This window comes from Paenalcaligenes sp. (assembly GCF_030152715.1).
Taxonomy (GTDB): domain Bacteria; phylum Pseudomonadota; class Gammaproteobacteria; order Burkholderiales; family Burkholderiaceae_B; genus Paenalcaligenes; species Paenalcaligenes hermetiae.
This window is the reverse complement of the sequence record NZ_JASLIX010000091.1, coordinates 1-57,671: the sequence shown is the minus strand read 5'-3', so window position 1 is coordinate 57,671 and position 57,671 is coordinate 1. Positions and strand designations below refer to the sequence as shown.

Sequence of the window (57,671 nt, the reverse complement as noted above, 5' to 3'; positions counted from 1 at the left end):
TTTGTCATCGTTTAAACAAGCAATATAGCTAAAGTTTTGCCCCCCCTCCTCTAAAAAAGCGTCTCTACACTCTTGTTGTATTTCTTCCAATGTTTCCAAACAATCGGCCAAAAATCCCGGACAGGCCACCTGTACAGATTGCACTCCCTCTTTAGCCCATTGGCGCAATGTCGGTTCAGTATAAGGCTCAAGCCACTGATCGGCACCAAAGCGACTCTGAAAACTAGCAAACACAGGCACATCGGCATCGACCAAGGCTTCGCGCACCGCCGCAGTAGTCAACATGCACTCGCGGTAATACGGATCCCCCGCCACCACAGAGCGACGCGGTATGCCATGAAAACTAAGCAACAAGCGCTGCGGCTTCCCATGCTGCTGCCAATGGCGCTGAATACTTTGTACTAGTGGTTGTATATAGGCTGGGTGCTGACAAAAACTTTTAATAAAGCGCGTTTCGGGCTGGTTACGACGCTTACGCAAATAGCGGTTAAGCTCATCGACCGCTGTAGCAGTGGTGCTGGCGGCATATTGTGGATACATCGGCACCATTAAAATGCGCTCACACCCCAAAGCGGTTAGCTCATTAAGCACATCATGCATTGCTGGCTTTCCATAGCGCATGGCTAAACGCACCGGAATAGAATGCCCTTGGGCTTGTAGTTGCTGCTGCAAACCCTGTGCTTGCGCCTGACTATAAACCAACAACGGAGACCCCTGATCCATCCAGATGGACGCATACTTAGGAACCAGTTTACGCGGTCTAAAAGGCAATACAAAACAGCGCAAAATAATCTGCCACAATGCGGCGGGCAGCTCCACCACCCGCTGATCCGATAAAAACTGAGCTAAATAGCGCCGAATATCACCGGCTGTCGCGGTGGCTGGCGTACCTAAGTTCACAAGCAGCACCCCTACCCGAGGTGCGGCTAAGGTACGAATATGAGGATCAAGCAAATTATTTTCCGCTGCTTCCGCGTAGTATTTTTTTGAACACATAATAAAAATGATTAGACGTGATGACTCAAGGCATTAGATAACATTCGAGCCGTAATATCTACTATAGGGATGACTTTATCGTAAGCCATACGCGATGGGCCAATTACCCCTAAGGTTCCTAATACTTGGCCATCGACCTCGTAAGGGGCTGTGACCACAGAGATTTCCTCTAAAGGCACCAAATGCGAGTCCCCCCCAATATAAATCTGCACCCCTTGTGCTTTGCGAGACACATCCAATAAATGTAGCCATTCTGTTTTCTTTTCAAACAAATCAAATAGATGGCGTAATTTATCCATGTCTGCCACCATCTCGCTGACATTAAGCAGCTTGCTTTCGCCTGAGATGACCACCGCCTCGGCATAATCGGGCTCACTATCACCGGTTTCTACCGCCACCTGCATTAAACGCGTAATATCTTCACGCAAAGAAGATAACTCTCCGGATAAAGCTTCCCGTACTTGGGTAAATGACATCCCAGAAAAATGTTGATTAAAGAAATTACTGGCCTCAATGAGCTCGTGTTCTTTGTAGTCTCTGGACACAAAAAGAATACGGTTTTGCACATCACCACTTGGGGTCACAATAATTAAGAGCACCCGTTTTTCTGATAATCGAATAAAATCAATTTGTTTGAACGTATTAGCACGCTTAGGCGCTAGCACTACCCCGGCAAACTGTGACAGGTTCGATAACAGTTCTGCTGCTGAGCTAACCGCACGCGCAGGCTCATAACGAGGGATCTGTAACGCCAGTTTTTCCGAAAAGGAAAAATCATTGCGTGGTACTGCCAGGAGCTGATCTACAAAAATACGATAGCCTTGCGGTGTAGGCACACGCCCCGCCGAGGTGTGTGGACTTTGTATAAGCCCCAAGTCTTCCAGATCCGCCATCACATTGCGGATCGTCGCCGGAGACAAATCAAACATTTTGGATAATGTTCTAGATCCTACTGGCTGACCATCGGCAATATAACGCTCAATCAATACATTTAATAATGCGCTTGCTCTATCATCCATAGCAGTAAATAAGCAAATTATGCGATTCGTTACGATTACCTACCCAACATAAATGGGCTAGCACCTCTATAATTCTAATCTAATTATTACTAACAAATCATAAGGTCTTACCTCATGCATTTTAAGTCAGTGGCAATTATCGGCCGCTACCAAGACAGTGGCTTAGATGCGCCCTTACGCGCTTTGGCAAACACCCTACAACAAGCCGGCTGTCACGTCATGGTCGAAGCCGACACCGCTCGTTACATCGGGGTTACCGAGCTCCCCACACGCACATATGCCGAAATTGGCGCGCAAGCGGATCTCGCCGTTATTATGGGTGGCGACGGTACGATGATCGGCGCTGCTAGAAATCTGGCTAATTACGATGTACCTTTGATTGGTATCAACCATGGCCGCTTGGGCTTTATTACTGATATTCCTATCAATAATGCTCATGAAGCAGTAAGTAGCGTCATTGCAGGGCACTATCAGGCCGAGGACCGCAGCTTACTTGAAGGACGTATCGTACGCGATGGCGAAGTGTTGTACTCTGGTATTGCCCTCAATGATATTGTGATCAATCGTGCAGGGCGAGGCGGGATGATTGAGCTCCGTGTAGAGCTAGACGATATTTTCATGCATCGCCAACGAGCAGACGGAGTGATTATATCTACTCCCACAGGCTCCACAGCCTATGCTTTAGCAGCCAACGGTCCCATTTTACATCCCTGTTTGAACGCTTTACTTTTAGTGCCAGTTGCCCCACAAACGCTGTCTAACCGCCCTGTCGTCGTGCCCGATACCAGTACGCTAAGCCTGACCATCACAACCTTAGGGCGGGTAGAGTCTGGAGCAAGCGTACATTTTGATATGCAAGCCTGGTCCGACTGCCAAGCAGGAGATCGCGTCGATATTCGACGTGCTCAAAACACAGTGCGCTTTATTCATCCAGAGGGCTATAGCTTTTTTTCCACCTTAAGGCAAAAATTAGACTGGAATCGAATCCCCGCCGACGAGAACGAGTAAATTCATATGCTATGTTCCCTACATTTACGCGATTTTGTGATCGTTGAACACAATCACATCGAGTTTGCCTCAGGTTTTACCGTTTTCTCAGGTGAAACGGGCGCTGGTAAGTCCATCTTGATCGATGCGCTCTCTCTTGCTCTTGGTGGGCGAGGAGACGCAAACGTGGTGCGCCAAGGCAAAGAAAAAGCTGAAATCATCGCCACCTTTGCTCCGCCTGCCTCTGCCTTAAGCTGGCTCGCTGAGCACGATTTGCCTACCGATGAAAGCCTAATTTTGCGTCGCCTCATTGATAACCAAGGCCGTAGCCGAGCTTATATAAATGGCGTTCCCTCTACGGTAAGTCAACTACGCGAGCTCGGAGCACTTTTGGTTGATATCCATGGCCAGCATGCTCATCAAAGCCTGCTGCAACCCCATGCCCATGCGTTGATTTTAGATAGTCAAGGGCAACACCTATCCCTTAGCCAGGACGTCGCACAACGATGGCAAGCATGGCAAAAAGCAAAAATGGCTTTTGATAGCGCACAACAAGATAGCCAAGCCCATGAACAAGAGCTTGAGCTCCTTGACTGGCAAATTCAACAGCTCGACGAGCTCGGCTTAGTCGAGGGCGACTGGGAGCAGTTAACAGCCGAACATGAGCGTTTAGCTCACGCGCAGTCTTTATTGGATGGAGCCGCCCATTGCGTACACTGTCTGGACAACGATGAGGCGGGCGCGCTATCCGCTCTTCATATCGCTCTACAACATCTACAAAGCTTGCTCAAACACGACCCACAGCTTGAGCCGATCTATCAAACGCTGGAGTCTGCGCAAATAGCCTGTGCAGAAAGCCTTTCTGACTTGAACAGCTATTTAAGTAGTGTAGAGCTCGACCCAGAGCGTCTTACGCAATTAGAACAGCGTATGTCCATGGCGTTTGATTTAGCACGCAAACACAAATGCGAACCCGAAGCACTCCCCGAACGCTTATCAGAGCTTGAAAAGCGCCGCCAGCAATTACAGCAATCCGCCGACCTTGCCGCACTTGAGCAGACGATGCTCCAAGCCAAGCAGCACTATGATGCGGCAGCGGCACAACTGAGTCACGCTCGCCAGCAAATTAGCTCTCAATTAAGTCAGCAGGTTACGGCAGCTATGCAGCAGCTCTCGATGGAAGGCGGTCAGTTTCAGGTATTACTCACCCCTCATGAGCCAAGTAGCCATGGCAATGAAAAAGTGGAATTTTTGGTTGCCGGCCATGCTGGAGTCAAGCCTGCCCCGTTAAGCAAGGTCGCTTCGGGTGGGGAACTAGCTCGAATTTCTTTGGCCTTATCGGTCATCGCCAGTCAAGCTGCCCGCGTGCCAACTTTAATTTTTGATGAGGTCGATAGCGGGATTGGTGGGGCTATTGCCGAAGTGGTAGGACGGTTATTAAATGAGCTTGGCCAACGCCATCAAGTGCTCTGTGTAACCCATTTACCCCAAGTTGCCGCATGTGGTGAACATCATTTTTTAGTCAGCAAGCACTCAGACGGCCAACAAACCGTTTCTAAAATACAACAGCTTCATACCAAGGAGCGCGTGGAGGAAATTTCAAGAATGTTAGGCGGCATAGAAATCACCGCCACCACAAGGCAGCACGCCCAAGAAATGTTAGGGCTACGTACTTCATAAAAAAAGGGGCTATATGAGCCCCTTTTTGGTGTTTAACGAGATCTTGAGCGTGTAGGCTTAGCGCTTTCTACACAATCATTACATATGCCATAAAGCACCAATGTATGGCTCTCGAGCTCAAACCCTAAATTATCAGCGATATCGTATTGTCGCTTTTCGATTTCGGGGTCGGAGAACTCCACAACTTTGGCGCAATTAGTACAAATGAAATGGTCATGATGATCGCCATCGTTTAGCTCAAATACCGCTTTACCACCATCAAATTGACTTCGCATTAAAATACCTGCTTGTTCAAATTGAGTCAGCACGCGGTACACTGTAGCTAAACCAATATCGACATCTTCGGCAATTAATAACCGGTAGACGTCTTCGGCGCTAAGGTGACGCATTTCTTCGGTTTCGTCATGGCGACGAAATACATCTAGAATCTTTAGGCGCGGAAATGTCGCCTTAAGCCCCATGTTTTTCAGTTCATTTTGGTCTTTCATGGCTAGAATTATATATCTGATTGGGGGTAAGGCTCGTTGCCCGCACTGCATAATGCAGACGGATTTCGAGGTGATTTCACAATGCACACGATGCGCATTTCTATAAACCCTTATATGATAACGATTTTATCCTAACAGGGGCAAAGTAACGCAATGAACGCAAAAAAATACTCCACTCTCTTGCGCATAGGCCTAATCGCAGGTATGACGGCTTTGACTCTTAGCGCCTGCAGCGGTAGCAAATGGGGCTTCCCCTACAAGGCTCCTGTACAACAGGGAAACTGGTTAACTACCGCCCAAATTGAACGCCTAGAGGTCGGCATGACCCGCGAGCAGGTTCGCTTTTTACTTGGTAGCCCAACCCTGCAGGACATTTTCCACAGCGATCGCTGGGAATACCCGTACTATCATAAACCAGGTTACGGCAAAGAAGAGTTACGGTTATTTACCGTTTGGTTCGAAGACGACGTATTAGTTCGCTGGGAAGGGGATCAGCAACCCAACCGACAGCCCTTTGAGCAGTCGGATTCAGGGGCTTCTGCTATTAAAAACACCCCCAACAATGAGCCCGTCACACGCCCTCTGGAGTCTCACCCAGAAAGTGCCGTCATGGAAGTCGAGCCCTTGCGCTAGTACATCGGCGTTTCGCTCTCTTGGACTGATTTACTTAACAAAGGAATTTTTATGCGTATTGCTATTGCAGGCGCTAACGGCCGTATGGGTCGTATGTTGATTGAAGCCGTTTTATCCAGTCATGATATGCAGCTTACAGTTGCTCTAGACCACGCTGGCTCAGAGGCGATCGGCAAAGATGCGGGTGCATTTCTAGGCAAAGAAACTGGCGTGTTGATTAGCGATGACTTGAGCCAACTACAGCAGGCGGATTGCTTGATCGACTTTACCCGCCCAGAAGGCACGATGAATCATGTTGCTACATGTCTTTCTCACAATTGCCAGCTTATTATCGGCACTACGGGTTTTAGCGAAGAGCAAAAAGCACGCATTCAGCAAGCCGCTGAACAAATCGCTATTGTTTTTGCTCCCAATATGAGTGTGGGTGTTAACGTTACCCTGCGCCTCATTGAGCTTGCCGCTAAGCTAATGCAAGAAGGCTTTGATGCAGAGGTATTCGAAGCCCATCACCGCAATAAAGTCGACGCTCCTTCAGGCACGGCGCTAGCTATGGGCGAGGCCATTGCAAAAACGTGGGGGGTTAACCTAAACGATGTGGCTGACTGGACACGCTACGGCCACACTGGAGCCCGAGAAGATGGCCGTATTGGCTTTTCCGTGGTGCGCGGTGGCGATATTATTGGTGATCATACTGTGTACTTTTGTGGCGAAGGGGAGCGTATTGAAATCACGCATCGCTCCAGTAACCGCACTACCTATGCACAAGGCAGCTTGCGCGCTGCGCGCTTTCTAAAAGGCAAAAGTCATGGCCTCTATACTATGCAGGACGTGTTAGGTAGCTAAAGCCATTTTCTATGCCCCCTGCCCAGTTTGGGGGCTATGGATTATCATGGGCCAGCCTTATTGCACAGCAATAGGCTCTTGCTCTAGCTGCACTTGAAAAAGCTCAAACACCTGCTGCTGAACTTGCTGCACCAAAGCCGCCACATCGGCTGCTCTTGCTCCACCATAATTCACTAAAACCAATGCTTGGTTTTTGTGCATCCCAACAGGCCCTAAGCGTTTGCCCTTCCAGCCGGCATGATCAATCAACCAGCCTGCTGCTAGCTTATATTGGCCTTGGTAAGGGTATGCAACCAAGTCTGGATACTGTGCTAACAGCTGCTCATAATGTGCCGTAGTTACAATAGGATTTTTAAAAAAGCTCCCTGCATTCGCCAGCACAGCGGGATCAGGGAGTTTTTGTTGACGAATCGCTATTACCGCCTGAAAAACCGCTTGCGCGGTAATAGGTGTTTTCTGTAAAAGCGGGTGATGCTGCAAATCCGGATAACGCAATATCGGTGTCCACGCCCCCGCCGTCACTAGTTTAAACTGCACCGCAACAATCATATAGCGCCCCTGGGGAGCTCGTTTAAAAAAGCTATCCCTATAGGCGAACTGGCAGTCCGCTGTATCTAACCACAAATATTGTGCCGTCAAAAAATCCCATACTTTCACCGCATGCACAACCTGCTGCAGTTCTATTCCATACGCACCAATATTTTGTACTGGCGCCGCACCAACCGTACCAGGAATCAAAGCCAAGTTCTCCAAGCCATACCAGCCCTGGTCCAAACAATAATGAACAAAATCATGCCAGACCTCACCTGCCTGTGCCTCCACCCATACCTCATCCCCCTGCTGTGCTATTAAACGAATCCCTTTGTTTTGCATATGGATCAATAAGGCATCAACAGTATCAGCCATCACCATATTGCTCCCACCGCCTAACACCCATCTTTTTGACGAGGTTTGTATTTTCTCTTGCAACTCAGGTAGCTGTGCTTCATTCTCAAAACATAAAAACTGTTTCGCCACAGCGGGCAAAGCCAAAGTATTTAAGGCTTGCAAGCACATATTTGAGGTTATTTGCACCGGTAACATCCATATAAAAACACACACACTAGCGCTCATCATGGCGCATTTTTTATTTTTTTTCAAAAATATTTGACAAGATCTACATTTTTCCTATATAGTTATGTTTTTACAGCGAACCTAGTCGTTTGTTGCCACGTAATCAAGACGGATTAGCTTGACAAACACACCAGGCTTGATTACAATTATTTTTTGATTTGATTAGCACCTAGATTGAACCGAAAAACAAAACGGTTGACAAAACAAAAAATCTAGACTACAATTTCAAATCATTGGGAATTAGCCCAATAAAAATGCGGGAATAGCTCAGTTGGTAGAGCGCAACCTTGCCAAGGTTGAAGTCGCGAGTTCGAGTCTCGTTTCCCGCTCCAGAATTTCAAAAGCCCTTGATTGTAATCAAGGGCTTTTTTTATATATCGATTACCCCCACTCTTCCTCTCTTTGATTGTTTTCTCCTAGGGTTTTAGTTAGTCTACAAAAGACGCTACCTTCCGTTAGCGTCAAACCCACTCAAAATGGAGACAACCCATGCCTACAGAACAATCAAAAAAAATCATCGCCCAAATCCGTCAAAAGTCCTTTCTACAGTTAATTAACGGCACCCTGACCGCAGGTGCCACCACAATCCCTGTGATCGACCCAGCCACTGAAGAAGTGCTATTACACGCACCAGTAGCAGATAAGGCTCAAGCCAACCAGGCCATCCAGAGCGCTAATCAAGCATTTCCCCTATGGCGCACACTGCCGGCCTCTGATCGCGTCTCCCTACTTTTACAACTTTTAGATCGTATCGAAGCCCACCGCGATCTCATTGCACAAATTATTACGCTCGAGGTCGGCAAACCACTCGCCGCTGCTTATGCTGATGTGGATCTCGCCTTAATGTGGGGCCGTGAAGTTACCCAAATGTCACTGGAGCCCACTCGCTTAGAAAAAACTCCAGATGTCATTGTAGAAATTCATCACGCTCCTCTAGGGGTAGTACTAGCTATTATTCCTTGGAATTTTCCCTTCTTTCAAACACTTTATAAACTCGTACCTGCATTAATGTGTGGTAATACCTTAATTATTAAGCCCGCTCCTACCTCCCCACTTAACGCCCTTTTACTCGCCGAACTTGCACATGACCTTTTCCCTGCGGGCGTTCTTAATATTCTTGGAGACGCTGGTGATCTGGGACCTCATTTAAGTCAACATCCTGATATTCATAAGATTTCCTTCACAGGCTCCACCTCAGTCGGCCGTCATGTTATGGCTAGCGGCGCCTCCAACCTAAAGCGTATTGTTCTTGAGCTTGGCGGTAATGACGCCGCCCTTGTCTTAGATGATGCAAACCTAGAGATGGCCGCAAAGTCTATCTTTGACTGGGCATTTATGAACTCTGGTCAGGTTTGTATCAACATCAAGCGTATTTATGTACCTACAAAGCACTATGACGCATTTTGCACCCTATTTGCTGCGCATGCCCAACGTGCGGTGCTAGGCCATGGACTCAATGAGCAAACGGAGTTTGGCCCATTACAAAACAAACGTCAGTTTGAAACTATTAAGCAACTATTAGAGCAGGCAAAAAAAGATGGCACAATAGTTGCTGGTGGTACTATCACGGCTGGTAAAGGCTACTTTGTTCCGCTAACTGTTGTACGTGATATCGATGAAAACAGCCCTCTGATTACAGAAGAAACTTTTGGCCCTATACGAGCCATTATGCCCTACCATTCTATTGATGACGCAATTCAACGTATTAACAATACCCCCTATGGCCTAGGCAACTCTGTCTGGTCCTCAGACTTAGAACGTGCCAGAACTATTGCGCAACAACTAGAAAGCGGCACGGTTTGGATCAATACTCACTTTGCTTTAGCCCCCGATGTGCCTTTCGGTGGTCATAAGCAGTCTGGGCTAGGAGTAGAGTTTGGCATAGAAGGCTTATTGGCTTTTACCGCCCCAAAAGTGATCCATATCAACATTCCCTAAAAAACAAAAAAAGAACCCTCCCCTACTCTTGCAAACTCGCAAGCCGCAGGTAAGATTAATAAACAAACACAACAAACATGAAGTGGAGTAGACAAATGCAATCCCCCTCCTCTGAACTAGTGCTTCGTGCCGATCACAATGGCATCACCACTCTAGAGCTCAATCGTCCTGAGCGCTATAACGCACTTTCTGAAGAGTTACTCAACTCGCTCCAACAACACTTAGACCAAATCGCAGAAGACACCAGCGTACGCTGCGTGGTACTCGCAGCAGCAGGCAAAGCTTTTAGTGCTGGACACGATTTAAAACAGATGCGCGGCAAACCTCGGTTAGATTATTACCAACAGCTTTTTCAGCAATGCGCCGGGGTCATGCAAAGCATTCAACAGCTTCCTGTACCGGTCATCGCCCGCGTTCATGGTATCGCAACCGCTGCAGGCTGCCAGCTCGTTGCCAGCTGTGATCTGGCTATTGCCTCTACAGATGCTCAGTTTGCCGTTTCAGGTATCAATGTAGGTTTGTTTTGCTCAAGTCCCGCTGTTGCTTTATCCAGAAACATCCCTACTAAACATGCTTTTGATATGCTCGTCACAGGCCGCTTTATTGATGCGCAAACCGCAGCTCAATGGGGATTAATTAATGAGGCCGTTGCCCCTGAGGCTTTAAACGAAGCCGTTGCACAAAAAGTAGCGACTATACTCACTAAAAGCCCGACCGCGATTCGCTACGGCAAGTCCATGTTTTACAAGCAACAACAAATGGATTTGGCCTCTGCATATGCCTATGCAGCCGAGGTCATGGCAAAAAATATGATGGAAGAGGATGCCGCAGAAGGCATTGATGCTTTTATTGAAAAACGCACACCAAACTGGAACCGTTCATCACAATCATTTTGATACGCGGAGAATCCACATGGAGAGACAAAACCCTTACAACCATGGCTTAGATAAAAACGCAGCCAACTACGTCCCGTTATCCCCGCTTAGTTTTATTGAGCGTACCGCTGTTGTCCACCCACAACTTACCTCAGTCATTTATCACCAGCGTCGCTTTACCTGGGCTCAAACCTACCAACGCTGCAAACAACTCGCTTCTGCTTTGAGTCAAAAAGGTATCGGAGAGGGAGACACGGTCAGCACCATGCTTCCCAATATTCCAGCAATGTACGAAGCGCATTTTGGGGTGCCTATGACTGGCGCGGTATTAAACACCCTTAATATCCGCCTTAACCCTGAAAGCCTGGCATTCATGCTAGACCACAGCCAATGTAAAGCGATTTTGGTCGACCCGGAATTTTCAGGGGTGATCCAACAAGCTTTAGCGCTAATGACAGGACCTAAGCCCTATGTGATTGATGTGGATGATGCCCACTTTACACAAGGGGGTCGTATTGGCGATACCGAATACGAAGCCTTTATCGCTCAAGGCGACCCAAACTTTGATTGGCAGCTACCTAGTGACGAGTGGAATGCTATTGCTCTTGGCTATACTTCTGGCACCACGGGCAACCCTAAAGGGGTAGTCACCCATCACCGCGGAGCCTATCTGGCAGCTCTAAGCAATGCACTTGCCGCACAAATGCCTGCACACCCGACTTATTTGTGGACCTTACCGCTATTTCATTGCAATGGCTGGTGTTTTCCATGGGTGATGGCGCTGCTCGCCGGCACAAATGTGTGCCTACGTCGCGTAGATGTTAAGGTCATTTTGGATCAAATCCGCGAGCACCGCATCGAATACTACTGTGGCGCTCCCATTGTGCATACCATGATTGCCGACGCCCCCGATGCTTGGCGAGAGGGCATCGATCATACCGTCCATGGTTTAATCGCTGGCGCCCCACCACCCGCTTCTGTTTTCAAGCGCATGGAAGAAATCGGTTTTGACCTGACGCATGTGTATGGCTTAACCGAAACCTATGGTCCTGCCGTGGGCTGTACCAAACAACCCGAATGGGCTTCCCTATCTATTGATGAGCGCGTAGAAAAAAATAGCCGGCAGGGTGTACGCTACCCCCTAGAGCAAGATGTTGCCGTCCTGGATCCTATCACCATGGAACCCGTGCCCTGGGATGGGGAAACCATTGGCGAAATCATGTTCCGCGGCAATATTGTCATGAAAGGCTACTTAAAAAACCCAGCAGCTACAGCCGAGGCCTTTGCCGGCGGCTGGTTTCACTCGGGTGACTTAGGTGTGGTCGACCCCGACGGATACATCAAAATCCGCGACCGAGCTAAAGATGTGATTATCTCTGGCGGTGAAAATATTGCTTCACTAGAGATCGAAGAGGCTTTGTTATTACATCCTGCCGTGGCCGCCGTTGCTGTGGTTGCTCTTAAGGATGAAAAATGGGGCGAGGTGCCCGCTGCTTTTGTCGAGCTGCGCCCCGGCCAGCATGCGGATGAAAAGCAGTTACACCAGCATTGCGAACAACACCTAGCCCGCTACAAACTACCTAAAAAATATATTTTTGGCGAATTAACTCGTACCTCTACCGGCAAGGTACAGAAATTTGCCTTACGGGAGCAAATCAATGCGAACTAACTCCATGTTTTTTACTCGTTTAAGCGCTGGCGCTGCAATTTTAGCGCTACTTACCGCTTGCGCACATCCCCCTCATCAACCCCCAGCTCAAACCGCCGCCGCCCAAGCGGTGGCGGCCGCCTATGACCATACGCTTTCCGTTTTTCATCCTGTCGTAGCTAAGCATGGCATGGTTGCCTCTGAGCACCATCTCGCCTCGGCGGTTGGCCTACAGATTCTCCAACAAGGCGGCAATGCAGTAGATGCAGCCGTTGCTGTTGGTTTTGCTTTGGCCGTTGTGCTGCCTAACGCCGGTAATATCGGTGGCGGCGGATTTATGATGTATCACGATGCCCAAAGCCAGCAATCCATCGCCCTCGATTTTCGTGAGGTAGCACCAAGCGGCGCCCATCGGGATCTTTACCTCGATGAGAACGGTGATGTCATTGATGGCAAATCGCTTTTCACTCACTATGCCGTGGGGGTGCCTGGCACGGTTGCCGGCTTAGAGCACGCGCTAAAAAAATGGGGCTCCCTGCCACTAAAACAGGTGATGCAGCCGGCCATAGACTTAGCTGAAAATGGGTTTATTGTTAGTGAAACTCTAGCAAAAGTCTTAGCCGCATCGGCCAAGGAAATGGGCAAGTGGCCTGCCACAACCGCTATATTTTGGCGTAATGGTGCCCCTTTAAAAGCGGGCGATCGGCTCATTCAAAAAGACTTAGCCCAGTCCTTGCGTCTCATTGCCGACCAAGGCAGCTATGCTTTTTATCAAGGCGAAATCGCTAAAAAAATTGCAGCAGAAATGCAACCTTATCCTGGCGCGATCCGCCTTGCTGATCTGGCGGCCTATCAAGCCGTGGAGCGTCAGCCTGTCCATGGCCGTTATCGCGGATATGATATCGTCACCATGCCTCCTCCCTCATCGGGGGGCGCCCACTTAGTCCAGATTCTGAATATACTTGAGCGTTGGCCTCTAGGCGAATGGGGACACAATAGTGCGCAATCCGTTCATTACATGGCTGAAAGCATGAAACTAGCCTATGCCGATCGTGCAGAGTATCTCGGTGACCCAGATTTTGTGAAAGTCCCCCTAGAAGGTCTCATTTCCAAGCATTACGCGGACAATCTCGCACAGCGCATCAACGACAAAGCCACACCAGCTCAGCAGATTAAGCCGGGCAATCCATTACCCTATGAAAGCGACCAAACCACCCATTACTCCATTATGGACCGTTTTGGGAACGCAGTTGCTGTCACCTATACATTGAATACAAATTTTGGGACGGGCATTGTTGCTAAAGGCACGGGTATTTTATTAAATAATGAAATGGATGATTTTTCAGCAAAACCTGGAGTAGCCAATGCTTATGGCTTAGTCGGTGGAGAGGCCAATGCGGTTGCCGCTGGCAAGCGTCCTTTATCCTCCATGACGCCTACCCTTGTGCTAAAAGACGGTAAGCCCGTTTTAGTAACAGGTAGCCCCGGGGGCGCGCGTATTATTACTACAGTGCTACAAACAGTGGTAAATAAAATTGATTACGACATGAACCCAGCCGAAGCGGCTTCTGCTTTGCGCGTCCATCACCAATGGACACCCGATGAGCTCCGTGTAGAGCAAGGTTTCAACGTAGATACCATCCGCTTACTCGAAGAGCGCGGACATCAAGTCAATATCAAAGCCTCTATGGGCCGCACCCAAACCATTCAACGCGAGGGCGATATGCTCTGGGGCTACTCTGACCCGCGCAACCCAGATGGCTCCACTCTTGGCTATTGACACAATTTTTTACGATCGATTGTGAACCGGCTTTTATAATAGCGGCGACTGTTTTGATTCTTAGGATGATGTAATGCGTCTTTTACTTGCTATCTTTTTACCTTTTGCGGTGTTCTTTACCATCGGTCGCCCTATTGCCGGTATTATTTGCCTAATTTTGCAGATCACCTTAATTGGCTGGATTCCTGCCGCTATCTGGGCAACCTATGCTCTAAGCCAATATAAAACCGATCAAAAAATTAAAAACACCCTATCGGGCCGCACTTAATCCCTTATCTGTTTTTACTAAGCCGTTTTTACGGCTTAGTTACTTTTTTGAAACAAAAGCATTATCTTTTTCATAGAAACGCAATAGCTTCTGCGCCCATACACCTGCATAGTCCACACCCACACGAGTGGTTTTTACTATAGAAGCTACCGCTACTTCAGGTGCATCAGCAATATATAACGGCCCATCGCATACATCCAAGCCATTGTGACGCCGATCAATTTCCATCGCTTTACATAACCGGCCAGGCCCATGCGTAGGCAGCTCAATGCCCTCTATTGGCTCTACGGCGCGTATCAACACAGCAGATCCACTGCCCAGCGGCCCTGTCACTACATTCATGCAGTGGTGAATACCATAAATCAAATAGACATAAGCATGTCCCGCTGCACCAAACATAACCTGAGTGCGCGCCGTCACCCCTTTCGATGAGTGGGCAGCCAGATCATGCGGACCTAAATAGGCTTCTGTTTCTACAATACGTCCCACATACTTTTTATTACCCCTCTCATGCACAAGAAATTTTCCTAATAAGCGTTGAGCGACTTGCGCACAATCAGCCTCCTCATAAAAAGCACGCGGTAAACGTCGCATCAGATTCTTTGGGCTCATTGCTCCCCTCCTAAAAATAACAACCTGTCTTTGCAGGCATAATTTTTATATTTTTAAACAAACCTAGTCTTCTTTGAGCTTATTTCTTGCTAATTTTTTGTCATTTTGCTATACTCTTTTTTTAGCTGGCGCAATGGCAGAGTGGTTATGCACCGGATTGCAAATCCGTGTAGATCGGTTCGATTCCGGTTTGCGCCTCCAGTTTTAAAAAGCCGCTTTATTTAAGCGGCTTTTTTGTATCTAGACTAACCCTAATAAGACTTGGGTCACCCTACATCATTTACGCCAACTGTTCTACAATCAATCACAACCTATAAAAATGTGGAACACTATGACGACCAAACCTTCCGACTTTTATTTTCCTAATCCACGCACACTGCATTATTGTACCCAATGCGCCAACCCGTTAGCCCGTATTATTCCACCTGATGATAACCGTGTGCGCGATGTCTGTTTGCAATGTGGTTCCGTCCATTATCAAAATCCCCGTAATGTTGTAGGCGTGATTCCTATTTGGGAAAATAAGATTTTGTTGTGTAAGCGTGCTATTGAGCCACGCTATAACACTTGGACTTTGCCCGCTGGCTTTATGGAACTTAAAGAAACATCAGCAGAAGGCGCATTACGTGAAGCCGACGAGGAAGCTGGTATTGCTGGTATTGAACTTGGGCCATTGTTTTCTGTCATTGACGTCCCTTCGGCTGGGCAGGTTCATATTTTTTATTTGGCGACTATCACTCAGCCAGAGCTTAACCCTGGCCCTGAATCCCTTGATGCCCGTTATTTTGAGTTTGATGCCATCCCTTGGGATAATTTATCCTTTAGGACGGTTAGCACCACGCTAGAACACTATTTAGCCGATGCTAAAAAAGGACAATTTTCCATTCATTATTACAGCTTGGATGAAAATCACTAATTAGCACGATGCCATTGATTTCTATTCCTTGGATAGACGCGGATGAGCCTTTTCCTCCCGTCTCTACGGCCTTAGCTAATGGATTACTGGCCGCGGGGGCCGATCTATCGACTCCCCGCTTGTTACAAGCCTACCAACAGGGCTTATTTCCCTGGTATAACCCGGGTGAGCCTGTTTTATGGTGGTCACCGGACCCTCGTGCCATTTTGCGCTGTGATGCTTTTAAACTCTCTAAGTCTTTAGCCAAAACATGCCGCCGTATCGCACGCCAAGAACAAGATAGCAATGCTCGCTGGCGTATCACTACCGACGTGGACTTTCTTGCGGTCATTCAACAATGTGCTGCCGTGCGCCAATACCAAGAAGGCACCTGGATTTCTGATGAGATCATTCAAGCCTATTATCAACTCCACCTTCAACAATACGCCCATAGCATTGAAGTTTGGCAGGACAATCAATTAGTTGGTGGTCTCTATGGGGTAAAAATTGGACGTTTTTTCTTTGGTGAGTCCATGTTTAGTTTGGTTTCAGATGCAAGCAAAGTGGCGCTTTATTATCTGACACGTTGCTTGTTACAGCTTGGGATTCCATATATTGATTGCCAACAAGAAACGGCTCACCTGCTGTCTTTAGGAGCACATACCGTACCTCGCAGCACTTTTATCGAGCTTTTACAACAATACACCTCCGCTCCCCCTACACCATGGCATGTCGGTCAGCTCTCTGCGCAAGGCCAGTGGATCGCTCTGCAATAGGACATAACAATGGGTACGATAGAACCACCTCTGCCAACAGCGATTCAGTTTTACACAACCTCTAGCTATGATTGCAGCTATTTAAGCGGCCAGCGCGCTCGTTCTTTAGTTGCCGCGCCGTCTCATCTTATACATAGCTCCTATTATGGACGCCTGATTGATTTAGGCTTTAGACGCAGTGGCACTTTTACCTATCGCCCACACTGCGATCATTGTCAAGCCTGCGTGCCCATTCGTATTGATACCCTTAATTTTACGGCTTCTAAAAACCAACGGCGCCAACTAAAGCGTTATCAACACCTGCGTGCCGCACGCCGTCCCTTAGTCTGGAACCCTGAGCATTATGCTCTGTATCGACGTTATCAAGCAGCACGCCATGCCGGCTCCGATATGGATAACGACGATAAGTCTCAATATATCCAGTTTTTATTGAGTAGCCACGTACATTCTTATCTGATTGAGTTTTCCGATATGGATGGGGTGCAAATGGTCGCTTTGGTTGATGAGGTTGAGCAAGGACTATCAGCCGTGTATACCTTTTTTAACCCGGACCTTTCTGGTTTGGGTACTTTTGCTATTTTATGGCAAATTCAATATTGCCAACAACATCACTTGCCGTGGCTTTATTTAGGCTATTGGATAGAACAAAGTCGTAAAATGGCTTATAAAACACGTTTTACTCCTCATCAACTTTTTTTACATGGTGAATGGGTTAGCCCAGCCTCCTAATATGTCACTTTTACTCCACACCTACGGTTTAGTTCGTCCCGCGCTTTTTCAAATGGAAGCAGAACAAGCACATGAGTTCACACTACGATGGTTAGATCGCGTCCATCAATGGGCCAAACCACTAATCAGCCAAGACCTGTTATTGCCTACCGAACTCATGGGGCTAAAGCTAAAAAATCCCGTTGGTTTGGCCGCAGGACTCGATAAAAACGGCGCTCATATTGATGCACTTGGCTCTTTAGGTTTTGGTTTTGTAGAAGTCGGAACGGTTACGCCTTTAGCACAAGCGGGTAACCCTAAACCCCGTTTATTCCGCTTGCCTGCAAAGCAATGCCTAATCAACCGCTTTGGCTTTAATAATGATGGTTTAGAACGATTTATAAGCAATGTACAAAAAAGCCAATGGCGCCATACCGGAGGGATACTCGGGCTAAATATCGGTAAAAATGCCGCCACCCCAATCGAGCAAGCAACGGATGACTATTTAACAGGTTTAGATGGGGTGTATGCGCACGCAGACTATATTACCGTTAATATATCTTCACCTAACACGCAAAACCTACGCGCGTTGCAAGCTGAAAATGAGCTGGTGCAACTCTTAGGTGCTCTCAATCAACGACGCGAGCAACTGCAAGCCCAGCATCAGCGTTATGTGCCCATCGCGGTAAAAATTGCCCCCGATCTGGAACAAAGCCAAATCGATAGCATTGCTGCAGCGGTGCAGCAGTGCCAGATTGATGGCATTATTGCGACCAATACAACCTTAAGCCGAGACTATGTCGCAGGGTTAACTCATGCACAAGAACAAGGCGGCCTTTCCGGTCCAGCTGTTCACGCACTCTCTTTAAAAGTCATCGAGCGGTTACGTAGTCAGCTTGGCAATGATTTTCCTATTATCGGAGTAGGTGGTATTAACTCTGGAATAAACGCAGTAGAAAAAATCCAAGCAGGTGCCAATGCTATCCAGCTTTATACCGGCTTAATCTACCAAGGTCCCCTACTTATTCGTGACTGCGTAGATGCGATTCGTAATCTACAGCGGTAATTAAAAAGAAAAAAGCCCTTAGCAAAAGCCAAGGGCTATAAAAAACAACACACCACACAGGATGGCATAGATATGATTCTAACTATGCCATGTTATTGCCTTGCGCTTTACTACCCCTAGCAAGGCAAGACAATTCTATTATTTCGTATTTCGAGCACGCGCGATATTCTGCTCTACAACCTCGGCAGCTTGCTCGGCAGTTTTCATTACCGCACCAGTAGCAGCGTTTACGTTAGCTTCGCTAAGCTCGGCAGCCTGACGAGATGCTTTTAATAGCGTATCTGTAGCATTACCTGCTGCAACTAACCCAGACTTTACAAGAGCAATAGCACTCTCGCTGCCAGCCGGTGCATTTTTAGCTAACTGCTCAACAAATTCAGCGGCTTGTTGCTGATTGTCTGCAATTTGTTTTTCTGTCAGAGCCGTGATTTCCTTTTGAACCTGACTTACTACTTCAAATACACTTTTACCGTAGTTAAGCACTTTTTCAGCGGAAGGCTGAGCCAGTTCTGTTACAAAAGCAGCTGCTTGTTGTACATCTTGTAAGCCAGCAACTTGTTGAGATTTGGCAGCAATTTCATCTAAAGAAGATTTAAAAAGCTGGATATTTAAATTTACGAGCTGCTCAAAACCAGAAAAAATATGATTTTGTGCTGCGATTAAGTTATCAAAATTACGCTGTTGGTTGGTTAAAAACTGTTGTGCTGGTACGCTCATGGTAGTTTCCTTTAACGTCTATATGACATTGATTGATCAACATTACCGAAGGCCTCAACCGTTAACGCACAACGGATAAACCTTCCATGCTGCACTGCAGCAATACATTCATTCTACCTATTATCTCTGTTAGGTCAAGCTATCTTTCCAATTAAACCACAAACAAAAGGTTTATATGCTGCGCTACAGCAACACTTTTTTCTTTTATTTATTATGAAACCTACCCAACTTCTTCTACATGCCGCATGTGCCGACTCACTACAACGTGCTCGCAACAATGCCACTCATTTTCTTCACGCTGAACCTGATGCTCACGTGATCATCGTGGCAAACGCCGGCGCCGTTGAAATGGCACTATCGCAACCTCACCCTACAGACCCCCTATTAAAACTCTGTAGTAACACGCTTAAAAATATAAAAAAGCAGGCAACGACCCAAGAAGTCGTGCCTGCTGCGATTGCTTATATTGTGCAAAAACAAAAAGAAGGTTGGTTGTACGTACGCGCTTAAGCTTGACGCTCAGGACGCATAGGCTCAAAACCTAAAGCGGCAGAAATGTCGCGTGCGGTGTCTTGTAATAATGGAATCCAAGCATCACGCAAACGCTCAGAGGGAGCAGAAAGCGATAAGCCGGCTACTAACGTACCCGTATCATCATAAATCCCTGCCGCAATGCACCGCACCCCTAGTTCTAGCTCCTCGTTATCACGGGCATAACCATGACGACGTACCAAAGCCAGCTCTTTTTCTAGGTCAGCAACCTGAGTAATACTATTGCGCGTGTTACCCGCCAACCCTGTACGCATGACATAAGCTCGCACTTGTCGGGTGTCTAGCTCAGATAAAAACAATTTACCACTGGAGGTGAGATGTAGCGGTGCATGTCCACCGATAGCACGCACCACCTGCATGCCAGAATTCTCACTCCACGAGCGCTCTACATACACAATCTCATCGCCCTGTTTCAGAGCAAGGTTAACCGTCTGACCAGTAATTTTATGTAGCTCACGCATCGCCTCAACGGCTGCTGCGCGCACATTTAGACGGCCTTTGACTAAAGAGCCTAACTCTAACAAGCGCATACCTAGACGATACAAACCGTTATCTACACGCTCTACATAACGCCCTACAACCAAATCATTTAAAATTCGATGAGCCGTAGATGTATGTAGGCCTGTGGACTTGGCTAGATCTTTTAAAGCTACAGGCTCAGACTGACGCGCTAATTCATCCAATAAAATCATGGCGCGCTCTAAAACTTGAATCGTAATCAAACCGGAGCTTGGGTTAGGTGCTGGCATAGTGTCGGTCACTAGAGATCAAAAAGATAGTCCCTCTTTGCATTGTGGGAAAAGTTGATGCATTGCAACAATTCCATATTATGAAATTTCATCTAAGATGGCAAGCATTTACTCTGCAATAGGGGTCAACTTACCCCCTAATTGCTGAACTTGTTCTTTTAAAAATGCTAAGGCAGCCGTACACGCCTGAGGGTCTCCCTTTACGCCTAATTCTATATGCGGACGACGCCTATTATCTCCCACGCTGGGTAAGCTGAATGCTTTTACTGTTGGCCATTGGCTCTCGACCTGCTGTAACGCCGGAGTAATACGTGACTCAGGCAAAGAAAAAGCCAAAAAAGAATACTCGACCTGATTATCTAAATGATGCAAATGGGCATACTTATTATCTAAGACCCACTCCATCATCGGCCACGCCATTACAGGAAAACCTGGCATAAATGTATGGTTATGAATAAAAAAGCCTGGGATTTTATTGTAAGGGTTCGGGACGATTTCAGCGCCAACCGGGAACACGCCCATCTGTAAGCGCTGCTGGTGTTCCGGTAAACTCATATCAACGGTTTGGCTCCCGACCTGTTCTTGTGTGCGCTCGGTAATAAGCGCCGCGGCTTCGGGGTGTAACGCCAGATCTACGCCCAGCGCGCGTGCTGCAGCTTGACGCGTTTGGTCATCAGGAGTCGCACCAATACCACCACAACTAAACACGATATCATCCGTCGCAAAACTCGCTTTTAGTGTGGTTTCAATATGATCAGGATCATCGGAAATGATTTGCGCACTATGTAAACGGAGCCCACGCGCATTCAGCAGCTCCACTAGCTTTGAAAAATGCTTATCCTGACGACGTCCCGATAGAATTTCGTCACCAATAATAATTAAACGTATAGCGGGTTTATGCATAAAACATCCTGTTATAGCGATAACTCATGCTGATGAATGGTATTTTCCGCTCGGAGCTCAGCCAGTGCCGCTAAATTAAAATGGGCAAAGACCAGCGCAGAAAAAACGGGCAACACCAACCAAGCTGGGGGGATTAAATTTAACAAAGCCATCAACAGCCCCATCAGCCAGTATTCTTTTTGATGGCGCATTAAAAGGATCTTACGCTCTTGTAGGCTAGCATGCTCTACCATCGAGTCCACCCGCAATAAGCGGGTAAAAGCAAAAGCCCACCACCACACCGGCAGCACCACAGCGAGTGGAGCTATGAGCCATAAGGGCAAAGTTAATAACCAGCCCACGCAAAAAAGCACACCAACCCAAAGGGCATTCATCACACTATAACTAAATGCGTTTTTGCCTTGGCGTTTTAATTGAGGAAAATAGCGATGTTGTACAAAGGACAACACAATAGGCATGGCGACAACTGCGGATACAATCAACCCCAAAATCCCCGCTATAGGTAATAAGGCACCCGCAGCTAATAATGGAATAATGAATGTTTTGACGACCAGCAAGCCCGCCCCTACTAGCCACAAATCAGCATGTGCATCAAGTATGCCCCACTGCTCTAACCATATGGCAATATGTGTTTTAAGTGGCGTCCAAAATAACCACAACAACACAACAGCTCCAATCAATGCCACCAAAAAAGGCAAGAGCAGCGCCCCCAGCATTTTAGGGTGCAACTGTGAAGACAAGGCACGAGTAAAGGCCCGCTTTAAACGCTGAGTCGCCGTGGACGACGTGCCAACCTGAGTAGAAAGGGAATTAGGTGTAGGCATGGTTTTCGCTCTATGATTAATCCATATTGATTTTAAGGTGATAAAAGTGTTTTACCCTGAACATAACCGATCGGAAATACAACAAAAACTAACACAGCTTACTGATAACGACTATGCCGTTGTTTGCTTTTGTGCTGCCTGGTGCCGCACTTGCGATGGATTTAAGCAACAGCTAGAACAGGTGGCGCAGCGCTACCCCCAGCATATTTTCATCTGGGTTGATGTAGAAGAGCATGAAGACTTACTCATCGATGAGGACATTGAGGACTTTCCCACCTTGTTGATCCAAAATAAAAAAGGAACCATCTTTTATGGTCCCCTTTTGCCTTTTGCGCAGCATTTGGAGCGGCTGTTAGATCAAGCCGCCGCACAACCACGTTATCGTGATCCCGTGCCAGCCTTTGTTGACTTAATAATAGCCTCCGCCTAATAACACACCAACAAAGCGCTTTTTCTGCCCACTGGCTACCGTTTTCTCTTTAGTAACACGAGTGGGGGCTTTAGCCGTGCTGGGCTGATAGGGCTTATAAAAAATCTCATCTTGTGGTGCTCGCGCACGCGCTGTGTGGCTGGACGCATTTGGTAAGGATAAACGCTCAAGTTTTAGCTTCGACCCTATGAGCTTTTGAATATCCTGCCACAAGTGCTGCTCATCGGCACTCACTAAAGCAATGGCCTCGCCTTTAGCACCTGCACGTCCAGTACGCCCAATTCGGTGTACATAGTCCTCGGGGTTAAAAGGCAGGTCATAATTAATTACACACGGCACTCCCGCCACATCCAAACCCCGCGCAGCCACATCCGTAGCAACTAAAATCTCTAAAGCATCGGCTTTAAACGCATCTAATACTTTCATGCGTTCTAACTGACTTTTATCGCCATGAATAGCCGCGGCCTTAAAGCCACTGCGTTCTAATTGACGCGTAAGACGGTTCGCCCCTAGCTTCGTATTGGTAAACACGATTACTTGTGTTAGCTGTTGACTACGCACAATGTGTTCTACTGCTCGACGCTTAGCATCGCCTTCCGCCGCATAAGCACGTTGCGTCACGGTATCTGCTGTGGCATTACGAGCCGCCACCTCGATACTTACTGGGTCACGCAGAAAGCTCGTCGCTAGCTTACGAATCTCTGGACTAAAGGTTGCTGAAAACAATAAGCTTTGGCGCTGTTTAGGCAATAAGCGGACGATTCGATCCAAGTCCGGCAAAAAGCCCATATCCAGCATGCGGTCGGCCTCGTCTAATACGAAAATACCAACTTGGCTTAAGTTCACATTTTTTTGCTCAATGTGGTCTAACAGGCGTCCTGGTGTGGCGATGAGTATTTCACAACCGCGCCGCAGCTCATCGCGTTGGGCGTTAATATCCACCCCCCCAAACACCACAGCCGACCGCAAGGGCGTGTTTTTACAATACAGCTTAACACTCGCTCCAACTTGGTCTGCCAATTCACGTGTAGGCGTTAAAATAAGCGCGCGCACGGGGTGACGGGCGGGTGATGCACTATGCGTAGCAAACGGCATCAAACGATGCAATATAGGCAAAGAAAAAGCAGCGGTTTTACCGGTGCCGGTTTGTGCCGCCCCCATCACATCACGCCCTTGCATCACTACAGGTAATGCCTGCGCTTGAATTGGTGTCGGCGAGGTATAACCGGCCGCTAAAATCGATGAGAGTAAATCAGGATGTAAACCAAAACTGGCAAAACTAGGTGTTGAATCTGCGTTTGTTTCTTTCATTGAAAATCATGCTTACTTGCAGCGTAAAGGGATTAGGCTAAGGCTTTGAGTAACCAATATATGGCCATACCAGAAACCATGAGCCACACGGAGTTATGTGTGCGTAAATAAACCAGCACCGCTACCCCCGCTGCAATGAGTTTATAGAGGTCTAGACGAGGATAAGAACCCACAGACCAAGGGAAAATTTCAGGGAGAATAATAGCAGTCAATGCCGCTACCGGAGCATAACGTAAGGCTCGACGCACTCCATCGGCTAAGGGCAAATGGTCCCCGAATAAAAAATAACCTGCTCGGGTCAAAAAGCTTACGACCGTTAAACAGGCCACTGCCCCTAAAATATACCAATCATACTGGTTAAATGACATTTAAGCGCCCCTTTTATGTTGTAGTTGCTCTGTCACCACGCCAGCCACTACCCCTGCAACTACGGCAGCCACGAGACCCAAACGTAGCGGTAACAGCTGCCCCGCCCACGCTACACTCCCTGCCACAACCAAGCACATGATAAAGGGACGCGTTTTAATTAAAGGCATAATCACAGCAATCAAAGCTAAAATCGCTGCATACTCTATCCCCCACGAAGCAGGAATAAATCCCCCTAAGTAAATCCCAGCAAAAGACAAAGACTGCCACACAATCCAGTTAGGTAAAATAATACCCAAAAAATACCAAAGGTGTTGTGGTCTGCCTACAGGACGATCGTCCCCAAAACGCGACATAAACAACACAAAAGAAATATCGGTAGTGATATAGCCTAAAAACAGACGCCTTTGCCAAGAGAGGTGACGAAAAAAGGGTTGTAAAGCCGCACCAAAAATCACAAAACGGATGTTAACAATAAACCCAGCCGCAAAAATCAACCACAAAGGGGCATTAGACTCAATCAACGGCAGCGCCGTTAACTGTGCTGAACCCGCATATACGAACAACGTCATCAACCCCGCATAGGTTTCTGAAAGGCCAGATTTAAGCATAGCTATGCCTGTCACAAACGCCCAAATCCCGGTTGCGATCAAGGTTGGTGCCGCTTCGCGCAAACCTAAGCTAAAATAATGGCGCTCTCTAGGAGAAAGCGCACCAAGACGTAGTTTTTTATATAAAGACACCTTGTCTCCTAGGTTAAATCCACTCAAGAACGGCTTGGTCTTGCTACAATTATGATGTTTAGTCGATTACTGCCATCAAGGAGCCCTCATGAGTTCTCTCTCGTCTAGCAGCACCCCCTTTGAAACCATTACCGTTACCGCTTCCGATTTGCCGGTGTATTGTCCCGGCCCACAAGCCCCATTATGGAGCATGCACCCACGCGTTTATATCGAAATTGAAAAAAATGGCACAGCAAGCTGTCCTTATTGTAGCGCTACCTATCAATTGGCAACCGAAAACGACTCCAAATAACTTCGCCTTTTCTTTTTGCGCGTAATTGTGACCGCTAAAATTGACTTATCAGACTGCCCGACACCCTTTTGGCTGCCAGGTGGACACCTCCAAACCATTTATGGTGCGCACCTTGCTCGCCATCACCGCATTGCCTTCGTCCGGGAGCGTATTAACACTCCCGATGGTGATTTCTTGGATTTAGACTGGACAGGCCCAGGGCTTTTTGCCGACCGTCTTGCCAATGGCAGCACCGCACCTCATGACGCCCAGCTCAACAAAACAGCAGCGCGACGTTGGGCTCAAGACGACGACTGGGCGACCTTACCCCAAAGCCCACACACGCAAGCGCTTGTTCTCTTTCATGGTCTAGAGGGCAGCAGCCGCAGCCATTACGCCCAATCCATTGCACAATATTTTCGGGCGCGGGGTTGGGTGGTAGTGGTAGCACATTTTCGCAGCTGCTCAGGCTTTCCTAACCGCATGGCACGCGCTTACTATTCTGGCGATAGCGAGGAAATAGGCTTTATCTTGCAGAGCGTGCGTAATCGCCTACCACATGCATTATGGCATGCCGTAGGCGTATCACTAGGCGGTAATGCTTTGCTGAAATACCTGGGCGAGCAACAAACACAATGCGCCTGGCTGCACGCAGCGGCGGGAATTTCTGTGCCCTTAGATTTGGTTAGCTGTGGTAATGCGCTTTCTGAGCGATTTATCGGCAAATGGGTATATAGCCCCTACTTCCTAAAATCCATGAAGGCCAAAATCTACGAAAAATCACGGCGCTTTCCCGGTATGATTGATATTTTACGCCTAGGGCAAGCACGCACGATTCGCGATTTTGATGATATTTACACAGCCCCCATGCACGGCTACCAACACGCTTTAGACTACTGGACACAAGCTTCTAGCAAGCCATTGTTGCGCTCTATCGCGATCCCAACCCTTTTGCTCAATGCCAAAAACGACCCCTTTGTACCCGAGGAATCCCTTCCTCAGCCACAAGAGGCTTCTGCACAGGTATTACTACACCAGCCCGAGCAGGGTGGGCACGTCGGCTTTACCACTGGTGCTTTCCCAGGCCATATTCATTGGCTCCCCACACGTTTAGCCCGTTTTTTTGAGACCAATACCTAGCCTTTAAAGCGTTCCAGCAACAAGCGATCGCGCTCTAGGCGCTCACGTAAATCACGGATTTGCACATCTAGCTTAGACTGCTGATAAAAGTCAGTACTTAGGCTTCGCGCCTGCTGCAACTGATCAACCGCACTAGATAACGCCCCGACCAAAATATAATACTGAGCCATGGCCTCACGGGCTTCTACGGGCTGCTGCCGCTTATCTAAAGCCTGTGCTAGCAGCTGATGAAAACGCGGCGCTTGAGGCCACTGTTGAATACGCTGCTCTAAAAAAGGGATAGCCTGCTCCAACAAACCTTGTTTTTGCAAAGCCTCTACATAATCTAAGGCTATAGCTTGATTATTTGGCCACTTAGCCCATGCTTGTTTGGCTAACTGCCAGGCTTTTTCTGTTTGCCCCTGTGCCCAGTACACATCGATCTGCAAACTATCTAACGCCGCAGACTCCACACCAACCTGTCGAGCCTGTTGTAAATACTGCTGTGCCGCGGCTTTATCATTGCGCTGTTTTGCGGCATAAGCCAAACCATAATACGCCGCGGCTTTAGATGCGCCCGATTGGCTTGATACGGCCTCTTGTAAACGCTGCTGCACCGACAGCAACGCCGAGCCACCTTGGGCCTGTAAAACAGCCGCCGCTGCCTGCACAAACCAAAAGTCGGTACTTTGTGTATAGGTTTGGGCGGGTGTCGACATAATCCTATTTTCTACGTCGGCTAAACGCTGTGCCGATAATGGGTGCGTGGTGGCATAAGCATTCGGGGACTCATTTAAGCGCGAGCTATGCATGAGCCGCTTAAACATTTGAGCCATGCCATTTGGATCAAAACCCGCGCCCTGCAGCATGTGATAACCAATCCGATCGGCTTCTTGTTCAGCCTGACGTGAAAATCCCAACTGCCTATCAACAGCCGCGGCTTGCCCAAAAGTCGCTACCCCCATCGCTAAATCCGCACTACCTGCTAAACCAGCCAGCAGCGCCCCCACCAAAGAAGCCAACATAATATGACTTGACTCTGAGCTTTGTGTCATCCCCCGCGCCACATGTCGTTGTGCTACGTGAGCGATTTCGTGGGCCACTACAGATGCGAGCTCAGCTTCACTTTCAGCCGCAACCATCAAACCGGTATTGATGCCAATATACCCACCCGGCAATGCAAACGCGTTAATGGTTCGATCCCGCATCCCAAACACCTGTACCTCGTAATGTAAGGGTACCGAGGAATGCTTAGCCAGCTTTTGTCCTAGCTCCGTTAAGTATTGATTAATAATGGGCTCCGTCACATACTGCGGATCACGTCGCCCCTGCTCCATAATGGCATCACCTAAAGTGCGCTCCAAGTTGGGAGATAACTCTGCCCCTGAAGCCGGCCCCATACTGGGAATACCCATCGGCTGAGATAAGGCTGGCGTAACAACCAACAATTGAGCGCTTAATATCGCCGCTAAACCTTGAGTAAGAGCACGGTATTTCATGACGACCCTTTAGGAAGAAAGCGTGGTTTTTTGTGTAGATAAGCCCAAACGCTGCACTAAATCTGATTGCAAGCGTCCTTTTGCAGACAAGCGTACCACAGTGGCCAGCGCATAAGCGATGCCAAACGTCTCAACCAGCCCCGCTGCCACCCACATCACTAGTCCCCCTACCGCCTGATCTTTAAGCGCATCAAAGCTAGGAATCGCCCGACCGCATAAATCAAAAATGGGGTAAAGGTCTTGTGTTGCAAAAGTAATATATGCCCCCACGACGATTTGCGGTGCCATGGTAATCAATGGCGATACCACCCGCCCCCACGGCCTCATACGGGCAGGCGGGGCGGGGCGTCGATCTAAAATCAAGTTCCAATACATCAGTCCACTAATCACTACCGACCAATTCATGAAACGATATAAACGCCAATCAATCATGGAGTAGAACTGGGGTATAGGCAGCAACCAAACCAATACAAAAAATACAAATAAAAAGGGCACCAACACAGGGTGAGTAAAGGTGTTTTTGACGCGTAAGCCTGTAGGTGTGCACAAAAAGTCACGCCAGCGACGCCGCCATGCTAAGGGCAAGCCCGCACGCATAACTTGCCCTGGATACGACAGCATGATGAGCAAAGGCAACAAATGATGCAAAAACAAATGCTGAATGCGATGAATAAAAAACATCCGCTCTGAATAATAATCCACCAAGGTATGAAGATTTAAATACAGAGCAATAAAGCCAATCCAAAACAACCATTGTCGGCTTTTTTGTACAGCGTGCACACGGCTACCGCGCCAAAACAGCACGCCACAAATCACAAAGGTAACAATTAAGGTGGGGGAAAATTCCCACGGGGTTAACCACTCCAACCAGTTCATGCGGGTATCACAAGTAAATAGTCAAAAAACAAAGCCATTACTTAGGCAGAGAATAATCAGCAAAGTTTCCTAACCCAAAAATAGCTATCCATTACAATAGCGTTATTTAGTTGATTTCGCACCTTTTTCTCAACGCCTATGACACGCCCTGATTTTGATATTGCCATTTGTGGTGCTGGTCCAGTTGGCTGTGTACTTGCTCTTTTGCTTGCACGATACAGCCCACACCCCGAACGCATTGCCCTTTTTGGACAAAAACCACCTGCTCAAGGTCAAAAACTGGATCCTCGTACCCTTGCGCTTAACCACGGTAGCCGGCAGTTGCTTGAGCCACTTGGGGTTTGGCCCTCGCGAGCAGCAAGCATGCATACCGTCCACGTTTCACAACAGGGTCGCTTGGGGCGCACCCTCATTACGGCGGCCGAGCTTCAAGTAGATGAGCTGGGCAGCGTGGTGAACTATGACGACCTGTTGTCTCATTTACGCCAAGCAGTACAGCAACACGCTATTCGCTATATCGAGGTCGATCAACCCGTATACGCACAAAGTCAGAAAAATGGCGTTTATGTACAAGCGGGTGCCCAGCGCTATGAGGCGGCTTTAGCCATTCAGTCGGATGGCACCCGTCCCAAAAACCTAAAACGTGACTATAACCAATGCGCTCTACTGGCTACCATACAAAGCTCAGCCCCCCGTAGCGCTTGGGCCTTTGAGCGCTTTACCTCTTCAGGCCCCTTAGCCTTATTACCTCACCCAAACCAGGCCGACTGTTATGCCTTAGTCTGGTGTAATTCGCCCGCACGCACACAAGAACTACTTCAGCTATCCTCGACTGCCTTTGAAAAAGCCCTACAGACGGCCTTTGGTGCACGCTTAGGACAGCTGCAGCTAGTAAGCGAGCGCTTCGTTTTTGACTTGCAGCTGTCTGCCGGACCGAGTTTACCCGCCCCTTATATTGCGGCGATTGGAAATGCGGCTCAAACGCTTCACCCCGTAGCAGGCCAAGGGCTAAATCTAGGGTTACGAGACACAGCACAACTGGCGCTGTCTTTACGTCCATGGCTCGCTCAAACACAACAAGACCCGCTTCGCTATTTGCACCATTATGCAGAGCAACGTCGCCCCGACCGTTGGCTTACCGGCTCGATTACAGATTTTCTGCCTCGAGTTTTTGCCACCACCAACCCGCTCATTCAGCATGCCTGTGGACTTGGCTTGTTAAGTATGGACTGTTTGGCCCCCGCACGCTTCCCTTTAGCGCGTCAGCTCCTTCAAGGTTTACGAGTTTAATTAACCATGCAAATTGGAAATTGGCTTTTTACTAACCCAGCCGTTGTCGCCCCTATGGCTGGCGTGACTGACCGCCCTTACCGGCGTCTCTGCAAAGCACTTGGTGCCGAATATGCCGTTACCGAAATGGCCGCGAGCAACCCCAAACTGTGGGACAGTGTTAAAACGGCTCGTCGCCTTGATCACACCGGCGAACCCGACCCCATTGCGGTACAAATCACCGGCTCAGATCCAGACATGATGGCAGAGGCGGCCTTATTTAACATCGATAAAGGAGCCCACATTATTGATATCAATATGGGCTGCCCGGTAAAAAAAGTCTGTAATGTACTTTCAGGCTCTGCTTTACTTAAAGATGAAGACTTAGTTGCGCGCATTGTGGAGCGCGTCGTGAACGCCTGTCTCCCTCATCAGATCCCTGTTACCTTAAAAACGCGCACAGGCTGGGATCGTCAAAACAAAAATGCCCTACGCGTAGCAAAGCGCGCCGAAGACGCCGGCATTGCCGCCTTTACTTTGCATGGACGCACACGCTGTGACTTTTACCAAGGCGAAGCTGAATACGATACAATTCGAGAAGTCAAAGCGGCATTACGCATTCCGGTTATTGCTAACGGCGATATCGACTCTCCCCAAAAAGCCAAATTTGTGCTCGAATACACAGGAGCCGATGCCGTTATGGTGGGACGTGCAGCGCAGGGGCGACCATGGATTTTCCGAGAAATTTATCACTACCTGAAACATGGTACATTGCTTGCCCCACCCACCTATGGCGAAATGAAACATATTCTCTTGGAACACCTCCAAGACCATTATGATTTTTATGGGGAATTCATCGGGGTGCGCTCTGCGCGTAAACATATCGGCTGGTATTTTGCCAATACCCCAAACGCGGCACCGTGGCTAGCACAAATCAATCAAATTGAATGCACACGCACACAGCTCCAAGCGGTTGCAGAATGGTTTGACCAGCACGACCCGCATGACTTTCTTGAACAACCCACGGCTCCTATTACAGATGCCGTTTCTTGTTGATCATTTGAACTGATAAAAACATGCCCAACACCAATCCTCTAGAGCAATCGGTACGCGAAAGCCTTGAACGCTATTTTGCAGACCTCGGTGACTCCCAACCTCGCGATATCTTAGCGATGGTCATTCATTATGTGGAACGCCCTGTCTTAGAGATCGCTCTAGAAAAAACCAATGGAAACCAATCTAAAGCCGCAGAAATGCTGGGTATTACACGTAGTACCTTGCGCAAAAAACTGCTGGCTCATAATATCCAACCTTAACTCATAGTGTAATCATCATGAAGATCCAAACCGCCCTCTTATCGGTTTCCGATAAAACAGGAATTGTTGAATTTGCCCAAGCCCTCGCCCAACGTGGTGTGCGTTTACTCTCTACGGGAGGCACAGCCAAACTCCTTCAGGAGGCCGGCCTGACCGTCACCGAAGTCGCCGACCACACTGGCTCGCCCGAAATCCTTGATGGCCGTGTCAAAACCCTGCACCCGAAAATCCATGGCGGTTTACTGGCGCGTCGTGATGACCCACAACACCTCAGCACCTTAGAGCAACATCAAATCGACCGTATTGATATGCTCGTAGTCAATCTCTACCCTTTCCGTGAAACCATTGCCAAAGCGGACTGTACCTTTGCTGACGCGGTAGAAAATATCGATATTGGTGGCCCAGCCATGTTACGCGCTGCTGCCAAAAACCATGGCACAGCAGCTGGTGGGGTCACAGTCATTATTGATCCAAACGATTATGAACGTGTGCTCAACGAAATCGATGCGCACGGCATGACCTCTTATGGTTTACGCCTTGAGCTCGCCACCAAAGTCTATGCCCATACGGCCGCCTATGATGGCGCGATTGCTTCCTATCTCAGCAGTCTTAACACTAAAGAACCAGCCCAAGACCAAAGCCCTGATCGTAATGAGTGGCCCCAAACGCTAACACTACAAGTTCAACAACACCAAATCATGCGCTATGGGGAAAACCCACACCAAAGCGCTGCCTTTTATCGTGACCCCCAAGTAGGTGCCGGCCTGTTAGCTAACTACGAACAACTACAAGGCAAAGCCCTGTCTTACAACAACATTGCTGATGCCGATGCTGCTTGGGAATGTGTGCGTAGTTTTGAAACGGGTGCATGTGTGATTGTGAAGCATGCGAATCCCTGTGGCGTTGCCCTTGGCGAAACTGCCGCTAAAGCCTACCAAAATGCGTTTAAAACCGATCCCACCTCTGCATTTGGAGGCATTATTGCTTTTAACCAAACGGTGGATTCCGCCGCAGCCAATGCTGTGTCTCAACAGTTTGTCGAGGTCTTATTAGCCCCTGACTACACCGAGGAAGCCCTCGCGATTTTTGCTGAAAAGAAAAACGTACGAGTACTCAAAGTAAAATCTGGTCAGGCTCATAATCCCTTTGACATCAAACGCGTAGGGGGGGGCTGGTTAGTACAAACTCCTGATACCTATCGCGATAATAGCGACGCTTTTAAAGTGGTCAGCGAAAAACAACCCACTACAGAGCAAATGCAAGACATGTTGTTCGCCTGGAATGTAGCAAAATACGTGAAATCCAATGCTATTGTGTTCTGCGGCCAGGGGATGACCTTAGGCGTGGGCGCTGGACAGATGAGCCGCGTCGACTCTGCACGTATCGCTTCGATCAAAGCTGAAAATGCAGGGCTCTCTTTACAAAACTCAGCGGTGGCTTCCGACGCGTTCTTTCCTTTCCGTGATGGGCTGGACGTGGTCGCTGACGCCGGTGCAACATGCATTATTCAACCTGGCGGTAGCATTCGTGATGACGAGGTCATTGCCGCAGCCAATGAGCGCGATCTCGTGATGGTATTTACGGGTACACGCCACTTCCGCCACTAATGCGCATTTTAGGCATAGACCCCGGCCTACGAAAAACAGGATTCGGGGTCATTGACGTCCATGGGTCGCAGCTGACTTATATTGCTAGCGGCACCATCGTGGTGCCCACAGAACAGCGGCTCGCGGCCCGCCTACAGGTTATCCTTGATCACATCCGCGAGATTGCCGCCTTACATCAGCCCACGCATAGCGCTGTAGAAAATGTATTCGTCAACATGAACCCCCACTCTACTTTATTATTAGGCCAGGCCCGTGGTGCGGCACTTTGTGCCTTGGCCGATAGTGGATTAGAAGTCTATGAATACACCGCCCTGCAAATTAAAAAAACCATCGTCGGTCGAGGGCATGCAGATAAAGCACAGGTACAACATATGGTACAACACTTACTACGTCTTAACGGCACCCCAGCCCCTGACGCAGCCGATGCTTTAGCTTGTGCCATCTGCCATGCGCATCACTACCCGCTACAACAACAGCTGCAAACTCAACAACACGTCTCCCCACACCTTACGCGCACCCGTGGTGGGCGTTTTATCGGAAAGTAAATCATGATTGGTCGTATTACTGGCATCCTTATTGAAAAAAACCCACCTACCATTTGTGTGGATGTAAACGGTGTGGGCTATGAGATGGACGTCCCCATGAGCACGCTTTATGATCTGCCTGATACTGGTGCTAAAGTCTCTCTTTATACTCATTTAAGTATCCGAGATGATGCTCATGTGCTTTTTGGGTTTGGCAATGCTAACGAACGTCGTACATTTAGAACCCTTATTAAAGTCAGCGGCATTGGTCCCAAAACAGCCTTAGGCATTTTGTCCGGCTTGTCTATTGACGAGCTTACCGCCGCTATTCAAAACCAAGATATCGCCCTCCTGACCAAAGCCCCAGGTATTGGTAAAAAAACCGCCGAGCGTATGATTCTTGAGTTACGCGATAAGCTTCAAGGCAATACCACTATCACTCCCACAGCAAGCTCGGACCAAAGCGATATTCTCAATGCATTACTGGCCTTAGGCTATAACAACACCGAAGCCAACAAAGTCATTAAAAAACTGCCTGCCGATATTGCTGTTTCCGAAGGAATTCGCCAAGCCCTACAGCTACTATCAGGTCGTTAGCAACTGTGCATACTGGGTTAAATCAACATTACCACCACTGACAACAACCCCCACTCGCTTACCCTGCAGCGGCAGCGCGCCAAACAAAGCGGCAGCTGCACCTAAACAACCCGTTGGCTCTACTACGATTTTCATACGCTCCGCAAAAAACTGCAGGGTTTTGATGAGCTGAGTATCCGTCACCGTCAATACCCCTTTCGCATATTGCTGAATGAGCGAGAAGGTAAGCGGTGACAACGCGGGCGTTAGCGCCCCATCTGCAATAGAATTCGGATAATCCACCCGTACAATCTGCCCCTGCGCCAAGGACTGCTGAGCATCATTACCCCCTTCTGGTTCCACCCCATACACTGCTGTAGCTGGGCTCAAAGCATGTGCAGCCAACAAAGACCCTGATAACAACCCGCCTCCGCCTAAAGGCACCAGCAACACATCCATATCGGGAACTGTTTCGAGCAGCTCTTTTACTGCCGTACCCTGACCCGCGATCACATGAGGATGTGAAAAAGGAGGAATTAAGGTCATTCCTTCTTTTTCTACAAACTCTTGCGCCATTTGCTCTCGATCCTGCGTAAAACGGTCATACTCAATAACCCGTGCTCCATACGCTAAAGTCGCTGCTTTTTTAGCAGCAGGCGCTGTGGCTGGCATAATAATCGTGGCCGGCACCTGAAACAACTGGGCAGCTAACGCCACCGCTTGGGCATGGTTTCCCGATGAAAAAGCAACCCCCCCCCGCTGACGCTGTTCAGAGTTAAGCTGAGCTAAAGCGTTATAACCGCCCCTGAACTTAAATGCCCCGATCCGCTGAAAATTCTCACATTTAAAAAAAACCTCAGCACCTAATTGTTGATTTAAGGTTCGCGAACTCAACACAGGGGTTCGATGCGCGACTTCTTTTAATTGTGCTGCCGCCTGTAAAATGTCTTCATAGCTGGGGATATGCACCATGACTCCTTTAAATAGCCGATAAGCTATCTATTATGCCGCATCTGTGTTTTGACTTTAATCTATCCCCCTAACTGGTGTAAGATAGACTGGATATTTAATCAGCAGGTTATGTATGGCTATTTACTCCGACTCGCTTAGCTCCACTCCCGTACCAGAACGAGTGGTAACTGCCGCTCCTCTCTCTCCTAACGAGGAATCCATCGAGCGTGCCCTACGCCCTAAGGCCTTAAATGACTATGTGGGTCAGCACCGCGTGCGTGAGCAGCTGGAAATTTTTATTACTGCTGCTAAACGCCGTGGCGAATCCCTAGACCATGTGCTGCTCTTTGGCCCCCCTGGACTAGGCAAAACCACGTTGGCTCATATTGTGGCGCAGGAAATGGGAGTGCAGCTGCGCCAAACCTCGGGGCCTGTCTTAGAACGACCTGGGGATTTAGCAGCTATCTTAACCAGCTTAGAGCCACACGACGTACTATTTATTGATGAAATCCATCGGCTCTCTCCTGTGGTCGAGGAAATCCTCTACCCCGCCCTAGAAGATTTTCAAATTGATATTCTAATCGGCGAGGGTCCGGCTGCCCGCAGTGTCAAAATCGACTTGCAGCCATTTACGCTTGTTGGTGCTACTACCCGCGCTGGCATGCTCAGCAACCCATTACGCGATCGTTTTGGTATTGTCTCCAGACTCGAGTTCTACTCGATTGCCGATCTACAACATATTGTGACGCGCAGCGCCCAGCTTTTACAGGTGGAATGTGTTCCCGAAGGCGCTCTGGAGATAGCCAAACGTTCCCGCGGTACCCCACGCATAGCAAACCGACTATTACGGCGGGTTCGCGATTATGCTGATGTAAAACATAACGGTGTAATTGATGCCCATTGTGCTGCTCAAGCACTCTCTATGCTCGAGGTCGACCCTTTAGGCTTAGACTTAATGGATCGCAAACTACTTGAAACCATTGTGCATAAATTTAACGGTGGTCCTGTAGGCGTAGACAGTCTGGCCGCTGCCATTAGCGAAGAGCGCGACACCATCGAGGACGTGATTGAGCCTTATTTAATCCAACATGGTTTTTTACACCGCACCCCTCGCGGTCGGGTCGCTACGCCAAGCACATGGACGCACCTTGGGCTGACACCACCTCGGTCCACACCTGACTTATTCGACTAGGGCTTGCTCATAAGCATCCAAACACGCCAACACGGCTTCCCCATAAGCCGCTAGCTTACGTGCGCCAATACCTGAAATGCGCCCGAGCTCATTAAGCGTAGCGGGGCGTAATAGCGCCACCTCTTTGAGTGTGGCATTATTAAAAATAATATAGGGTGGCACCTCGTGCTCTTTTGCTACCTGCGCGCGCCACTGGCGCAATCGCTCAAAGCAGGCTTGAGCCACAGGCGGTAACTGCTCCTCTTGCGGGCGCGATGCCCCCACGGGTTTAGTATGTGAATCTTTGCGCAACATAACAGCGCGCTCCCCCTTGAGCACAGCGCGACTATGCTCTGTTAGGGTTAAGGTACCAAACTGATGTGCCTGAACCTCGATAAGCTTATACGCAATCAGTTGCCGCAAGATCCGGCGCCACTCTTTGACACTCAGATCCGCCCCCACGCCAAATACTGATAAAGCCTGATGCCGATTCTGCTGAACGCGCTCTGTTTCTCGGCCACGTAAAATATCAATCACATGCCCTGCCCCATAGGCTTGGCCACATTCTCGCCATAAACGATAAATAGTCGATAGCAACTTTTGCGCCGCTACCGTACCATCCCACGTTTGCGGAGGATCTAAACAGACATCGCAATTACCACAAGGCTCGATTGGCTGCCCAAAATAATCCAAGAGTAATTGACGACGGCAAGTAACCGTTTCACACAGCCCTAGCATGGCATCAATTTTACGGGCTTGATTACGCTGATGTTGGACATCGCCATTGGATTCTGCCACCATACGATGAAGCTGCACCACGTCTTGTAAGCCATAAGCCAACCATGCGGTAGCAGGCTCCCCATCCCTGCCGGCACGCCCTGTTTCCTGATAATAGCCCTCGATGGATTTAGGTAAATCAATATGTGCTACAAAACGCACATCCGGCTTATTTACCCCCATACCAAAAGCAATGGTCGCGACCATTACCACCCCGTCTTCACGTAAAAAACGGCTTTGATGGGCTGCCCGCTGCTCCGCTGGTAGCCCCGCGTGGTAGGCCAATGCCGAAACCCCATGACTTTGTAAAAAGGCAGCAGTCTCCTCGACTCGATTACGCGACAACGCATACACAATACCGCAGTCTCCCCGATGATACTGTTGGATAAACTGCAATAACTGCTTTCTTACCTCGGTTTTTTCAACAATGTGATAACTGATATTTGGACGATCAAAACTCGCCACAAAATGCGGGGCCTGCTCTAAATGCAGCCGCTGCGCAATCTCTGTACGCGTTTCCGCCGTCGCTGTCGCCGTCAAAGCGATGCGAGGCACATCGGGCCAACGTTGAGCTAAAAACGATAAGCCTAAATATTCCGGCCTGAAATCATGCCCCCATTGCGATACGCAATGCGCTTCATCGATCGCAAATAATGCAATGTGCCCGCGCGCCAACATATCTAAACAGCGATCCGTTAACAACCGCTCTGGCGCCACATAAAGCAGGTCAAGCTCACCTGCTAAAAATTGCTTTTCTACTTGACGCGCAGTTTGCCAGTCTTGGGAGGAGTTTAAATACGCAGCGCGCACACCGAGCTCGGTCAAGGCATCAACCTGATCCTGCATCAGCGCAATGAGTGGTGAAACCACCACCCCAGTGCCAGCGCGTACCAAAGCCGGAATCTGATAACACAGGGATTTACCCCCACCTGTAGGCATGAGCACCAGCGCATCGCCACCCGCAATCACATGCTGAATAATGGTGTGCTGCTCACCACGAAAAGCCTCGTAGCCAAAGACCTGTTGCAAAGTGCGTAAAGCAGGATCAGACATAATTAAAAAATGGGTAGGGAAAATCGTAATCCCATATTATAGTCGCCACTATGAGTTTGGCGCTGTGCATCCACATCGATACGTAGATTTGGGCTATACCAAAACTGCTGACTTAGACCAAAGGTATGTTGACTATGTCCTAATCGCGGCGCCGTGCTGGCATAGCTGGCGCCTAGTTTTCCCCAGCGCCCAGCATCCCACTGCAAATCAACCGCATGCTTGTCTTGCGAAGCTGTATAACCGTGGTTCTGATGTTGCAACAGATCACTAAATAGCCCCTTGTAACTTTCCGATTGCAGTCCCACCGCGAGAGTATCGGCGACTTGCAGCTGGTATCGCCCCTGGTAACGCCAACCCTTACCCTCTTGGTGATGGCTTTGCACCACATTCAGCGCACCGATACCCATAAGACCAAAATCATAACGCCCCCCTAGGCCCAGTTGCTCATACCCCTCAGCACGCTGATATAAACCATCCAGAGATAAAGAAGGAGAGATCTTGACATCTACCCACGCACGACCAGCACCACTGCCATACTGAAAAGACGTCACGGTTGGTTTTTTATCCACGGCTCCAAACGCAGCACCGTAACGCCACTGTACATGTTGCCCCAACCACCCAGAAGTCTGATCCGCAATACTTACCCCACCTAAAGGCACAGAGGCCAAACCTGAAATTAACTTAGGACTATAGTTACCAAGAACAAAACGCACCGCGCTCGTGGACTGATAGCGCCACGTACCCTGACCCACATGCCACTGCTGGGCGGCTTGCTCAGAAACCTGTGGGGCAATAGACAAACGTAGCGGCTGCGCGGGGCGAGGCTGAGCGCTGATCCCCGTGCTCATACCGACTAGCACGAAATAAGCCACCCATCGCCATTGTATTTGTCGCATTTATCGATTCAAGCTAATTAAAGCCTCGCTGGTTGCATCAAGAGAACGCTTTAAGGCGGAATATTTCTCGAGCAAAGCCGATTTATACACCACACCGATTAAACGCGGTTCGGCCACGCTACGCACCACCGGCAAGCGCTCACCTACAAAATCCACAAACTGTGCTTGCGCCTGATCCAAACGCATATCTGGAGTTAATGTTTTAACATAATCTAATTGCAGGAGCTCACCAATAGACTGCTCTTTGACATCATTGTGGTTTAATACCAAACGCATTAGCTCTGGTTGAGCAATCACTCCTAAATAATAGTTTTTTTCATCAACAACATAGATAAAGCGAACCGGGTAATCAAAGAACATCTGCAACGCATCAGCTACTGTTGCAGTAGTAGCTAAAACCGTATCTGCCGGACGCACAAGCTCACTTAACTTAGTATTACGCAACGTAAAGCGCAGCAACTGGTCGCGCTCGCGATTAAGCGTGACATCGTACATGGCTACCTCGGCAAGCGTACGCGACATAAAATAAGCCGTTACCGCCGCAATAATCAATGGCAAAACCAACTGATAACTCAGCGTCATTTCAAATAGCATCAAAATGGCCATCAGTGGTGCACTGGTAGCCGCCCCCAAAAATGCGCCCATGCCCACTAGGGTATAAATCGCTATATCAATGGTCAAAGCGGGAAAAATGCCATGCACCAATTGCCCAAACAAGGTGCCCACAGCAGCGCCTACAAACAAAGCGGGCGTAAATACCCCACCTACCGCTCCAGAGCCAACTGTAATCGTTGTTGCAAACACCTTGGCAAATAACATCAACACAATGGCATACCATGACCAAGAATCAAATAAAAAAGAACGAACAACGCTGTAGCCATTACCGGCCACGTCTGGGATCATGATCAACAAGAGTCCCAACATAAACCCGCCTACCGTTAATCTAGCAACTAAAGGCAAACCACTGCGTACAAACACCCGTTTCATTAGGTTTAAAAGTTTTAAGAACCCGGGAGCCACCACCCCAATCATGATCCCTAACACCACAAAAAGTATGATCTCCCACCCTATCGAACCGGATAAATCTAGCATCTGATACGGGGCTTGGTAATGCCCAGAAAGCCGCATGGTAATATTCGCCGTGGCTGAGGCAATCAACAAAGGACCCAACGTATGAATACTCATGGACCCCAGAACAATTTCCGCCACAAAAATCGCCCCAGCTAAAGGGGCTCCATACGCCGCCGCCACCCCTGCTGCAGCACCACAGGCCACCAGTAAACGCAAACGTTCTGGTTTGATGAAAATAAAACGCCCAAACAACGAGGCGGCTAATGAAGACAAATGAATCATCGCCCCCTCTCGCCCAATGGCCCCCCCTGAGGCGACGGTACACAAGGACGATAAGGACCGTAATAGACCTTGGCGTAATGACATACGACCATCGCCAATGACTACGGCCTCCATGTAATCGGAAGCCGTACTGGCTTTTTTACGCCCCGCCAACCAAAGTAATACCCCAGCCGCTAATCCCCCGAGTGTGGGAAATAATAGCCGCATATCCCAGCTTAAGGCTCGCGTGACTTGGGTAATCCCTCCAGATTGTCCTGTTACTACCCGCTGGATTAAATAAATACCCTCATAAAATAGCTGGACAACCCAAGCTCCTAATACCCCCATTATGACCGCCCAGCAAAGCATCGCTGGCGTATCTGACAACCAATGCCATTTACGCACCCGCTGTCGTGTCAAACGAAGGTATTTTTTATATGGCATACATTACACTTTAAAATCAGGCGGAGTAGGTGGTCGAGACACGCCAAACATTCGCCAATACACCCAAATCGTGAATAACACCAAAAAGGGCAAGGCAATCAGGCTAATGTTCCAAAGTAATACCAAGGTTGTCTGATCCGCCGCTGCATCCCAGATCGTGATCTGATCCAGTACCAAGAAAGGAAATAAACTAAACGCCAGACCTATTAAAACGGCTAAAAAAATAATGAGCGTCAATAAAAAAGGGAGCACAGTACTGCGCACACTCTCATTGATTAAGCGCTGTAAATTCATTTCAATGATAACAAAACCCAATAAGATGGACACCCACAGTGCTAAAACCGCTAGGCGCGGTGCACCCTCACTCCATTTCAATAACACACCCGGATTGGCCAAGGCCAGTACTACCGAGGCCGCTATTGCCCCCGCCGCAAACCACCGTACTGCTCGTCGTCCCCACAACACAGCTCTGATACGCAGCTCCCCCGTTTCGCGCATGACTAACCAAGCCGCTCCCAACAACACATACGCCGCCACCGCACAAAAGCCCATAAACCAAATAAACCAGTTGTAGCCTGTGCCGCTTTGATAGTTAATGACGACTTTGGCTAGCAACAAGCCATGAGAGAACGCTGTGATCAGCGAGCCCACCGCAAAGCCCAACTGCCACCACGGCTGCTGCTCAGCCGGCGCACGTAGACGCAACTCAAAACAAAGTGAACGGGCCATCACTCCCAACGCTAATAACATCAAGGGCAAATGCAACTGTCCCATCACACTGCCCCACGCATGCGGAAACACTAACGCAAAAACCCCTAATCCCAAAAACAACCAAAACTCATTGGCATCACGCCAAGGGCTCAATAGAGCCATCATCCGTGGACGTAGGCTCTCTGGGGCAACCAATGACAAACAGCCTACTCCGATATCAAAACCATCTAATAAGGTGCCCGCAATAATCGTAATAAACAACAATCCTAAAAACACCAAAGGCAACCAAAAGGCCGGGTCTGTCGCTGAGACCCCTAGCGCTAACGCTAAATCTGTGATCATGCCCGCCCCCTATGTCTTGCCACAGCCACCACCCCATAACGAGCTACCGAGCGCACCAGAGCAATAAAACCAATAGTCAACAAGCCATATACCAACCCATAAGCAATAAAACTCACTACCGTAGGTAAGAGCTGATGTTGAGCATAAATTTCATTTAGCGTGATGGTTTGTCCAACCACAAAAGGTAAGTTCCCGAAGAGCTGATACATTAGCCCCGCCACCCACAGAATGGGACCTAACCATCCCCCATAAATCATTAACGCTTTAATACGCGGTGTTAATGCACTCGGATCGTAATGACGGGTTAAACCCAAACGCCACCCCACAGTCAGTAAGGCTAGCATCCCCAGACCGGCAAGCATCGCCACACGCACCGCTATAAAAACCCATAAAACGGGAGGACTCATACCCGCGACCTGATCCAAACCTAATAACATGCCATCCGCATCCTGACCTAACCACATTTGACCACGCTGGTTCAAGCCTATGCTCCAATGATTACTTAAGTCTGCCGGCGAAGGCCAAGCAATAAGTAACCAGCTCGGCACCGAGTCTGACTGCCAGTAAGCCATCGCGGCCGCTGCTTTAATAGGCTGATGCTCTGCAACCATATGGCCATTACCAACAAAAGCCACCAACAACCCCACCCAAGCCACCGAGCCCACATAGACCGCTAGCTGAAAAACACGCCGCTCCCCTTCGCCAAGTGGGCGACGCACAGAGCGTAGTGCTAATACCGCCATCATCAGGCACGCAACCATGGCAAAACTTGCCGTAATAAACAACAAGCCATACCATAACAGGCTTGGATTAGCGATCACTTGCAACCAATGGCTGACCTCGTAATTGCCGTCCACCCACTTTACTCCTGTGGGGGTATGCATCCAGGAAACCAAAGCAATCAAACATGCCGCCACACCGCTATAGCCTAAAGCAACCAAGAACACTACCGCTGCATGAAGCCAATCAGCAAGCTGACGCTGAGCAAACAGCATCAGCCCAAGTAAACCGGCTTTTAAAACCAGCGCACCTAGCAGCGCGACAGCTAATAGTGGACTACTCACGGCATGGATTTTTGCAAACAGTGTTGGCCACAAGCTGCCAAGTTGAATGAAGACTGGCATACTAGAGGCAAAGCCCAGCAAAAATGCCAAAGCAAAAATCCGCACCCAAAATCGATACATAGGTAGCCACAACAACTGTTGTTCACCTATAGCTCGAAGCCGTAAATAAAACAGCAGCCATGACAGCCCTAAGCTCATACCAAAGAATATGGTCATAAAGCTCAAGCTGCCAAAAAACTGCAACTGGGAAAACCAAAGTGCGGAATAGGTCATAATAGGCGCTAAATCTACGTTATTTTGTTTTTCTTGCTATAAACATTAAGTCTAACCACAATACGTGGCAAAATAGACCATTATCCAATTATTTATTCGTTTTTTTGCGTATGAGCACTGCATCTACCACTCCTCCCGTATCGAATTTTTTACGGAATATTATTGACCAAGATCTAAAAAACCAGCGTCATGCGACGAAATTGTGGGCAGGTCGTCCCGGCCCAGCAGCCATACAATCTACCGGTCAGGTAGATACAGCACGTATACGCACTCGCTTTCCCCCTGAGCCCAACGGTTATTTACACATTGGTCACGCCAAAAGTATTTGTTTAAACTTCGGACTCGCCGAAGACTACGGTGGCGCATGCCACTTACGCTTTGATGATACGAACCCAGAAAAAGAAGAGCAAGAGTATGTTGACGCCATTATTGATATGGTGCAATGGCTCGGCTACGACTGGAAGTATCAAAACGAAGACAATTTATACTTTGCCAGCGACTACTTTGGCTATATGTACGAGTTTGCTGAAGCCCTTGTACAAGCCGGCTATGCCTATGTCGACGAGCAAACCCCTGAGCAAATTCGTCAAACGCGTGGAACACTCACAGAAAAAGGTACAAATTCGCCTTGGCGTGATCGACCAGCAGAGGAATCGTTACAGTTGCTGCGTGAAATGCGCGATGGCAAACATCCTGATGGCAGTCTCTGCTTGCGCGCTAAAATCGATATGGCTTCGCCCAATATCAATATGCGTGACCCAGTGATGTACCGTATTCGACATACTGCACATCACCGTACCGGTGACCAATGGTGTATTTACCCCATGTATAGCTGGGCTCACCCGGTAGAAGACGCGCTCGAAATGATCACGCACAGCATTTGCACGCTGGAATTCGAAGACCAACGCCCTTTTTACAATTGGATCTTAGAGCGTTTACGCGATCTGGGTTTTTTTACGGACCCATTACCCCAGCAGTACGAATTCGCACGTCTATACCTAAGCTATGTGGTCACTAGCAAACGCAAACTACGCCAGCTTGTAGAGGAAAAACACGTAGACGGTTGGGATGACCCGCGCTTACCAACCCTGGCGGGGCTGCGTCGCCGTGGCTATACTCCAGAAGCCATTCGCTTATTCTGTGATCGCATTGGGGTCTCCAAGGCCGATTCACGCATAGATTACAGTGTTCTTGAACAGGCCTTGCGTGATGACCTGGATCCCAAAGCACCACGTAGCGTTGCTGTGCTAGACCCAATTAAACTCGTACTAACCAATTTCCCCGAAGACAAAGAGGAAATATGTTACGCCCCCGTGCATCCACATAATCCCGATGCTGGCAAGCGCGAGTTCCCGCTCACACGCGAGCTCTGGATTGAGCGCGATGACTTCCGCGAGGAACCCGTTAAACGTTATTTCCGCTTATTCCCTGGTAATACAGTACGACTTAAGTACGGTTACATTATCCAATGCACGGGCTTTGAAAAAGACGAAAACGGTCAAGTAACAACCGTCTATGCCGAATACCTTCCCGACACCAAAAGCGGCACTCCTGGCGCCGACTCCGTTAAGGTCCGAGGCAATATCACTTGGGTCAGTGTCAAACACGCTATTGCGGCGGAAATCCGCCTCTATGATCGTCTCTTTACCGATCCTCATCCCGATGTTGGCGATAAGGACTTCCTGCAGCTCATCAACCCTAACTCCATGCAAGTGGTGCAAGGGTGGGTAGAGCCTGGCTTAGTAGCCACCCCAGACGCTCATTGGCAGTTTGAGCGGCTTGGCTACTTTGTGGCAGACCGGGAGCTCTCCACACCGGAAAAGCCGGTGCTTAATCGTACTGCCACATTAAAAGATAACTGGAGTTAACCACACAAGGGGCCATGGCCCCTTTATCATAATTGGGTATGACGTGAACGCACCAACAACTCGTAAAGGCCCTCAGGCTCTAGATATTAAAAGCGCAACCATCTACACCGTACGACTTGTACTACATAGCGCTAACACCAGCGAATTACTCGAAGCGTTACAGCAACGCATGGAAGGCGCCGGCGCTTTTTTCCAAGGTGAGCCGGTAGTCATTGATTGCTCAGCAATCATGGACCCCATTGAATGGGAGCCTCTATTACAAGCCTTACGACATTATCAGCTACATCCAATTGGGGTCACAGGCTCTACTGAGCAAGAACAAGCCGCTGCTCAACATGGTTTAACTGCGGTGGAGCTCTCTTTGGCCAAAGCCGCGATCGAAATCCCCGAGCCGGAGCAAACGCCACCCTCCCCCGTTACCCCAGCCCCACTCATTTTGCATCAAAACCTACGCTCAGGACAGCGCTTTGTGGCTCCCGAAGGCGACCTGATTGTGATTGGTATGGTTGGACACGGCGCAGAAATTATTGCCACTGGTAACATTAGCGTCTATGGGCCACTACGCGGCAAAGCCATAGCCGGCGCAAATGGTAATACGAATGCGTGGATTAGCACGACCGAGTTTGAGCCCGAGCTCATCGCTATTGCAGGGGTCTATAGTGTTATTGAAGACTTACATACTAACCCCCACCACAAAAAGCCTGTGCTCATTCAGCTAGAGGGGGACTCCTTAAAATTTGAGCCATTAGGTTAATAGATGTTAATACGTCTTGCACTCCAGCGCAGATCATGCGAGGGTATAACTTTTACACATTGGTCTAATCACTTTCATAGTGCTTTTTGCTTTTATTTTTTATAATAATAAACACACATGAACCGAAACGATAAAGGATACATAACATCATGGCGCGAATAATTGTGGTGACCTCTGGCAAAGGTGGTGTGGGCAAAACCACAACCAGTGCTAGCTTTGCTTCCGGCCTAGCGATGCGCGGCCACAAAACCGTAGTCATCGACTTTGATGTCGGTTTACGTAACCTGGATTTAATCATGGGTTGTGAACGACGGGTCGTTTACGATTTCGTTAATGTCATCCAAGAGGAAGCCAGCTTAAATCAGGCTTTAATTCGCGATAAAAATCTTGATAACCTTTTTATTCTACCGGCATCACAAACACGCGATAAAGACGCCCTAACCAAAGAAGGGGTAGCCAAAGTCCTCAATGACCTAAAAGAAATGGGCTTTGAATATATTGTTTGTGACTCCCCCGCAGGCATAGAGACCGGTGCCTTGATGGCCTCCTACTTCGCTGACGATGCAATTGTGGTTACTAACCCTGAAGTCTCTTCAGTACGTGACTCTGATCGTATCTTAGGAATACTTTCCGCTAAATCCCAACGTGCCGAAAATAGCGATACTCCCATTAAGGAATACTTGCTAATTAGTCGCTACAGCGCCAAACGAGTCCTAGCCGGTGAAATGTTATCCTTACAAGACATAGAGGATATTCTTCGCATTAAACTCATTGGGGTAATTCCAGAATCCGAAGACGTTCTTCATGCTTCCAACCAAGGCACTCCTGTGATTCACCTTGAAAACAGTCCTGCAGCTCAGGCCTACGAAGATGTGGTTGCTCGCTATTTAGGCGAAACTCGCCCCCTACGCTTTGTAGAATACGAAAAACCCAGCTTTCTTAAGCGCCTCTTCGGGGGTAAATAATTATGTCTCTGCTCTCCTTTTTTACGGGCAAGAAAAAAAACACTGCTAGCGTCGCCAAGGACCGCCTACAACTGATTCTTATTAATGAACGCGGCCAAGGTGGGGTCAGTCCCGACTATTTGCCTCGCCTCCAAAAAGAGCTCATTGAGGTCATCTCACGCTACGTCAAAATCGAGCCGAATGACATTCAAGTCAATGTTGATCGACAAGATGCTCTCGAAGTGCTCGAAGTTAAAATCGAGCTACCACCCCACTTGCAAAAATAAATCGTATAAAAAACCCCATCTGGTAACCACCAGATGGGGTGCTTGTCTTGATACCTTGAAGCCTATTGGCGCTTGCCGATTTGGTCACCTACAACGCCACCAATCGCCGCACCACCAACAGTACCCAATACGCTTCCTCCGCTAATAGCCGCACCAGCGACCCCACCTACGCCAGCTCCTGCCGTTGCTCCTTTTTGACGCGAGCTCATACTGTCCCATGTTGAGCAACCCGCCATCACAAAGCACAAAGCAGTAGCAGACAAAGCTTTTAATGTGGTCGATCGTTTCATAATGTACTCCTTAGCATGATTCAATTCCATTACCTTTACCATACCTCTGGCCTACTATAGACTCAAGCCAGTAATTGCATATTTCTGTTAATGGCCGCAAAAAATGTAACAGCCACATAAAGTGGCTGTCTACTAATATTATTTAAGTGGTTTATAACGAATCCGCTTAGGCTGGGCGGCGTCCTCGCCAAGTCGACGACGCTTATCTTCCTCGTATTCCTGGTAGTTCCCGCTAAAGAACTCCACGTGAGAGTCCCCTTCAAAGGCAAGAATATGAGTGGCGATACGATCTAAGAACCAGCGGTCATGGCTGATGACTAATACACTACCGGCGTACTCTAATAGCGCATCCTCAAGCGCACGTAAGGTTTCTACGTCTAGGTCGTTAGAGGGCTCGTCCAAAAGTAAAACATTACCCCCAGAAGCGAGTGTTTTTGCTAAATGCAAACGACCTCGCTCCCCACCAGAAAGCTTACCCACAATTTTATTTTGATCTGCACCACGGAAATTAAAACGACCAATATAAGCACGAGCAGGGATTTCAAAACGCCCTACTTGTAAAATATCTGAACCGCCTTCGGATATGGCCTCAAAAACAGTTTTATCCGCAGGTAAAGAGGAGCGAGACTGATCTACATAAGCCAACTGTACGGTTTGACCAATTTTAATTTCCCCCTGATCCGGCTGCTCTTGCCCAGCAATCATTCGGAATAAAGTGGACTTACCCGCACCGTTTGGTCCGATAATCCCAACAATGGCACCAGGGGGAATCGTAAAGCTCAAATCATCAATTAATAAGCGATCGCCGTAACCCTTTGAGACGTTTTTAAACTCGATGACTTCATTACCAAGACGCTCTGCCACGGGAATAAAAATCTCTTGGGTCTCATTGCGACGCTGATAATCATGGGAGGCAAGCTCCTCGAACCGATTCAAGCGCGCTTTAGACTTGGCCTGACGACCTTTCGGGTTTTGACGTACCCACTCCAGCTCTTTACGGATCGTACGCTGACGTGCCGACTCTTGAGCCTCCTCTTGCTTTAAGCGATTTTCTTTTTGCTCTAACCAGGAGCTATAGTTACCTTTCCATGGAATCCCATGCCCACGGTCTAGCTCCAAAATCCACTCTGCGGCATTATCTAAAAAGTAACGATCGTGAGTAACAGCTACCACCGTACCCGGGAATTTACTCAAAAACTGCTCTAACCAATGCACACTTTCCGCATCAAGGTGGTTAGTTGGTTCATCGAGTAACAACATATCAGGTTTGGATAACAATAACTGACACAGAGCCACACGACGCTTTTCCCCCCCAGATAGATGCCCAATCACTGCATCCCAAGGAGGCAAACGTAATGCATCAGCGGCAATCTCCATCTGGGTATCCGTGTCATCACTTCCACTTGTGGCCGCGGCGGCAATAATGGCCTCGAGCTCGGCTTGCTCTGCTGCCAACGCATCAAAATCCGCATCGGGTTCAGCATAAGCCGCATAAACCTCATCTAAGCGCTGCCGCGCCTCAAAGACCTCGCCTAAGCCAGCCTCTACAGCTTGGCGCACGGTTTGGTTGGGATCCAACTCGGGCTCTTGAGGCAGGTAACCAATTTTAATCCCGGGCATCGGGATGGCTTCGCCATCGATTTCTTTGTCTACACCTGCCATAATACGAAGCAAGGTGGATTTACCGGATCCATTTAACCCCAATACGCCAATTTTGGCACCGGGGAAGAAAGATAAAGAAATATCGCGTAGAATTTGACGCTTGGGTGGCACAGTTTTGCCAACCCGATTCATGGTGTAAACGTATTGGGCCATAGATACCTAAATAGGATTAATAAGGCTATAAGTACATAGCATCGCAAAAAAGCGACTTCATTATAATTGAGAACTGCCAAGCAAAATGACTGATACCCCAGCACTAGTATTTAGTACCGATGACATCGATTTATTAGCCCGTACCGCCGATGCACTCAGTGCCTATTTGGGCAAGCCGGTCTTAGTTGAGCTGGTGGATGCCAGTGAAACCGGTTTTGAATGGGCTATATTTGCTATACCCCTAGATATTAACGAAGATGATACAGATATTCCAGTCGTACAAATTGGTGGGGCTAAAGCTCGCTTATTAGGTAGCCAGGGCGGCTTTAAGGTCAATGAAAATGAAACCTATAGCTGTCGTTTCATGTGGGCAATTCAACGTAGTGATATCGAATCCATCAAGTACATCAAAATTAATCACGAGGGCGACGAAAATGCTTGGGGAGAAACCCTTCAGGAAATTTTGCCCTTTGATTTAAGCACAGACCCACTTGCAGACGAGAACGAAGCGAGTACCCACTTAGCTTTTATGCAACCCGCTTCCGATCAGCGTCACTAGGTCTTCCCCCCATGTGGAGCTTATCTCTCAAAAAAAGCAATAACCCAAATGGGGCTGTCGCTACGACCAAAGCAATAGCCCCTAGCCCATGCAACCGATAGCCATGAGGACGAGCTATGGATTGATCCCTCATGTGTAGTGCAAAGCGTGTGTATCTCATACCCGCTTTGATAAACGCCACAGGTTTGTAATGAAACCAGGGCAAGCTATCCACAACCGTATCATAGGCCAACAACCACAATCCTAAAGCATGAGTAGCAGCATTATTTTTTCCTTGTCGAGATAAAGAATCGCTACTATCGTGATACACCCTGTACACCTGATTGACAAATCGTGTCAGATAACCAGCTCGCGCCATGCTCCGCCACACAAGGCTTTCGGGAACAAAACCTTCAATATTCTCTGGAAAAGGAAAGCGCTGCAAAACAGCAGTGCTTAAGCAGCCAAACTTTTCACCGGTTACACCAAACTTGAATTGAATATCTAAAGGGTTAGCATCCAGTACATCGTAAGGATACATATCCCCTACAATATTTCCTTCGGGCGTTTTACATAACCCCGTGACAGCGACAAAACGCTCACGCTCTTTTTGGGGGATCTCTTTCCATGTGCGCGCCATGTCATACAACGCATTGGCTTCTAAGCTATCATCACTATCTAAGGCTACCACCAGTTCACCCTGAGCCATACGCACGCCACGATTAAAAGCCGCTTTTTTATGTTGATTCGGCTGCCAAACATAGTGGATAGGGAAAAGGGCTTCTTGTTGCCACTGCTGAATGCGTTTTTTTGTATGATCTGTGGACCCGTCATCCACGACCACCCACTCGAAATCTTGAAATGTCTGCTCGCATAGCGATTCATACACACGTTGTAACGTATGTGCTCGATTATACGTTGGCGTTAAAATCGTAAACTGATAACGCCACGCTGGGGGAACATAGGAGGCAGATCTCCAAGGCATTAACGCAAATCTCCTCAAAAACAACAAATTCACAGCAGTAATTCATCATAGACGAAAAAAAACCACAGATCATAAATCTGTGGTTTTTATTGCCTTAATTACAATTGGTAGTTGTTTTTTATGCGTTGCTTAAACACGACAACAAAAACTGTTACCCTTATTTTTAGTGTAATTAAGCACGCTTCACTTTTTCAAGCATTTTAAAAACGCTTTTGGGGGAACGTGCATATAAGCGTTTAAAAGCTTTACCTAAGCAGCGACGCTCTAGGGTGTTGCGGCTTGTGCGTTTGATTTCAGCCATGAAACTCTCCGATACATAAACAAAGCTAAGAATTATACAAGTAACCTTAGCTACACATACAATAGATTTTAGCTCATCCCATCTTATATACCAAATATCTATTTTTTCAGCTCCTCACGCTATTACTATGAGTTCTCAAATTCGCATTTTCGGCGCGCGCCAAAACAATCTCAAAAACCTGAATGTGCATTTTGATACAGGAAAAATCACTGTACTAACTGGTGTATCCGGTTCAGGCAAATCCTCTCTGGCCTTTGATACGCTCTATGCCGAAGGGCAGCGTCGTTATGTGGAAACATTTTCTCCTTATGCCCGCCAGTTTTTGGATCGCATGGATAAGCCCCAAGTCGATCGTATCGAAGGAATTTTACCGGCTATTGCTATTGACCAAGTAAACCCCGTACGCAACTCGCGTAGTTCCGTTGGCACCATGACAGAGCTCAATGACTACTTTAAGCTCCTCTATGCCCGACTCAGCCACCTTCACTGCCGACAATGCGGTCAACCAGTTCACGCCGAAGATGCACAGCGTATCGCTCAAACCTTAAAAAAGCGCTGCTTAACGCAAGATCCTCGTTTGGTTATCACTTTTGCTGTGGATGTACCAAGTAATTTCAGCGAAGAAGAAATCAAACAATTTTTAGAGCAACAAGGCTACACTCGCCTGCACGAACCACAGCACACGTCCTCAAAAAAATCTAAATCAGCCACCCAACGTTTATACGTTATTCAAGATCGTTTCCGCTTAAGCCGTGCTGAGCCTAGCCGTGTGATGGAGGCCCTAGACGCCGCCCTACATTATGGCAATGGCCATCTTAGTGTGTTTGCTCTGGATGAGGAAAAAAAAGAGCAGGAGTGGTCTTTTAGCGCCGGCCTTCACTGTGCTACCTGCGATATTGATTACAGTGCCCCCCAACCCAGCACTTTTTCTTTTAACTCCCCATTGGGAGCCTGTGAGACATGTAAGGGTTTTGGGCGTGTGATGGGAATTGATTACGGTTTAGTTATTCCTGACGAAAGCAAAAGCTTACTCGAAGGCGCCATTAAACCATGGCAAACCGACTCAAACCGTGTGCACCAAAAAGACCTAGAGCGGTATGCGAAACAAGCTGCTATTCGTTTGGCGGTACCATGGCAGCAGCTTAGTCAAGCAGAAAAAGACTGGGTGATTTACGGTGACCCCGAGTTTAAAGGTGGAGCACGTGCTTGGAAGCAACAGTGGTACGGTGTCGCTCGCTACTTTGACTGGCAAGAAACCCGAGCCTACAAAATGCACGTCCGTGTCATGCTATCTAAGTATCGCAGCTATACCACTTGCCCCAGCTGTCGGGGCTCGCGATTAAAAGCCGATGCTCTATTGTGGCGGTTGGGTCAACACACGCATGCCCATGATCCACAACCCTATACCCGCTTTATGCCCGTAACAGCAGAATGGAGCCAAGAGCAACTCAACCAGATGCCGGGGTTGCATATTCATGACTTAATGCGGCTTCCTATCGAATCGGTACGCACCTTTTTCCAACAGCTCCGTTTTGATGGTGAGCTTAACGCCGCCACCCAGCTCTTACGAGAGGAGATCAACACTCGACTTGGTTTTTTATGCGAGGTAGGCCTTGGCTATTTATCCTTAGACCGCCAAAGCCGCACCCTTTCTGGGGGTGAGGTTCAGCGCATCAACCTTACCACCGCTTTGGGCACATCATTGGTCAACACGCTGTTTGTTTTAGACGAACCCTCTATCGGCTTACACCCACATGATATGCACCGTATCGTCCAGATCATGCAACGCCTACGTAATAATGGCAATACGCTCGTCGTTGTAGAGCATGATCCGCAAGTCATGGTGGCCGCCGATCGCATCTTAGACATTGGGCCTGGGCCAGGTAAGGCTGGGGGGCATATTTTATTCGATGGCTCACCAGCAGCACTACGCCACGCCTCTACTCTCACCGGAGACTACCTCAGTGGTAAAAAGCAAATTACCGCTCCGCACCCTCAGCCGGTAAAAACGACTACACCGCGCTTAACTCTTACTGGCGTGCGTGCCCATAATCTCAAAAATATCACGGTGGATTTTCCATTAGAGCGCCTCGTTTGTGTCACTGGCGTCTCTGGCTCTGGTAAATCCACCCTTATCCAAGATGTTTTATACCCAGCCTTACTTAAACATTTTGGCGAGGCTACCGAAGCACCTGGCGATTTTGATTGCTTAGTCGGTGCGGATCAAATAGCCGAAGTCGTAATGGTAGATCAATCCCCTATTGGTCGCACCGCTCGCTCTAACCCGGCTAGTTATGTCGGTGCCTTTGATGCCATACGTAAGCTCTTTGCCCGCGCCCCTTTAGCCATAGAGCGCGATTATAAGCCTGGCACATTTAGCTTTAATAGTGGCGCAGGACGATGTCCCACTTGTGGGGGCACAGGCTTTGAGCATATCGAAATGCAGTTTTTATCGGATGTTTACTTACGCTGCCCCGATTGCGATGGTAAGCGTTTCCGCCCCGAGATATTAGAAATTCGCCTAGAGCATTTAGGCCGAAACGCATCCATTGACGAGGTCTTAGACATGACCGTTGATGAAGCCATCGATTTTTTTGCCGGCTTACAAGATGTGCAGCGAGGCTTAGCACCTCTTGCTGATGTGGGCTTGGGGTATTTAACTTTAGGGCAGCCGGTTCCCACCCTTTCTGGTGGCGAAGCGCAACGCTTAAAACTGGCAGGCTATTTAGCCGAAGCCGCAAAAAGCCGCTTAAGCCGCGCTAAAGTTGTAAAAAAAGGAAAGCTGTTCCTATTTGATGAGCCCACGACGGGTTTGCATTTTGATGATATTGCTAAACTCATGCAAGCCTTTCGTAAACTCTTAGCCGCGGGACACTCGCTCATTGTCATTGAACATAATCTGGATGTGATCCATGCTGCAGACTGGGTGATCGACCTAGGCCCATATGGGGGTACGGCTGGGGGAGAAGTTGTGGCATGCGGTACCCCACAAGCCCTATTAGAGAACACTCATTCCCTAACTGGAAATGCTTTAAAAACCTATCAACAGCAACTTATCGGCACAACCATAGAAACGGAAGTTACCGAACCAGCTCTCCCCTATAATGCCAATGCGCATCCTGCCATTCAAATTCTTAATGCTCGCGAACACAATTTAAAAAACATTCAGGTATCGATCCCTAGGGATACATTTACCGTAATTACCGGCGTATCCGGCTCTGGCAAATCCACCTTAGCCTTTGATATTTTATTTAACGAGGGACAGCGACGTTATTTGGAGTCACTCAATGCCTATGCGCGCTCCATTGTCCAACCTGCTGGCCAACCCGACGTAGATGCCATTTATGGTATTCCCCCTACCGTAGCCATTGAGCAACGCACAAGTCGAGGCGGCTATAAGTCTACCGTCGCTACCACAACAGAAATCCACCATTTTTTGCGTTTACTCTACGTCAAACTCGGCACACAAATGTGTCCAGCTTGCCATGTTCCTGTGCAACCCCAAAGCCCCGAGCAAATTACAGCGCAATTACTCCGAGACTATAAAAATCAAACTATTCACATCTATGCACCCCTTATTGTGGCGCGCAAAGGCTACTATACCGATTTAGCAAAATGGGCTCATACCAAAGGCTATACTCACCTACGCGTGGATGGGGAGCTTCTGCCAACCGATGCTTGGCCACGTTTAGATCGTTACCAAGAGCATAATATAGAGTTACCGATCGCTGACATTTTAGTTCGAGCTAAAGATGAACAATCGTTACGCCAAGCCATCCATGATGCATTACTACATGGACAGCAAAACATATTGATTGTGCATCAAGATACAGAGCTACGCCTATCTACAGCACGTGCTTGTCCAAACTGTGGTTGTAGCTTTCCCGAACCGGACCCCCGCCTTTTTTCCTATAACTCTAAACACGGCTGGTGCCACAGTTGTTTTGGAACCGGTGTCAGTTTAAGCGGCTTTGATGCAGAGCAAAGTGGTGAGGAAAGTAAATGGTTACCGGATGAAGACGAAACCTCCACCGAAAACAAATGCCCTAGTTGTCATGGACAACGCCTAAATCCGGTTGCACTGGCTTTCCGCTGGCATGATCAAGGCATTGCAAATTTGTCGGCTTTATCGATCGATGATGCTAAGCATTTTTTTCAACAGGTACAACTCAGCCAACGCGAACAAGAGATTGCTCGTGACATACTGAGCGAAATTCAAAACCGCCTCGCTTTTTTACAAGAAGTGGGTTTAGGTTATTTACATTTGGATCGAGCTGCTCCCACCCTATCGGGTGGCGAGGCTCAACGTATTCGACTCGCCGCTCAATTAGGTTCTAATCTGCAGGGCGTCTGTTACGTCTTGGATGAGCCAACCATCGGTTTACACCCACGAGATAACCGTATATTGCTCCAAGCTCTACAGCGCTTGGAACGCAACGGTAACACCCTTGTGGTGGTAGAGCACGATGAAGATACCATTCGTCAAGCTAGCCATATTATTGATATTGGACCCGGTGCAGGAATACGTGGTGGCCAAGTCGTTGCACAGGGCACTTTAGAAGATATTATGCAAAATCCTGACTCACTGACAGGACGCTATCTAAAACATCCCATATCGCACCCCATGCAAGACTACCGACCCGTGACCGACTCGACCCCCGCGCTGCTGGTAGAAAATGCACATCGCCACAACCTACAAAATGTCACCGCTCGTATACCTTTAGAGCGACTTACGGTCGTAACAGGTGTCTCTGGATCAGGAAAATCCACCTTTGCCCGCGAAGTTCTTTTACACAACCTTAAACAAAAACTCGCTCAACCCGAGCAATATATATGGCAATACTGTGAGCGTATACTTGATTGGGAGCAAGTCGATCGCGTACTCGAGGTCGATCAAACACCCATTGGTAAAACCCCACGCTCTTGCCCAGCAACCTATGTCGGGTTTTGGGATGATATTCGTAAGCTCTTTGCACAAACACGCGATGCAAAACTACGTGGCTGGAATGCTTCTCGTTTTTCCTTTAATACCGGTGATGGACGTTGCGCTGAATGTAACGGCCAAGGACTCGTAACCTTTGAAATGAGCTTTTTGCCGGATATCAAAATCCCGTGCGAGCGTTGTCATGGGCAACGATTCAACGACGATACGCTACACGTCAAATGGCAAGGTAAACACATCGGCGAAGTTTTACAAATGGAAGTGGATGAAGCCGTCGATTATTTTGCTTCTCACCCACGTATTTTACGCCCTCTGCAACTACTGCAAGATGTTGGCTTAGGCTATTTAACACTGGGCCAACCATCGCCTACCCTATCCGGCGGCGAAGCCCAGCGGATTAAACTGGTCAGCGAACTCAGTAAAGTTCGCCTTGACGAAGGCCTACATAAAACAGGGCGAGCCTCCCGTCAGCCACACACTTTATACGTACTCGATGAGCCTACAGTAGGGCTTGCTATGGCCGATGTGGAAAAACTCCTGCGGGTACTTCACCGACTTACAGACGCCGGACAAACTGTAGTTGTAATCGAACATAATTTAGACTTAATCGCTGAAGCAGATTGGGTTATTGATATGGGACCCGAAGGCGGTATCCATGGTGGGCAACTTGTAGTTGAAGGGAATGTCCAGACCGTGCAAAATACCTCTTCCTCACATACCGGCCAAGCCCTCACCGCGTTTTTGCAGTCCTAATCCATTATGTTTTGTCGTTTTGAAAACCGTCTGGAGCAAACAGCTTTAACTTTTGCTCAACCTACCACCAAAATCACCGCCTACAATGCGGCAGATTTAGAACAGGCCTGGCGCCGCATTGATACGGCTCACCAGGCCGGCCATTGGGTAGTCCTTGTTTTAAACTATGAGCTGGGAGCGCATCTACTCGCTCTCCCATTTGCTCGCCCCAGCACTACACCTTTACTTAGCGCCTATGTTTTTGCGCAAGCTCACTACACCACACCATGGTTAGCACACCCCTCATCACCAATATCCTTAGAGGCGCAAGCAACCATACGGCGTCACGACTACCTAAAACAAGTCGAATCCATCCAGCGCGGCATTCGCGAAGGCTTGTTTTATCAAATCAACCACACTATTCCTATACAAATCCAATCAACAGCTACCCCGCAACAACTTTACACTCAACTGGCAACAGCACACCCAGTGGAATATGGAGCCTATCTCGAGGATGGTGAGCGCTGTATTCTGTCTTTTTCACCTGAGCTTTTTGTACGGCGGCAAGGCAACACGCTTACTGTCAAACCCATGAAAGGCACGGCTGCCAGACATAACGACCCCGCCCGAGATCAAGCCGCCGCACATCAACTGCGTCATAGTGCCAAAGACATTGCAGAAAACATCATGATCGTGGACTTACTACGTAATGATCTAGGCCGCATTGCAGATACCGGCTCCGTTCAAGTTCGCCAATTACTCAATGTCGAAGCCTATCCTTCCGTTTGGACGATGACCTCTACCATCGAGGCCACCACCTCTCATCGCTCCTTAGCACATTTACTCACCGCTCTTTTCCCTTGTGGCTCGATTACCGGCACCCCTAAAATAGCCGCGATGCAATGCATCCATGAACTTGAACAACGCGAGCGGGGCATCTATTGTGGAAGCTTAGGTTGGTTAGCTCCCAATGGAGACCTACAGCTGAACGTGGCTATACGTACCATAGAGTACACCTCTAAGCAGCACGCACAGTTTGGAGTAGGCGGGGCGATTGTGATTGACTCCGACCCATATCAAGAGTGGGAAGAATGCCTTTGGAAAGCGCGTGTACTAGGCACCCCTATTTCCTATGAGGAATAAGTATGCATAAGCGCTCCCCTGACTTTTGCTTAATTGAAACTATGCGTTTAGAGCGTACTGGGCAAGTTCTACGTCTAGCGT

The 57,671-nt window shown here is 48.4% G+C and carries 55 protein-coding genes and 2 tRNA genes (1 of these 57 running past the window's edge); 33 read left to right on the top strand and 24 right to left on the bottom strand.

Annotated features, from left to right (window positions below; all coding sequences use genetic code 11):
• Both hemH and hrcA read right to left on the bottom strand, forming a co-directional pair.
• Positions 1 to 996, bottom strand: partial view of a ferrochelatase gene (gene hemH / locus Q1V74_RS07275; protein ID WP_300647718.1) — the 5' portion only. Its footprint begins 75 nt before the window's first position; 996 of the gene's 1,071 nt are visible here — the first part of the coding sequence; its start codon is at positions 994 to 996; the stop codon falls past the left edge of the window.
• 11 nt (positions 997 to 1,007) lie between these two features.
• Complete coding sequence (gene hrcA, locus Q1V74_RS07270; protein ID WP_300647716.1) at positions 1,008 to 2,015, bottom strand: heat-inducible transcriptional repressor HrcA; 1,008 nt, start codon at positions 2,013 to 2,015, stop codon at positions 1,008 to 1,010.
• A 114-nt stretch (positions 2,016 to 2,129) separates the two neighbouring features.
• Here hrcA and Q1V74_RS07265 point away from each other — a divergent pair, with 114 nt between their 5' ends.
• Both Q1V74_RS07265 and recN read left to right on the top strand, forming a co-directional pair.
• Complete coding sequence (locus tag Q1V74_RS07265) at positions 2,130 to 3,023, top strand: NAD kinase (RefSeq protein WP_260649919.1); 894 nt, start codon at positions 2,130 to 2,132, stop codon at positions 3,021 to 3,023.
• 6 nt (positions 3,024 to 3,029) lie between these two features.
• On the top strand, positions 3,030 to 4,682 hold the full coding sequence (gene recN, locus Q1V74_RS07260; RefSeq protein WP_300647715.1) for a DNA repair protein RecN: 1,653 nt from the start codon (positions 3,030 to 3,032) through the stop codon (positions 4,680 to 4,682).
• A gap of 32 nt (positions 4,683 to 4,714) precedes the next feature.
• Here the strand turns inward: recN and fur are convergent, their stop codons facing one another.
• Entirely contained in the window at positions 4,715 to 5,170 is a 456-nt protein-coding gene (fur, locus tag Q1V74_RS07255) for a ferric iron uptake transcriptional regulator (protein ID WP_260649921.1), read from the bottom strand.
• A 153-nt stretch (positions 5,171 to 5,323) separates the two neighbouring features.
• Here fur and Q1V74_RS07250 point away from each other — a divergent pair, with 153 nt between their 5' ends.
• Together Q1V74_RS07250 and dapB are read left to right on the top strand one after the other, a co-directional pair.
• Complete coding sequence (locus Q1V74_RS07250) at positions 5,324 to 5,803, top strand: outer membrane protein assembly factor BamE (RefSeq protein WP_300647713.1); 480 nt, start codon at positions 5,324 to 5,326, stop codon at positions 5,801 to 5,803.
• A 51-nt stretch (positions 5,804 to 5,854) separates the two neighbouring features.
• Positions 5,855 to 6,646: a 4-hydroxy-tetrahydrodipicolinate reductase gene (gene dapB, locus Q1V74_RS07245; RefSeq protein WP_300647712.1), complete on the top strand. Its 792-nt coding sequence runs from the start codon at positions 5,855 to 5,857 to the stop codon at positions 6,644 to 6,646.
• Positions 6,647 to 6,703: 57 nt separating this feature from the next.
• Here dapB and murB read toward each other — a convergent pair whose 3' ends face one another.
• A complete protein-coding gene (murB, locus tag Q1V74_RS07240; protein WP_300647710.1) occupies positions 6,704 to 7,729 on the bottom strand; it encodes a UDP-N-acetylmuramate dehydrogenase in 1,026 nt (341 codons plus the stop codon).
• A gap of 286 nt (positions 7,730 to 8,015) precedes the next feature.
• Between murB and Q1V74_RS07235 the strand changes: the two genes are divergently transcribed.
• The 6 genes from Q1V74_RS07235 (at position 8,016) to Q1V74_RS07210 (ending at position 14,268) form a co-directional block, all read left to right on the top strand.
• Positions 8,016 to 8,091 (top strand) — tRNA-Gly (locus tag Q1V74_RS07235).
• Between the two features lie 157 nt (positions 8,092 to 8,248).
• Positions 8,249 to 9,697 carry an aldehyde dehydrogenase family protein gene (locus tag Q1V74_RS07230; protein ID WP_300647709.1) on the top strand — a complete coding sequence of 483 codons (1,449 nt, stop codon included), beginning with the start codon at positions 8,249 to 8,251 and terminating at the stop codon, positions 9,695 to 9,697.
• 95 nt (positions 9,698 to 9,792) lie between these two features.
• On the top strand, positions 9,793 to 10,593 hold the full coding sequence (locus tag Q1V74_RS07225; protein ID WP_260649924.1) for an enoyl-CoA hydratase: 801 nt from the start codon (positions 9,793 to 9,795) through the stop codon (positions 10,591 to 10,593).
• 16 nt (positions 10,594 to 10,609) lie between these two features.
• Positions 10,610 to 12,241 (top strand): acyl-CoA synthetase, encoded by a 1,632-nt coding sequence (locus tag Q1V74_RS07220; RefSeq protein ID WP_300647708.1) that lies wholly within the window; start codon positions 10,610 to 10,612, stop codon positions 12,239 to 12,241.
• The gene (ggt, locus tag Q1V74_RS07215) at positions 12,231 to 14,000 is read left to right on the top strand and encodes a gamma-glutamyltransferase (protein WP_260649926.1); all 1,770 of its coding nucleotides are present in this window, start codon (positions 12,231 to 12,233) and stop codon (positions 13,998 to 14,000) included. Before Q1V74_RS07220 ends, ggt begins: the two co-directional genes overlap by 11 nt.
• Positions 14,001 to 14,073: 73 nt before the next feature.
• The gene (locus tag Q1V74_RS07210) at positions 14,074 to 14,268 is read left to right on the top strand and encodes a YqaE/Pmp3 family membrane protein (protein ID WP_260649927.1); all 195 of its coding nucleotides are present in this window, start codon (positions 14,074 to 14,076) and stop codon (positions 14,266 to 14,268) included.
• A gap of 39 nt (positions 14,269 to 14,307) precedes the next feature.
• Here Q1V74_RS07210 and Q1V74_RS07205 read toward each other — a convergent pair whose 3' ends face one another.
• Positions 14,308 to 14,880, bottom strand: a complete 573-nt coding sequence (locus Q1V74_RS07205) for a DNA-3-methyladenine glycosylase (RefSeq protein ID WP_300647706.1) — start codon at positions 14,878 to 14,880, stop codon at positions 14,308 to 14,310.
• 127 nt (positions 14,881 to 15,007) lie between these two features.
• On the opposite strand from Q1V74_RS07205, the gene Q1V74_RS07200 reads away from it, so the two are divergent.
• From Q1V74_RS07200 to Q1V74_RS07180, 5 genes are all read left to right on the top strand, one after another.
• Positions 15,008 to 15,081: transfer RNA gene (locus Q1V74_RS07200), tRNA-Cys, on the top strand.
• 130 nt (positions 15,082 to 15,211) lie between these two features.
• The gene (locus Q1V74_RS07195; RefSeq protein WP_300647705.1) at positions 15,212 to 15,796 is read left to right on the top strand and encodes an NUDIX hydrolase; all 585 of its coding nucleotides are present in this window, start codon (positions 15,212 to 15,214) and stop codon (positions 15,794 to 15,796) included.
• An 8-nt stretch (positions 15,797 to 15,804) separates the two neighbouring features.
• Positions 15,805 to 16,551 (top strand): leucyl/phenylalanyl-tRNA--protein transferase, encoded by a 747-nt coding sequence (aat, locus tag Q1V74_RS07190; protein ID WP_300647704.1) that lies wholly within the window; start codon positions 15,805 to 15,807, stop codon positions 16,549 to 16,551.
• A 9-nt stretch (positions 16,552 to 16,560) separates the two neighbouring features.
• Positions 16,561 to 17,280, top strand: a complete 720-nt coding sequence (locus Q1V74_RS07185; RefSeq protein ID WP_300647703.1) for an arginyltransferase — start codon at positions 16,561 to 16,563, stop codon at positions 17,278 to 17,280.
• 1 nt (position 17,281) lies between these two features.
• Positions 17,282 to 18,325, top strand: a complete 1,044-nt coding sequence (locus tag Q1V74_RS07180) for a quinone-dependent dihydroorotate dehydrogenase (RefSeq protein ID WP_300647722.1) — start codon at positions 17,282 to 17,284, stop codon at positions 18,323 to 18,325.
• 138 nt (positions 18,326 to 18,463) lie between these two features.
• Here Q1V74_RS07180 and phaP read toward each other — a convergent pair whose 3' ends face one another.
• A complete protein-coding gene (phaP, locus tag Q1V74_RS07175; protein WP_300647701.1) occupies positions 18,464 to 19,042 on the bottom strand; it encodes a TIGR01841 family phasin in 579 nt (192 codons plus the stop codon).
• A gap of 213 nt (positions 19,043 to 19,255) precedes the next feature.
• Here phaP and Q1V74_RS07170 point away from each other — a divergent pair, with 213 nt between their 5' ends.
• Positions 19,256 to 19,552 (top strand): hypothetical protein, encoded by a 297-nt coding sequence (locus Q1V74_RS07170; protein ID WP_300647699.1) that lies wholly within the window; start codon positions 19,256 to 19,258, stop codon positions 19,550 to 19,552.
• On the opposite strand, the gene Q1V74_RS07165 is transcribed toward Q1V74_RS07170, so the two are convergent.
• From Q1V74_RS07165 to Q1V74_RS07155, 3 genes are all read right to left on the bottom strand, one after another.
• Positions 19,549 to 20,343 carry an IclR family transcriptional regulator gene (locus tag Q1V74_RS07165; protein WP_260649984.1) on the bottom strand — a complete coding sequence of 265 codons (795 nt, stop codon included), beginning with the start codon at positions 20,341 to 20,343 and terminating at the stop codon, positions 19,549 to 19,551. The genes Q1V74_RS07170 and Q1V74_RS07165 overlap by 4 nt on opposite strands.
• 108 nt (positions 20,344 to 20,451) lie before the next feature.
• Positions 20,452 to 21,246, bottom strand: a complete 795-nt coding sequence (locus Q1V74_RS07160; RefSeq protein WP_260649935.1) for a molybdopterin-binding protein — start codon at positions 21,244 to 21,246, stop codon at positions 20,452 to 20,454.
• An 11-nt stretch (positions 21,247 to 21,257) separates the two neighbouring features.
• On the bottom strand, positions 21,258 to 22,070 hold the full coding sequence (locus tag Q1V74_RS07155) for an EI24 domain-containing protein (protein WP_300647697.1): 813 nt from the start codon (positions 22,068 to 22,070) through the stop codon (positions 21,258 to 21,260).
• Positions 22,071 to 22,116: 46 nt separating this feature from the next.
• On the opposite strand from Q1V74_RS07155, the gene Q1V74_RS07150 reads away from it, so the two are divergent.
• Complete coding sequence (locus Q1V74_RS07150; protein WP_300647696.1) at positions 22,117 to 22,500, top strand: thioredoxin family protein; 384 nt, start codon at positions 22,117 to 22,119, stop codon at positions 22,498 to 22,500.
• On the opposite strand, the gene Q1V74_RS07145 is transcribed toward Q1V74_RS07150, so the two are convergent.
• From Q1V74_RS07145 to Q1V74_RS07135, 3 genes are read right to left on the bottom strand one after another with little or no spacing between them, the layout of a single operon-like run.
• A complete protein-coding gene (locus Q1V74_RS07145; protein WP_300647695.1) occupies positions 22,480 to 23,811 on the bottom strand; it encodes a DEAD/DEAH box helicase in 1,332 nt (443 codons plus the stop codon). The two genes, Q1V74_RS07150 and Q1V74_RS07145, sit on opposite strands and share 21 nt — an antisense overlap.
• Before the next feature lie 32 nt (positions 23,812 to 23,843).
• Positions 23,844 to 24,179 carry an AzlD domain-containing protein gene (locus tag Q1V74_RS07140; RefSeq protein WP_260649939.1) on the bottom strand — a complete coding sequence of 112 codons (336 nt, stop codon included), beginning with the start codon at positions 24,177 to 24,179 and terminating at the stop codon, positions 23,844 to 23,846.
• Positions 24,180 to 24,851, bottom strand: coding sequence for an AzlC family ABC transporter permease (locus tag Q1V74_RS07135; protein ID WP_260649985.1), 672 nt, complete (start codon positions 24,849 to 24,851; stop codon positions 24,180 to 24,182).
• Between the two features lie 157 nt (positions 24,852 to 25,008).
• Here Q1V74_RS07135 and Q1V74_RS07130 point away from each other — a divergent pair, with 157 nt between their 5' ends.
• Positions 25,009 to 25,212 carry a zinc-finger domain-containing protein gene (locus Q1V74_RS07130; protein ID WP_260649940.1) on the top strand — a complete coding sequence of 68 codons (204 nt, stop codon included), beginning with the start codon at positions 25,009 to 25,011 and terminating at the stop codon, positions 25,210 to 25,212.
• Between the two features lie 24 nt (positions 25,213 to 25,236).
• The gene (locus Q1V74_RS07125) at positions 25,237 to 26,331 is read left to right on the top strand and encodes an alpha/beta fold hydrolase (RefSeq protein WP_260649986.1); all 1,095 of its coding nucleotides are present in this window, start codon (positions 25,237 to 25,239) and stop codon (positions 26,329 to 26,331) included.
• Here the strand turns inward: Q1V74_RS07125 and Q1V74_RS07120 are convergent.
• Both Q1V74_RS07120 and Q1V74_RS07115 read right to left on the bottom strand, forming a co-directional pair.
• Positions 26,328 to 27,809: a M48 family metalloprotease gene (locus tag Q1V74_RS07120; RefSeq protein WP_300647694.1), complete on the bottom strand. Its 1,482-nt coding sequence runs from the start codon at positions 27,807 to 27,809 to the stop codon at positions 26,328 to 26,330. The two genes, Q1V74_RS07125 and Q1V74_RS07120, sit on opposite strands and share 4 nt — an antisense overlap.
• A 9-nt stretch (positions 27,810 to 27,818) precedes the next feature.
• Positions 27,819 to 28,685, bottom strand: coding sequence for a cytochrome c oxidase assembly protein (locus tag Q1V74_RS07115; RefSeq protein ID WP_300647693.1), 867 nt, complete (start codon positions 28,683 to 28,685; stop codon positions 27,819 to 27,821).
• Positions 28,686 to 28,823: 138 nt separating this feature from the next.
• Between Q1V74_RS07115 and Q1V74_RS07110 the strand changes: the two genes are divergently transcribed.
• From Q1V74_RS07110 to ruvA, 6 genes are read left to right on the top strand one after another with little or no spacing between them, the layout of a single operon-like run.
• Complete coding sequence (locus tag Q1V74_RS07110; protein ID WP_300647692.1) at positions 28,824 to 29,975, top strand: FAD-dependent monooxygenase; 1,152 nt, start codon at positions 28,824 to 28,826, stop codon at positions 29,973 to 29,975.
• Between the two features lie 6 nt (positions 29,976 to 29,981).
• A complete protein-coding gene (gene dusB / locus Q1V74_RS07105) occupies positions 29,982 to 31,010 on the top strand; it encodes a tRNA dihydrouridine synthase DusB (RefSeq protein ID WP_300647691.1) in 1,029 nt (342 codons plus the stop codon).
• A gap of 20 nt (positions 31,011 to 31,030) precedes the next feature.
• Positions 31,031 to 31,270, top strand: coding sequence for a helix-turn-helix domain-containing protein (locus tag Q1V74_RS07100; protein WP_260649945.1), 240 nt, complete (start codon positions 31,031 to 31,033; stop codon positions 31,268 to 31,270).
• Positions 31,271 to 31,287: 17 nt separating this feature from the next.
• A complete protein-coding gene (purH, locus tag Q1V74_RS07095; RefSeq protein WP_300647690.1) occupies positions 31,288 to 32,877 on the top strand; it encodes a bifunctional phosphoribosylaminoimidazolecarboxamide formyltransferase/IMP cyclohydrolase in 1,590 nt (529 codons plus the stop codon).
• Positions 32,877 to 33,422 (top strand): crossover junction endodeoxyribonuclease RuvC, encoded by a 546-nt coding sequence (gene ruvC, locus Q1V74_RS07090; RefSeq protein ID WP_300647689.1) that lies wholly within the window; start codon positions 32,877 to 32,879, stop codon positions 33,420 to 33,422. The genes purH and ruvC overlap by 1 nt, the downstream gene beginning before the upstream one ends.
• 3 nt (positions 33,423 to 33,425) lie before the next feature.
• The gene (gene ruvA, locus Q1V74_RS07085) at positions 33,426 to 33,998 is read left to right on the top strand and encodes a Holliday junction branch migration protein RuvA (protein ID WP_260649948.1); all 573 of its coding nucleotides are present in this window, start codon (positions 33,426 to 33,428) and stop codon (positions 33,996 to 33,998) included.
• Here ruvA and Q1V74_RS07080 read toward each other — a convergent pair.
• Entirely contained in the window at positions 33,987 to 34,949 is a 963-nt protein-coding gene (locus tag Q1V74_RS07080; protein WP_300647688.1) for a threo-3-hydroxy-L-aspartate ammonia-lyase, read from the bottom strand. The two genes, ruvA and Q1V74_RS07080, sit on opposite strands and share 12 nt — an antisense overlap.
• A 112-nt stretch (positions 34,950 to 35,061) precedes the next feature.
• Here Q1V74_RS07080 and ruvB point away from each other — a divergent pair, with 112 nt between their 5' ends.
• Complete coding sequence (gene ruvB / locus Q1V74_RS07075) at positions 35,062 to 36,120, top strand: Holliday junction branch migration DNA helicase RuvB (protein WP_300647686.1); 1,059 nt, start codon at positions 35,062 to 35,064, stop codon at positions 36,118 to 36,120.
• On the opposite strand, the gene recQ is transcribed toward ruvB, so the two are convergent.
• Genes recQ through Q1V74_RS07050 form a run of 5 tightly spaced genes read right to left on the bottom strand, consistent with a single transcriptional unit; the run spans position 36,109 to position 42,991 of the window.
• Positions 36,109 to 37,929: a DNA helicase RecQ gene (recQ, locus tag Q1V74_RS07070; protein WP_260649951.1), complete on the bottom strand. Its 1,821-nt coding sequence runs from the start codon at positions 37,927 to 37,929 to the stop codon at positions 36,109 to 36,111. The genes ruvB and recQ overlap by 12 nt on opposite strands.
• A 2-nt stretch (positions 37,930 to 37,931) precedes the next feature.
• On the bottom strand, positions 37,932 to 38,825 hold the full coding sequence (locus Q1V74_RS07065; RefSeq protein WP_300647685.1) for a hypothetical protein: 894 nt from the start codon (positions 38,823 to 38,825) through the stop codon (positions 37,932 to 37,934).
• Positions 38,826 to 40,601: a ClcB-like voltage-gated chloride channel protein gene (locus Q1V74_RS07060; protein ID WP_300647684.1), complete on the bottom strand. Its 1,776-nt coding sequence runs from the start codon at positions 40,599 to 40,601 to the stop codon at positions 38,826 to 38,828.
• A 3-nt stretch (positions 40,602 to 40,604) separates the two neighbouring features.
• A complete protein-coding gene (locus tag Q1V74_RS07055) occupies positions 40,605 to 41,654 on the bottom strand; it encodes a cytochrome d ubiquinol oxidase subunit II (RefSeq protein WP_300647682.1) in 1,050 nt (349 codons plus the stop codon).
• The gene (locus tag Q1V74_RS07050; protein WP_300647681.1) at positions 41,651 to 42,991 is read right to left on the bottom strand and encodes a cytochrome ubiquinol oxidase subunit I; all 1,341 of its coding nucleotides are present in this window, start codon (positions 42,989 to 42,991) and stop codon (positions 41,651 to 41,653) included. The genes Q1V74_RS07055 and Q1V74_RS07050 overlap by 4 nt, the downstream gene beginning before the upstream one ends.
• A gap of 110 nt (positions 42,992 to 43,101) precedes the next feature.
• Between Q1V74_RS07050 and Q1V74_RS07045 the strand changes: the two genes are divergently transcribed.
• The 4 genes from Q1V74_RS07045 (at position 43,102) to minE (ending at position 46,844) form a co-directional block, all read left to right on the top strand.
• Complete coding sequence (locus tag Q1V74_RS07045; protein ID WP_300647679.1) at positions 43,102 to 44,859, top strand: glutamine--tRNA ligase/YqeY domain fusion protein; 1,758 nt, start codon at positions 43,102 to 43,104, stop codon at positions 44,857 to 44,859.
• A gap of 43 nt (positions 44,860 to 44,902) precedes the next feature.
• Positions 44,903 to 45,613, top strand: a complete 711-nt coding sequence (gene minC / locus Q1V74_RS07040; RefSeq protein ID WP_300647677.1) for a septum site-determining protein MinC — start codon at positions 44,903 to 44,905, stop codon at positions 45,611 to 45,613.
• A 149-nt stretch (positions 45,614 to 45,762) separates the two neighbouring features.
• The gene (gene minD / locus Q1V74_RS07035; protein ID WP_300647675.1) at positions 45,763 to 46,578 is read left to right on the top strand and encodes a septum site-determining protein MinD; all 816 of its coding nucleotides are present in this window, start codon (positions 45,763 to 45,765) and stop codon (positions 46,576 to 46,578) included.
• Between the two features lie 2 nt (positions 46,579 to 46,580).
• A complete protein-coding gene (gene minE / locus Q1V74_RS07030; RefSeq protein ID WP_300647673.1) occupies positions 46,581 to 46,844 on the top strand; it encodes a cell division topological specificity factor MinE in 264 nt (87 codons plus the stop codon).
• 62 nt (positions 46,845 to 46,906) lie between these two features.
• Here minE and Q1V74_RS07025 read toward each other — a convergent pair whose 3' ends face one another.
• Complete coding sequence (locus tag Q1V74_RS07025) at positions 46,907 to 47,134, bottom strand: glycine zipper 2TM domain-containing protein (RefSeq protein WP_260649961.1); 228 nt, start codon at positions 47,132 to 47,134, stop codon at positions 46,907 to 46,909.
• A gap of 138 nt (positions 47,135 to 47,272) precedes the next feature.
• Positions 47,273 to 48,949: an energy-dependent translational throttle protein EttA gene (gene ettA / locus Q1V74_RS07020; RefSeq protein ID WP_300647670.1), complete on the bottom strand. Its 1,677-nt coding sequence runs from the start codon at positions 48,947 to 48,949 to the stop codon at positions 47,273 to 47,275.
• Between the two features lie 85 nt (positions 48,950 to 49,034).
• Here ettA and Q1V74_RS07015 point away from each other — a divergent pair, with 85 nt between their 5' ends.
• Positions 49,035 to 49,508 carry a hypothetical protein gene (locus Q1V74_RS07015; protein ID WP_300647668.1) on the top strand — a complete coding sequence of 158 codons (474 nt, stop codon included), beginning with the start codon at positions 49,035 to 49,037 and terminating at the stop codon, positions 49,506 to 49,508.
• Here Q1V74_RS07015 and Q1V74_RS07010 read toward each other — a convergent pair.
• Together Q1V74_RS07010 and Q1V74_RS07005 are read right to left on the bottom strand one after the other, a co-directional pair.
• Positions 49,477 to 50,472, bottom strand: coding sequence for a glycosyltransferase family 2 protein (locus Q1V74_RS07010; RefSeq protein ID WP_300647666.1), 996 nt, complete (start codon positions 50,470 to 50,472; stop codon positions 49,477 to 49,479). The two genes, Q1V74_RS07015 and Q1V74_RS07010, sit on opposite strands and share 32 nt — an antisense overlap.
• A gap of 172 nt (positions 50,473 to 50,644) precedes the next feature.
• On the bottom strand, positions 50,645 to 50,773 hold the full coding sequence (locus tag Q1V74_RS07005) for a hypothetical protein (protein WP_260649965.1): 129 nt from the start codon (positions 50,771 to 50,773) through the stop codon (positions 50,645 to 50,647).
• A 127-nt stretch (positions 50,774 to 50,900) separates the two neighbouring features.
• Here Q1V74_RS07005 and uvrA point away from each other — a divergent pair, with 127 nt between their 5' ends.
• Positions 50,901 to 56,468, top strand: coding sequence for an excinuclease ABC subunit UvrA (gene uvrA, locus Q1V74_RS07000; protein ID WP_300647664.1), 5,568 nt, complete (start codon positions 50,901 to 50,903; stop codon positions 56,466 to 56,468).
• 6 nt (positions 56,469 to 56,474) lie between these two features.
• Positions 56,475 to 57,590, top strand: coding sequence for an aminodeoxychorismate synthase component I (gene pabB, locus Q1V74_RS06995; RefSeq protein ID WP_300647662.1), 1,116 nt, complete (start codon positions 56,475 to 56,477; stop codon positions 57,588 to 57,590).
• The last annotated feature ends 81 nt before the right edge of the window (positions 57,591 to 57,671 follow it).

Coding starts and splice junctions, on each gene's coding strand:
- hrcA (WP_300647716.1), bottom strand. CDS start 2,015: ATGGATGATAGAGCAAGCGCATTATTAAATGTATTGATTGAGCGTTAT.
- Q1V74_RS07265 (WP_260649919.1), top strand. CDS start 2,130: ATGCATTTTAAGTCAGTGGCAATTATCGGCCGCTACCAAGACAGTGGC.
- recN (WP_300647715.1), top strand. CDS start 3,030: ATGCTATGTTCCCTACATTTACGCGATTTTGTGATCGTTGAACACAAT.
- fur (WP_260649921.1), bottom strand. CDS start 5,170: ATGAAAGACCAAAATGAACTGAAAAACATGGGGCTTAAGGCGACATTT.
- Q1V74_RS07250 (WP_300647713.1), top strand. CDS start 5,324: ATGAACGCAAAAAAATACTCCACTCTCTTGCGCATAGGCCTAATCGCA.
- dapB (WP_300647712.1), top strand. CDS start 5,855: ATGCGTATTGCTATTGCAGGCGCTAACGGCCGTATGGGTCGTATGTTG.
- murB (WP_300647710.1), bottom strand. CDS start 7,729: ATGTTACCGGTGCAAATAACCTCAAATATGTGCTTGCAAGCCTTAAAT.
- Q1V74_RS07230 (WP_300647709.1), top strand. CDS start 8,249: ATGCCTACAGAACAATCAAAAAAAATCATCGCCCAAATCCGTCAAAAG.
- Q1V74_RS07225 (WP_260649924.1), top strand. CDS start 9,793: ATGCAATCCCCCTCCTCTGAACTAGTGCTTCGTGCCGATCACAATGGC.
- Q1V74_RS07220 (WP_300647708.1), top strand. CDS start 10,610: ATGGAGAGACAAAACCCTTACAACCATGGCTTAGATAAAAACGCAGCC.
- ggt (WP_260649926.1), top strand. CDS start 12,231: ATGCGAACTAACTCCATGTTTTTTACTCGTTTAAGCGCTGGCGCTGCA.
- Q1V74_RS07210 (WP_260649927.1), top strand. CDS start 14,074: ATGCGTCTTTTACTTGCTATCTTTTTACCTTTTGCGGTGTTCTTTACC.
- Q1V74_RS07205 (WP_300647706.1), bottom strand. CDS start 14,880: ATGAGCCCAAAGAATCTGATGCGACGTTTACCGCGTGCTTTTTATGAG.
- Q1V74_RS07195 (WP_300647705.1), top strand. CDS start 15,212: ATGACGACCAAACCTTCCGACTTTTATTTTCCTAATCCACGCACACTG.
- aat (WP_300647704.1), top strand. CDS start 15,805: ATGCCATTGATTTCTATTCCTTGGATAGACGCGGATGAGCCTTTTCCT.
- Q1V74_RS07185 (WP_300647703.1), top strand. CDS start 16,561: ATGGGTACGATAGAACCACCTCTGCCAACAGCGATTCAGTTTTACACA.
- Q1V74_RS07180 (WP_300647722.1), top strand. CDS start 17,282: ATGTCACTTTTACTCCACACCTACGGTTTAGTTCGTCCCGCGCTTTTT.
- phaP (WP_300647701.1), bottom strand. CDS start 19,042: ATGAGCGTACCAGCACAACAGTTTTTAACCAACCAACAGCGTAATTTT.
- Q1V74_RS07170 (WP_300647699.1), top strand. CDS start 19,256: ATGAAACCTACCCAACTTCTTCTACATGCCGCATGTGCCGACTCACTA.
- Q1V74_RS07165 (WP_260649984.1), bottom strand. CDS start 20,343: ATGCCAGCACCTAACCCAAGCTCCGGTTTGATTACGATTCAAGTTTTA.
- Q1V74_RS07160 (WP_260649935.1), bottom strand. CDS start 21,246: ATGCATAAACCCGCTATACGTTTAATTATTATTGGTGACGAAATTCTA.
- Q1V74_RS07155 (WP_300647697.1), bottom strand. CDS start 22,070: ATGCCTACACCTAATTCCCTTTCTACTCAGGTTGGCACGTCGTCCACG.
- Q1V74_RS07145 (WP_300647695.1), bottom strand. CDS start 23,811: ATGAAAGAAACAAACGCAGATTCAACACCTAGTTTTGCCAGTTTTGGT.
- Q1V74_RS07140 (WP_260649939.1), bottom strand. CDS start 24,179: ATGTCATTTAACCAGTATGATTGGTATATTTTAGGGGCAGTGGCCTGT.
- Q1V74_RS07130 (WP_260649940.1), top strand. CDS start 25,009: ATGAGTTCTCTCTCGTCTAGCAGCACCCCCTTTGAAACCATTACCGTT.
- Q1V74_RS07120 (WP_300647694.1), bottom strand. CDS start 27,809: ATGAAATACCGTGCTCTTACTCAAGGTTTAGCGGCGATATTAAGCGCT.
- Q1V74_RS07115 (WP_300647693.1), bottom strand. CDS start 28,685: ATGAACTGGTTGGAGTGGTTAACCCCGTGGGAATTTTCCCCCACCTTA.
- Q1V74_RS07110 (WP_300647692.1), top strand. CDS start 28,824: ATGACACGCCCTGATTTTGATATTGCCATTTGTGGTGCTGGTCCAGTT.
- dusB (WP_300647691.1), top strand. CDS start 29,982: ATGCAAATTGGAAATTGGCTTTTTACTAACCCAGCCGTTGTCGCCCCT.
- Q1V74_RS07100 (WP_260649945.1), top strand. CDS start 31,031: ATGCCCAACACCAATCCTCTAGAGCAATCGGTACGCGAAAGCCTTGAA.
- purH (WP_300647690.1), top strand. CDS start 31,288: ATGAAGATCCAAACCGCCCTCTTATCGGTTTCCGATAAAACAGGAATT.
- ruvC (WP_300647689.1), top strand. CDS start 32,877: ATGCGCATTTTAGGCATAGACCCCGGCCTACGAAAAACAGGATTCGGG.
- ruvA (WP_260649948.1), top strand. CDS start 33,426: ATGATTGGTCGTATTACTGGCATCCTTATTGAAAAAAACCCACCTACC.
- Q1V74_RS07080 (WP_300647688.1), bottom strand. CDS start 34,949: ATGGTGCATATCCCCAGCTATGAAGACATTTTACAGGCGGCAGCACAA.
- ruvB (WP_300647686.1), top strand. CDS start 35,062: ATGGCTATTTACTCCGACTCGCTTAGCTCCACTCCCGTACCAGAACGA.
- recQ (WP_260649951.1), bottom strand. CDS start 37,929: ATGTCTGATCCTGCTTTACGCACTTTGCAACAGGTCTTTGGCTACGAG.
- Q1V74_RS07065 (WP_300647685.1), bottom strand. CDS start 38,825: ATGCGACAAATACAATGGCGATGGGTGGCTTATTTCGTGCTAGTCGGT.
- Q1V74_RS07060 (WP_300647684.1), bottom strand. CDS start 40,601: ATGCCATATAAAAAATACCTTCGTTTGACACGACAGCGGGTGCGTAAA.
- Q1V74_RS07055 (WP_300647682.1), bottom strand. CDS start 41,654: ATGATCACAGATTTAGCGTTAGCGCTAGGGGTCTCAGCGACAGACCCG.
- Q1V74_RS07050 (WP_300647681.1), bottom strand. CDS start 42,991: ATGACCTATTCCGCACTTTGGTTTTCCCAGTTGCAGTTTTTTGGCAGC.
- Q1V74_RS07045 (WP_300647679.1), top strand. CDS start 43,102: ATGAGCACTGCATCTACCACTCCTCCCGTATCGAATTTTTTACGGAAT.
- minD (WP_300647675.1), top strand. CDS start 45,763: ATGGCGCGAATAATTGTGGTGACCTCTGGCAAAGGTGGTGTGGGCAAA.
- minE (WP_300647673.1), top strand. CDS start 46,581: ATGTCTCTGCTCTCCTTTTTTACGGGCAAGAAAAAAAACACTGCTAGC.
- Q1V74_RS07025 (WP_260649961.1), bottom strand. CDS start 47,134: ATGAAACGATCGACCACATTAAAAGCTTTGTCTGCTACTGCTTTGTGC.
- ettA (WP_300647670.1), bottom strand. CDS start 48,949: ATGGCCCAATACGTTTACACCATGAATCGGGTTGGCAAAACTGTGCCA.
- Q1V74_RS07015 (WP_300647668.1), top strand. CDS start 49,035: ATGACTGATACCCCAGCACTAGTATTTAGTACCGATGACATCGATTTA.
- Q1V74_RS07010 (WP_300647666.1), bottom strand. CDS start 50,472: ATGCCTTGGAGATCTGCCTCCTATGTTCCCCCAGCGTGGCGTTATCAG.
- Q1V74_RS07005 (WP_260649965.1), bottom strand. CDS start 50,773: ATGGCTGAAATCAAACGCACAAGCCGCAACACCCTAGAGCGTCGCTGC.
- uvrA (WP_300647664.1), top strand. CDS start 50,901: ATGAGTTCTCAAATTCGCATTTTCGGCGCGCGCCAAAACAATCTCAAA.
- pabB (WP_300647662.1), top strand. CDS start 56,475: ATGTTTTGTCGTTTTGAAAACCGTCTGGAGCAAACAGCTTTAACTTTT.